Consider the following 46405-nt stretch of genomic DNA (forward strand, 5'->3'; position numbering starts at 1 on the left):
TTGGAAATTGGTAAACATGAAAGTAGGAGGTAAATGTCTTTTATGAATAACATTTACCTCCTACCCAATTTATTCTCTCCGAAAAGAGAAAAATTACTTCTGTACGAATTTCTTGCCAGCCTTAATGACTACACCCTTGTATGCCTTACCTACCTTCTGACCTGCGAGGTTGAATGCAGGAGCATTCTCCAGTGTTGCATCGGTTGTGATGTTGTTGATGCCAGTGGTAGTAGAGATAGCTTCAATTGGCATAACCTCCTGAACGTTCTTAAAAATAGCACCAAAAATACCCTTTACAGAATAAGTCTCGCCTTCAGTCAAGTTGGCAACGCCACCAATCTTTGCTTTATTGTCTTCTGGTGTGCTAAATTTGTCGTAAATCATAATCTTGCTGTCACCATCGTTTGCGTAGTAATTATACTTACCTGTTTGATATTCTTCTTTGCTGAACTTAAAGTTCTTGATGAGTACGAGGTCATTCATGTACTTGTTCGCAACAATATCGGCAACAGTTGCAACTATAGGCTTGGCGGCCTCTGTGCTCTCCTGAATGGTGAGATCTTCATCTGTAGTGCCAGCATTCTTTGCTAAGTAAGGTACACCATAACTTAATGCTAAGTCTACTTTTACAGTACCTGTGATAGTGCTGTTGACAGGCATATTGAAGCCCAATGTTCTCAACTCAATAGCGGCATCGCCCTCGCGAACGTAAGTGTTAACTGTACCATTGTAATTGTTAACATACAAAACCTTTGCATTGGTGAGCTTGAGGTTCAAGTTAGAAGTTGCTTTCGTATAGTTAGCTAACAAGTCCTTCACGCTTGGAACATCAGTATATGTGATTTCTGGTTCTTCAGGAATCTCGGAGCCAACCTTGTAGATTTTTATAGATACAATTTGGGTGTTGTGTTTACTTGTTACTTTTATACTGTATATATTTCCTTTTGCTTGGTATTTTGTGTCGATAGCATAACTGTTAGTTTTATTAGCACCTGTCGTAGCTGTACTTACAGCTTGATCACCTACGAATATGTTCTGAACTGTTGAAGATGAAGCACCGCTTCTACCTTCAACTACAATTTTTGCGACATCAAAGTCAAATGCAGGAAGAGTGATGAAAGCATTAGCTTTACCAAAAAGTAAGTAACCATCTGGATTCCAATAATGACCATCGGAACTTGCACTCATGCTAATGGTATAAGTTCCATCTGTATAAGTAGCAGCTGTTTTAATTTTGTTTGTGGAACCTTCTGGAAGCTTCCAGTTGTTAGTGGAAAAGTCTAATGTAACTGTTTGTCCAAAGCTGACATTAGCAATTAATGCCAATACAGCGATCATTGAAATGCGTAAAATTTTATTCATAAACGTAAGATTTAAAAGATTAATTAATGTTTTATTTAACTCTTAGGTGAAGAAAGTGCAAACGAGCGCAATGAAAGACAACTTTCAGATTGCCGAGTGCTCTTATCTTCTTTTGCAAAGTTAGTAAAAAATTAGATAGGTTGTTCTAAAAAAGGCATTAAATTTCGATTAAAATGCAAAAAGGTCGAAAAAAGGACATAAAACATCCCTTTTTCGACCATGAACGATAGGCTTTTCTTTATTTAATTACTTTGTCTGTTGCGGTTTTGCCATTGCTGTAGGTTATCTTTCTGATACATACACCCTTGGCAGGGGTATTGAGACGAGAGCCGTTGAGGGCATAATACGTGATGGAAGCCACTTCGCCTTTGTCGACAACCGTCTGGCTGATGCCTGTAGAGGTAGAAGTTGGATAATACTCATCTACTCCTGAAAGGGCATCCTGGTTTTCTGCCTTCATGATGTTTTCAACCAACGAGTTGGCATAGACTTCGATGTTGGTATAATAATCCTTCTTGTCGAGCGAGTAGGTGAGGGCATCAGAAGCGTCGTTTGGATTCAGGCCATTCGCCTTTTCCCATTCATCAGGAATACCATCCTTGTCGCTGTCGAAGCTTGCAGGACGAGAGCCTGTGCCGAAGTTGGCTTCTGTATATCCATTCACGTCTGACACCTTATCTATAATACCAGGCGAATTGGTGATGCTTCCCTTGTATTTGGCAGTACCTGTCTTGGCCTCTTCCATGTATCGCGCATCTATTTCGTCGCGGTAGAGGGATGCTCCTACATAGGCTAAAACTTTTTCGTATGCTTCGGCAGCAGAGTGGGTGGTTACTTGTCCTGTTGGAGCAGGTTCATCCATCTTGATCTTTACACACGACTTGCCGCTGATTGTGGTATGAGCCACAGCATCGCCATAGAAGTTCTTGGCGTCGGGACTGTAATATTCTCCGTTTAGGCTTGGAATACCCTTGTCGTAGCTGACACCTTTCCAGTCTTTATTAGCAGTTTTCGAGCCTTTGGTGGTCTCGGTCGTATTACCATTGATATAGTAACGGCTGGTCATGTCGTATAATTCTGGATGATTTTTGTCGGAGTTGTCTTTGGTAGAAAGTGTAACCAGTGTGATACGGTCTTGGCTTCCTCGCTCTTTACCTGTGCTCACATCTACTTTGAGTCCATTCTTGGTCGTACTTTTGAGTCCCATGCTGGGTCCAGCCTTATAGTAGTTGTTGACAATATTGATTTGTCCGCCACCAGGACCGCCATAGCAGGTGCCTTGAGCATTATACATCACGCAGTTGCGGAAGTCTACGCTCTCTGCCTGTACGGTGTTCTGCCACTTATAGGTGCTGTATTCTTTGTTGTTAGTATAGCCCGTCCAACCATATCGTGCACCATTGAATCGGGGACCACGGTTCATGAGATGAGCCACGAAGTTGTGATGAAAACTTGCCAACTTACCGCCCCAGATGCCGCCATAGCCATGAGCACCCTTGGAGTGACCAGGGTTGGTGAGGCTCTCTGCCACGGTACACCACTGCATGGTGAAGTTGTTGTTGTCATAGAACGAAGCCACCTCGTCGATACTCCAGCTGAAGGAGCAGTGGTCGAAGATGATACCCGTCTTGTTGCGCTGCCATGAGGCATCAGCACCGTCGTTGATGTTCTTCTCCTGTCCACGTCGGATGCGAATGAAACGGATGATGTTGTTGCTACCCGGTTGAACGGTATAATAGCGCAGGGTGATGCCTGGCGAGGGAGCAGTCTGTCCGAGGATGGTGATGTTGTCTGCTATCTTCAAGTCCGACTTCAGGGCTATGACACCCGCCACATCGAAGACGATGATTCTTTTGCCCGACTTGACAGCCTCTCTGAAAGAGCCTGTTCCGCTGTCGTTGAGATTCGTTACGTGTACGATTCTTCCGCCTCTACCTCCAGTAACAAATCTACCATGGCCTTCGGCTCCTGGGAAAGCCGGAGCCTGTGCCATGGTAGATATGCTGATGAGTGAGGCTGCAATGATAGATAATGATTTCTTCATTTGTTAGCCTGATTGTTTTTATAGAGTTACTTGATAAGTCCCTGCTGTTCCATTTCGAGACTTGCCCAGATGAAAGGACCTACGCCCTTGGCATCGTTGTCGCGGATAGGCTCGCTCATATAGTATTCGAAGCTGCCGTCGCGCTTGTAGTTGGGCTTCTTGACGTATGGACCAGGGCCAGGGCCCAAGCCGCTTACAGCACAGCAGCGTGTCAGACTGATGGTCTTGTCGGCGTTTACCTTGATAAACTGTTTCAAGATACCATTGTATGCCTTCACGCCTGCCTTGAGATATTCCTCTGAGAGGTAGCCCTTGCGGTAGCCCTTGAGCAGCACATAGGCAAACATCGAAGAGGCTGTGCTCTCCAGATAGTTCTTGTCGCTCTTCACGTCGAGCACGTCGTACCATACGCCAGTCTTCTTGTCCTGGTACTTCACCACACTCTTCATCGCCTTGTTCAGCAGGTCGATCACCTCCTGGCGGCGTGCGTAGTTCTCGGGCATGGCGTCGAGGCACTCGGTCATAGCCATCACATACCATCCCAAGGCTCTTGCCCAGCAGTGCTGGCTCTTGCCGTCTTCCTTGTTCGCCCAGAACTGCTGATGGGTCTCGTCCCATGCGTGTTTCCAGAGCTGCGTCTTCTCATCGTAGGTGCGATAGTCGGTCTTCACCATCTGGTCTACCGCATCGTTGAGATACTTCTCAGCCTTCTTGGGCTTCATGGTCTGTACGGCATAGTTGCAGTAGAAAGGCAGTCCCATGAAGATACCGTCGAGCCATACCTGGTTGGCGTAGATAGCCTTGTGCCAGTAAACTCCCTCCTTGGTGCGAGGCTGGTTCTGCAACTGCTTGAAGAGTGTCTTCAGTGCTTTCTCTGTTCCCTTGGTAGGGAAGAGGTTGTGCATGCGCAGGATGAACTTGGCAGTACGCACATTGTCGAGGTTGAAGTCTTCGTATTTGTAGCCAGTGATGTTGCCTTTCTCATCGATCATCTTGGCAGGATATTCCTTCAGGTAGTCGAGGATGGCATTGTTGCCTTCCTTGTAGTGCTCGTAGGTGTCGAGCATTCCCTCCATCTCGATACCCATCACATAGCTCCACTTGGGCTTGCTGCTGAAGTCGAGCAGGTAAGAGTGGGGCACACGCTTCATCTCGCTGTAGGTGAGCCATTCGCTATAGTTCTTGTAGGGCTGGTCTTCCTTGTTGAGAACGAGGGAACCGTTGATGACGAGGTTGTCGAACTTCACGTTGCAGGTCTTGCCGGTGATCTTGACAGGCTCTTTCACCACACCGTCGAACTTACAGTTCTTGATATTGATGTCGTAGACATTCTCCAAAGAGTCGCGGCCGATAATCAGCACGCCGTAGTCGCTCTTCTGACAGGTGACGTTCTCTACATTCACATTGTTCACGATAGGTTCGAAACCACGATAGCATATTTCTTTTCTCTCGTAGTCGAGGTTGATCTTCACCACAGCCTCCTTGCACTGACCCACGACGACGTTGCGCATATTGATGTTCTGCACCTGACCGCCACGGCAGTTGTTGGTCTTGATACGCAGGATGCGCTCCAAGTGTGGAGAGTCCATCACGCAGTTTTCGGCATATACGTTCTCGCAGCCACCCGAGATCTCACTTCCTATCACCACACCGCCATGACCATCTTCCATCTTGCAGTTGCGGATGATGATGTTCTTGGAAGGCTGGTTCCAGAGACGACCGTCGTTGTTGCGACCGCTCTTGATAGCGATGCAGTCGTCGCCGGTATGGAACACGCAGTTCTGGATGAGAACGTTCTCGCAAGCCTCTGGGTCGCAACCGTCACCGTTAGGTCCTTCGTTCCATACATACACACCGTCTACCGTGATGTTCTTGGAGAGCAGTGGATGGATGACCCAGAAAGGCGAGTTGATCATCTTGACATCCTTGATAAGGATGCGCTCGCAGTGTACCATGTTGACCAACTGAGGACGCAAGCCATAGCCCATACCGAACTTACGCTCGTCGAAAGGCACACCGTCCTCTGCCATCTTCAGCAGTTTGCTGCGTGAGCCCAACTTCTGGCTCTCTTTGGTCACACCCTCCTTGTAACCGAAACGAGGGCTGCCATTCCACTGCCAGAAGGTGTCGTTGTTGCCACCTCCATCGATGGTTCCCTTACCGGTAATGGCAATGTCGGTAGCCTTGTAGGCATAGATGCAGGGAGAGTAGTTCCAGCAAGCCAGACCTTCCCAAGAGGTACGTACCAGGGGATAGAGCTTAGGCTCGAAGGCAAAGTGAAGGGTGGCGCCTTCCTCAAGAACGAGGTTGACATGGCTCTTCAACTCAATGGCTCCTGTGTTCCAGGTACCCTTAGGGATGATCACCTTTCCGCCTCCCTTCTTGGAGACAAGAGAGATGACTCTGTTGATGGCCTTTTGGTTTTGTGCAGCCGTAGCTGTAGTCTTGGCACCAAAAGATGTGATAAGGAACTGGCGTTCGGCAATTTTTGGCAATTGGATGCTCTGCTCGATACGCTTGTACTCATTGTCGTCCCATCCTGCTGCAAAGGCGCAAGCTGGCAATAGGAGAGCGAGCAATAGTGTCTTTAAGTATCTCATAATTTGCTTTAAAATAGATAATGATTAATACTGTAGTTGTTATTTTCGCCACAAAGATAATGAATTTATTTGGTAATGGTTGCGTACACAATGTTAAAAAACTCATTTTCCTTCAAAAAAGCTTGGAGTTCTCAATAATAAAGTTTATATTTGCAGCATCTTTTATAAGATTTCAATTTTCTTTATTGAAATCATTATCACGAGGTTGGTGCATCCTGCACCAACCTCTTTTTGGTATATGTATAATAGAACTTTAGCAAGTTCAGAAGTTATAGAAGTTAAAGAAGTTATCACTTATCTCCTCAGCCACTAATTGTTAAAAAATAGTGTGAAAGATAATAAAAAAGTCTTCTTGTTTGGTGGTTTTTGATAAAAGTACTATCTTTGCAGTGATTTTTAACATTCCTAACACAATAAAAACAAATAGCCTATAGATTAAGATTTCTACTTGAAGAAACTAAAGAGGTTAGAAAAATGAGAAAACTCGAAGAAATGACCGATGAGCAACTAGCCTTGGCTTATGTCGAGGGCGACAATCGGGCATTCGATTTGTTATTGTCTCGCAACGAGGTGAAACTGTTCGGCTACATCATGTTTGTGGTTCACGACCAGGAAAAGGCGAATGATGTCTTTCAGGAGACATTCGTCAAGGTGGTTACCAAACTGCAGCAACGCCAGTATGTGCCCAATGGCAAGTTCTTAGCTTGGTGCATGCGCATTGCCCACAATGTGATGATGGACATGTATCGCGACAACAGATTGCAGAACATCGTGGAGACTCCCGATGACAACGATATGTCGAAGATAAGAGACGAGTACGTGGTCTTCGATAATGCAGAGAACACTATCGTGCGGGGACAGGTGATGTCGGATGTTAAGAAGATGGTCAACCTGCTGCCACCTACCCAGAGGGAGGTGGTGTATATGCGTTATTACCAGCAGTTGTCCTTCAAGGAAATCGCCGAACTTACGAATGTAAGCATCAACACCAGTCTTGGCAGAATGCGTTACGCACTCCTTAACCTACGTCGTATGGCTAAGGAGCACGATGTATTCTCGAATATTACAATGTTTTAAGACCGTGGAGGGTGGCAAGAGGGTCTTTGCTCTTGAACACATAACTGCCACTCACTAAGATATCGGCACCAGCCTCTATCAGGCGGGGAGCCGTTTCTGCCTGCACGCCACCATCGATCTCTATCAGTGCTTTCGAGCCGGATGACTTGATGAGTTGGCGCAGTCGTGCCAGCTTGCCTATGGTGTTCTCAATGAACTGCTGTCCGCCGAAGCCCGGATTCACACTCATCAGCAGCACCATGTCCACATCGCAGATAATGTCTTCAAGCACGCAGACTGGAGTGGATGGGTTCAGCGTTACACCGGCTTTCATTCCAGCGGCATGAATCTGCTGTATGGTACGGTGAAGGTGGGTGCATGCCTCGTAGTGCACATTCATCATCATTGCGCCCGCCTTGGCAGTCTGCTCTATGTACTGCTCTGGGTGGACAATCATGAAATGCACGTCAAGAGGCTTGGTGCATACCTTTGACACCGCCTCGATGACAGGAAATCCAAAAGAGATATTGGGCACGAAAACTCCGTCCATTACGTCGAGATGAAGCCAGTCGGCTTCGCTCTTGTTGATCATCTCTATGTCGCTTCTCAGGTCGATAAAATTGGCTGACAACAGAGATGGAGATATGATTGGTTTCATTCTTTGTTCTTATTTTAGTTGAGGCAGAACGCCTCGTAACGTCCATTCATTTTGATAGCGCGATAAGTGTAGGCTATCTGTTTGATCATGTTGATAGTCTTTCTCGACGGTCTCATTTCATCAGAAGTAGAATATTGCTTCATAGGCGTTTTATTATATGTTAAGTTCTTGCTTTTGTTAATATAACGATGCTTATGCCACTTTATTATATTTCAGCAGAAGAATATTCTAAAAAAATGCAAGCGGCTTCGATGCCCAACGCAATTGCTTTCGTTGCTCATCGAAGCCGCTTTCATCTGCCATCGAAGCCGCTTGGCTTTGTTGAAAAACTTAACTCCGCTTTCGCAGTTGCTAAAGCGCAGTTTGTTATTAGCTGCGCACGTTATATTTATTAATCTTCCTTATGGAGAATCAACAGGAGCATAAAAAACATTCACAGACGAGCAAGTTGCTGCGTCTGTGAATGTCGTAGATGTTGTTGTCCCCATGATAGGGGGGAGTCTTGTTTATTTACTTACCTTTTTAGTCTTTCCATCGGCATACTTGACGATGTAGATTTGTCCGCGTTGCATCTCCTTGCTGTTGATGCGACGGCCCAGACAGTCGTAAACTCCCATTACCTGAAGACCTTGTGTAGTAGGAGTAGAGATGCCTGTCGATGTAAACTGCAACTCAACACTATTGGATGGACTGCTTTCCCCAAAGCTTCCTGTGGCGCTTACCGCATAGGTGTTGGTGCCATCCAATGGAGCAGGGTCAACATATTCGGTTGTTGTGCTGGTGGCAATCTTGATGCCGTTTCGATACACGTTGTAGCCAGTGATATTGTTGGAACCGCTGCCCAAGATTTCGAGGTTGTCAATCTGCCAGTAGTAGCTCAACCCCATGTTGTCTGTATCATAGCAGTGGAATCGGATCTGCATTTCTGCAGACTGATATTCCGAGAGGTCGAGGGTAACCTTGGTGTACTTGCCTGCCACCGATGCGGCTAAATCAGTACAAGCATTGAAAATGGGTGTCCATGACTTTCCGTTGTCCTTGCTTACCTCCACATTATAATACTGTGGGTTTGTGGGTTTTTTCCCTGCTGCTGGAGTACGAGAATAGAAGCTCAGCGTCTTGCCGTAAGTGAAGGTCTTAGATGTGAAATATTCATCTTGGTGAATATCCTCCCATGCGGAATACATTGTAGCAGCATAGCTTCCCTCGTATGGTCGGTAAAAGCCCTTGTTGGGGTCGCCTTTCTGCCATCTCCAACCACGATCGCCCGAAGTGCTGACAATCCAGCCATTGGGATTCTCTGTATTCTCAAAATCATCGTAGAGGAGTGTTTCACCAGCAGAAGCCGCAGTCCAAGACAAATGGATGCCGTCGTCTTGTACACTTCCTGTCAGTTGCGATGGAGCTGTTACGATGTTTGACAACTGGGTGATGGTCAGTGGTGCCTCCGTGCTGGCAGTCTTCACCATGATGGTAGCCGTTCTGTTTCGTGGCTCATTGTTCTCGCTGTTTGTAGTGAAGGTGACCTCTGCATTTCCTGTACCCTCAGTCTGGCTCACAGTGATCCATGCAGGAAGGTTCTCTATAGTCCAAGCCTCGTCAGAGGAGATGGTTACTGTAGCCGAACTCTGTGCGCCTCCAGCCAAGGTAATCTCTTTCTTGCTCAAAGAAAGGTGGTTGGTAGATTCGTGGAGATAGAACGAGATAGTGCTTCCGCAAGTAGAAATGTTGCTGATGGCAAAAGGTGCCTCCTTGCCATTGCTATAGAAGGGCTTGGCTGTAGCCTCGCCACCAAAAGCAGTTCTTCCACTCTCGGCACTGAAGAAAGCCTTTGTGATATCACCATCCGATGTGATGGTTCCGTTAGGACGGAAGATGTACTGTTCGTCGAGTCGGGTAGTGCCATTATAGTTGACGTTGCCTCCTGTGTAGGCAGGGTTGATTCTGTAAATAAGCAGACCCGAACCAGGAAGACTCTTGTCGAAATCTTCTTGCTTACGATATTCCACTACGAAGTATTCATCGCTTCCTACTGGTTTGATCTTGTAGGCAATGTTTTCTTTGCTGCTGCCACCTACGGGGTTCAAGGTGTAGGTACCAGCTTTGGAAATCTCTGGTATCTCGTCAATCCATTTACAGTAGCGATACTTGGTGTAGGCTGTCATGTTTTGAGCTACGAGCTGATTGTCTGACATCAAGTCCCATATTCCTACAGGGTTGAGGCTTCCTGAAGCATGATACAGATCGTAGGTGCCCAATGAGTGAGACATCTCATGGCAAAGGACTCCGGTGTTGAGGGCGATGCCTTCGAAGTTTTCATAACCATTAGCCTCGTCGAAAACCATGATGTAGCCCACCAACTTCTTACCTTTTATATAGATAGCCTTTTCATCAGGCAAAGCCAAGTCCTTGCGTTGTGGCCAGAGGATGCCTCGCTTGTTGCTCAGTTCTGATTGTCCGCTGAAGATGATGCACAGGTTATCTATGTAGCCATCGTCGTTCTTGTCGATGTCGGTAGCGTCAGCCACGTCTTTCTCTATATAGTTGGCTATTTCTCTTACCAATGCCTGCATGCGTGCTTCACCCTCGGTGTCTGAGTTGTAGCCAGAGGGACGCAATGTGGCATCATACTTCTGGTAGTATGCTCTTTCGTAACGTGTCTTGTAAGACACAATCTTGGTGTCAGTAGTAACAGGATAGAAGGAACTCTTCCATTCCAACTGGTTGTAGGAAGCCTGACGGAAATAGTTGTATACCGAGTTGTCGGTAGTGTTGCTGCCGTTGAACAGGTTCTGATAGGTGTCTATCGTATGTTCAAAAATACTGGCATCCTCGTCGGCAAAGCGCACAAAGCACACCGTGTTGCCAACGGTTCCTGTGTTCTTGTTGAATGCTCCTGCCTGGAAGGCAAAGAGGAGACAAAGAATGGTTAGTGCTAATGACTTCTTCATAGTTGTACTTGTTGGATTGAAAAAAGTGCCATACCCATGGGACGTTTCGCCCATGCGATGTGGCACTTTATGAAATAAAATTATTAGAGGGCTACCTTGATGGCCTTGCCATTTACGCTAACGATGTACAGACCCTTTGCAGCCTGAACATGAGCATTGGCAGAGTTGGCGTGGAAGTTAGCTACCACAGCACCACCCAAGTTGGCTACTGTTACAGCGTCGCCCTGTGAAAGTCCAGAGATAGAAATCTCATTACCTGCTGTGCTTACCTTCACACCCTGAGCTGTTACAACGTTGATGCCTGTAGAACCTTCTACCTTTGTGACGGTAGTCTTGTAGATGCTTGTGCCAGTAAACTTGCTATATAAAGCAGAACTCATGGTTACATATACAGCTTCCTGTGCCGTAAGGAATGTAATTTTACCGTCAGCAACCGTGTAGTCTGTGCCTTCTGTCAGAGCAGTTTTGTCTGACTTGTAAACAGCAAATTGGGTGTTCAAAGTGGCATTTGTCTGTGATGAGAGATCGAGTACATCTCCTACCTTGTAAGATTCTGCAATGACATAGTCATTCTGTGGTGCATAATTGAAAGTCTTGGCAACGCTTGGGGCAGGAAGTGTAGCCAATGTGAAGTTATTCTTAGAGATGTTCAAATTCTTCATCTTGGCACTTGGCAGTTTGATTTCTGTCAACTGGTTTCCCATCAGCCAAAGTGTAGCATTGCCTGCATCTTGAATACCTGAAGCGTCAATACTTGTCAGTTTGTTGTTGTTAAAACTGAAATAAGGTGCAGATGCTGTGTTATTACCTATCTTAACTGAGTTTAGCTCCATTCCAAGGGCATATACAAATTTGATGGTTGGATTGGTGGATAAATCCAATTCGCCAGCAAATTTGTTCTGGCTGATTCTTAGAGTCTGTAATGCCTGATTTTTGGTGATGTCTATTGCTGTCAGGAGATTTTCTTCAATGTTCAAAGTTGTCAGTTTGGTACACTTGCTGATATCAATACTTGTCAACTGATTGATGTTGATGTATAGCTTCTCCAACTCTGTGTTCTTTGTCAGATCAATGGCTGTCAGTTTGTTGGTATTGGCAGTCAAATCTTTCAAGGCTGTAGCCTTAGTTACATCCAAAGACAATACTTTGGCACCTTTTACTGTTGATGAACATTCGAAACAAACGATGTTGTCGCCATAGATTTTTACTTTACCTTCACCTGATACGGTACCAGAGACGTTCACCTGGTTCCAGCCATCGAAAGCAGGAATCACTTCTGATGTGACTTTCTCTCCATTACCCCAGTCTATCTGTACTGTTCCTTCCGTTGCCAGTCCGATAGTAAGAGTTCTGGTGTTACCATCTACCTCTGCCTGCAATTCAATGGCAGGTTCTGTCTGTGCGAAGGCTGTCATTGTACTGATGACAGCCAACAAAAGTGTAAAGAATTTCTTCATACTTATAGTGTCTTATGTTGATAAATATAAAAGTTTGCGGTCATTTATTTAATGACCTTCTTGATGTTGTTACCCTGCTTGACAATGTACAAGCCCTGCTTCTGGCCCTTTAAGGTGTTGCCTACCTTGACGCCATCAATAGTAAACACTTCCTGTGCGGCAGTACCCTGTGTCTGTATGTTGGCTATACCTGTAGTCTCCTGTTTAGGAGTGGTCACCTTGATGCCGTGGATGTAAACTTCTCCCTTGGTGTTATTTTGGAAATAAACATAAACAGGTTTATCTGACTTGATGGTAATGTTGTCGTTACCATTTGTTTTTGTTTCCAGTCCATTTACAGACGTATTGCCTGCTCCTGCAAATTTTTTAAATGGTACAAGATAAACTTGGCGTACACCATAATCAGTAAATGCAGTTTCAATTTTATCTGTGCTCAAAAGGCGGCATGAAATCATGCCATTGCATGAAACATTCATGCTGAGTGTAGAGCAAGAAGGCAGGCAAAGTGCTATACCGCCACCATTGGTAGAACCTAATGCACTTGCAGCAGGTAAGATGATAGCTCCTTTCTTATAACCATCTGCACCCAACTCACCGCCTTTTCCGAATCCAATCGCGTCTGGGTCTACTGTAGTCGAAGGATATGAAGGCACTTGGTCTGCATAAATCATCTGGATGATTTTGCCTTCAGGGTCTACTTTGTAGTCGTCTTCATTGCAGACACCGACATACTGGTCAACGATCTCCTGGCTGTTGAACCACAACCAGCCATTTTCGTCGACTACTGAAGCAGGGAAAAGATTGTACTCCTGTGCTTGAACTCCGATAGCGCTGAGTAACAGCGCCCATGCTAAGTAAATTTTTCTCATAAAGATGATGTTTTTTGTTAAGGAATGTTCTTTCGTCAGCATCTTGCTGACGAAAGAACTTTTATCCGTTGTTTGTATTGAGTGTTTTGTTGCTACTTCTGAAATTTCGTATGTACGGAAGTTATAGAAGTTAAAGAAGTTATCACTCCCTTCGGTCGTTAGAAGTTATAGCCAACAGCCTTTTTGTTTGAATATCTATCTGTAAAGCATATGGCTTTAACTTCTCTAACTTCTTTAAATTCTTTAACTTCCCCATTTTCGAAAGTTGAGTTCTTTATTGTTCTGTCCAGTCTGGGTTCTGGGCAATGCCGTGATACTTGATCTCGCTCCAAGGAATAGGCAGATAGTATTGTTTCTTGTCGAAGACTCTTACACGTTTAGGGAAACGGTTTACGTTGCTGATGGTGTACTTGGTGTTTACCACCTCGTTGTTTACCACAGTTACATCGACACGCATACCCTTCAGAGGATTGGTCTCGCCGTTCATCTTCTGCTCTGCCACACCCCATCTGAAGAGATCCCAGTAGGTGGTTTCCTCGAAAGCCATTTCCACACGACGCTCGTTCTTGATGTCGTCGAGTGTTGGATTCTCAATGTCTGGCATGTGAACACGCTGACGGGTCTTGTTGACATACTCCTTTGCCAAGTCTGTGTTTCCTAAGTCGTAGCAAACCTCAGCATAGTCGAGCAGTGCCTCTGCAAATCGCCAGATGATGTAGTTCTGCTTGCTGGCATAAGTATCGTTGTTGTCGATAGTCTGGCTTGGATCAACAAACTTGCCCATGTAATAACCAGTCAAGGTTACGGCAGCCGACGTAGAAGTACCATAAGGTGTAAGGTCGACACCGGCAGTACGGTTTGTATAATGAATGTCCATCACGTGGTTGCGGTAGGTACATCCATCATACAGGATGTTGGCATAGAAACGATAGTCTCTGTTGTCGTATGGATGCTGTGCATCGTAGGTCTTGCCAGGCTGCATGCCATACTCGTCCACATGGTTCTGGGTAGGAGTGTAGGCTGCTGTCGTACCTGTAAAGAAAGGAGAAGCTGCGTCTCTGTCGAGCTTATGACCAAACTTGTTGGCAAAGTCGCCATCATCAGAATGCTGTACCTCGAAGATAGACTCCTGTGAGTTCTTGGTCAGGAAGATTTTGCGATAGGCATCGCGGATCTCATCCTGTGTGGTGGCAGAGATAGGGATGAGGCTATACTGGTTCAGAGCGAAGAGGTCTTCGTAAGCCTTCTTGGCCTTCTCCAGCATGATGTGTGACTGGTCGTCGGAAAAACCTAAGTAGGTAAGTTCCTCACCCTTGTTCTGGAATACCTTACTGGCAGCCCAGAGGTAAGTTTTCGCCTTGAGCATGAGGGCAGCACCCTTGGTGGCGCGACCTGTCTCGGTAGTGGCATGAGCCTGGGGGAGATACTTGGCAGCCTCGTCGGCTTCAGTCACGATGAAGTCTACCATCTGCTGATAGCTTGCACGTGGGAACTTCTCTTCTTTGATGAGTGGATTATAAGTGTGGTCGATGAGGGTTACACCGCCAAACATTCTCCACAGCATATAATAGTAATAGCCTCGCATGAAGTGCGCCTCACCGATGATGCGGTTCTTCTGGTCGCCATTGCTGATATTACCTAAATTTTCCAGCAAGGTGTTGATAGACTGAATCTGAGTGAAGTAGTTGCTCCATACATTGGCAGCCCATTTGGTAATCTCCTGGCTGTTGCCTTTCAGTAAGTCGCCATAGCCGGCATTATAGTAAGAACTCTTACCCACACTAATCTGGTCGCCAAACCAAGGCATATAATATCTTGATTTGCTCTTTACCAGCGAAATGCTGGGAACATAAGTGCTGAAGCCATTGCTCATGCATCTGTACCAAGAGTTCTCGTATTCGTCGAGAAGCTGAGGATTACTCCATACCGACTTCTCGGAAATCTTGTCGAGAGGAGCATCCCTGAACAGGCTGTCGCAACTCGTCAGCACACCGGTGGTGGCTGCGAGTGTAATGATGGTTATGATTCTATTGAATTGTATTTTCATACTTTCTGTGTTCTATATATATTAATGTGGTCTCGTTAGAAACCTAAGTTGAGAGTTACACCGTAAGAGCGCTGGATAGGGTAGCCACGGAGTGACTCTGGGTCCATGCTCTTCAGACTGCTGATGGTGAAGAGGTTGCTTGCCTGCAAAGCGATGCTGAGCGAAGAGAGGCTCATCTTCTTGACGATGCTGCCTGGGAAGTTGTAACCGAGGTTCAGCAACTTGAGGCGCACGAAATTACAATCCTCAATCCAGAATGTAGACTTCTTGCGGTTGTTGTCGTTGGATGTGGCAATCTTCACGCGTGGATATTTGCCAGAAGGATTGCTCTCCGACCAACTGTCGGTAAGGTGATACTTCTGATACTTAGGCAGGGTACCGTTCTCCAATGTATAGTAGTCGGTAATGTTCTGCTTATATCCTGACTCGCCCTGGAAGATGGCATTGAGGAAGAAACCCTTGTATTGCATTCCGAAACGGAAGCTGAAGTCCATGTCGGGTTGTGAAGAGTTCTTGACGTAAATATAGTCATGAGAGTCGAGAACACCATCCTCGTTCTGGTCGATGTATTTGATGTCACCAGGAGCGATGGTTGCATTACCCTGTCCGTCCTGGTCGAGTGGCCAGTTGTCGATTTCTTCCTGACTCTGGAACAGACCTGCTGCCTGATACATCTGCCATACCATGCTGCTGGTTCCCTTACGGCGAAGGTTGGGCAGCTGACTGCTCTCGTCGCCGAAGTCGAGGTATTTGTCGTTGCTCTTTGACAGGTTGATTGACATGTTGTACTTGAACTTGCCGATGGTGTTCTTGTGGCTGATGGTGAAGTCCCAGCCCCATGCCTTCAACTTGCTGAAGTTCTCAGAAGGATAAGCTCCGTCGGTACCTGTCGAAGGAGGGAAGAGATAGTCCGGTGCCGATGTGATCTTGTCGGTCTCGTAACGTACGAAGTAATCGAAAGACACACCGATGCGTCCGTTCCAGAAGCCCATGTCCAAACCGAAGTTATAGTCGTGGGTCTTTCCCCATGACAGATCGGTGTTAGGATAACTCATGAGGGTGAATCCAGGACGGTAAACACTTGAGGCAGAACCCTTGCTGCCGAAGCTGTAACCATAGTTGGCAGACTCGGTGTAGTTCTTCAGATATGAGTATGCACCCACCAAACCGTCATTACCCAACCATCCAGTAGAGGCTCTCAGCTTGAGGTTGGAGATAACGCTCTGCTTCCAGGCTTTGAAGAATTCCTCATTAGAGACAACCCATGAACCAGAGAATGATGGGAAGAAACCCCATCGGTTGGAGGGTGAGAAGTTGGTAGAACCGTCGACACGGAAACTGAACTCAGCAAAGTACTTGTTGGCGTAGCTGTAGTTGAGACGGCCGATGGTAGAGGCACGCTCGTTGATAGTCTCATTACCAGAGAGAGTTGAGCTCTTGGCCACACCCATGGTCTCGGGCACAGAAGTCTTGTCGAGGTTCTTGCCTATCATATACTGATTGTTGAGTCGCTGATAGTTCATGACCAGTGTGGCACCTACGGTATGCTTTGCCGCAAAGGTGTTGTTGTAGTTGATACCCGCCTCGTAGAGCTGACTCTTATAGAAACGGTCGGTCTGCTCTAAGGTTGTCTTAGCCTTAGGATAAACCGTATTCTGGTCGATGGCAAATTCTTCTGTAGTGGCATCGTAGGTGTAGAGAGTTACAGGTGTGCTGTATCTCTTTTCTATACGATGGTTGTCATCGAAGGTTCCACGTACATAGGCATTCAGACCCTTTACCCAAGGGATGTCCCATCGCAGGTTGACATTCACAGTACCCATTCTTGACAGATCTTTGATGTATCCGCCCAAGCCACGAAGGTTGATGAGTGGGTTGTTGCCGTCGATACTTGCCAACTCGCCATTGGTAAACTCATATACCTGAAGGGGAGAATAGCTATAGGCTGCATCGAGGGTTGTGTAGCTGCTGTTCTTGGCGTTAGAGTTGGCGCCCGTATAGTCGACAGACAAGACGAGACCCTTGGTGAGGGTGGCATCCAACTTCATGGAGTAGTTGATACGGTCGCGGCCTACACCACTATAGAGACCCTTGGAGTTGGCATAGCCCAAAGAGAGATAGTATTTTACGTAAGAGTTGCCACCACTTGCAGATACAGCATGAGTGGTAGAGTAGCCCGTCTTGTCGAGATAGTCCAGGAGGTTGCTGTCGCCATAGACGTTGGGGTTGGAGTGAGTGCGGATCTCTTCCAACTGCTCCTCTGTATAAGGAGCCAGGGTGCTGGAAGGTGAATTGGCAATAGCCTGGTTGCGAAGCTTGGCAAACTCGTAGGCATCGAGGAACTCAGGCAGTTTGGTAGCTTCCTGGAGGTTGTACTGGCCACGGTAGTTGATGCGCAACTTCTGGTTGCCCTCAGCGCGCTTGGTCTGTACGAGGATAACACCATTAGCGGCACGTGCACCATATACGGCAGCAGCGGCAGCATCTTTCAGTACGGTGATACTCTCGATGTCATCGGGGTTGAGGTCGGAAAGACGAGTTTCACCATCAGAAGTGGTCGTACCGAATCTTGGCACACCATCGATAACGAGCAAAGGTGCCGAGTTGATACCACGGATATGAAGGGCAGCTTCCTTGGCAGTACTTGGGTCACCCGTAGAAGTCATAACCTGCAGACCAGCCACCTGTCCGGTAAGCGCATTGTCGAGGTTGGCGGTAGGCATCATGAGCAAGTCGTCAGCCTTGATGGTCTCAATAGAACCTGTGATAGACGATTTCTTCTGAAGACCATAACCTATTACGACAAACTCGTCGAGATGCTGGGCGTCTTCTTCCAGTTTCACTTCTATCTGTTTGCCAGACTGAGCGCTTACCTCCTTGGTCTTGTAGCCAAGGAAAGAAATGACCAACTTACCCTGATGGGCAGGGATGGAGAAGTTGCCATCCACATCGGTGCTGGCACCTATCTTGGTGTCTTTCCACCTTACATAGGCACCAGTGACAGGCTCACCAGCCTGGTCGATCACCTTACCCTTGACGAAGTCCTGGGCGTTTGCAAATTGACATACCCACATGAAAGTAAGCATGAGTGCCCACTTCATGTAGTTGTGCAGTGTTTTGTTCTCTCTCATAAAAATATTTATTTTCAAATATATAACTTGTTTTAGGGAGTAGAGGAGAAATTGGGGGAGTTAAAGGAGTTAAGAAGTTAAGGAGTTAAGACGTATGTCTTGTTGCTTAAAAACTACGCCAAAAAGACTATTGTCTTAACTCCTTAAACTCCTTTAATTTCTGAACTTGCGTAACTTGAATTACTTATTGTTCAGCAACTTCTCCATGAGAAGAATCTGATAAGAGTAGAAGTCGCGGGTGCTGCCATTAGCGGTAGCACGATAAGCACGATACTTGTTGAGTACACGCTGCAGGCTTCCTGTCATCAGGGCACCAGTCTCAGCATCGCTGAGCATGCTGCCACCATAATTGATACGTACGAAGCTGTCGGTTATATCGTTGGCATTGCAAATCTGCTGCGACATCTCGAGGTCGTTCTGCCACAACTGGTCGTCGGTGAGCCCCTTGGTCTTCTTGCCTGTCTCGGGCTGCAAGCCAGTGCGCTGCATCATCAGATTGATGGCATTAGACTGCAGAGCCTGCTCGGCATAAGAAAGCTTTCCACCTACAGGAGCCTTGAAGATCATGTTGGTCAGGTCGTTCATATAACCTTCGATGGTGTAGTTGGCGTTGGCATTTACCATTCCACCTTCCTTGATGCGATAGAGTGCAGTGGGGCTGAACAGCGAAGAGATGGTGCGCTTGCAGATGTTTTTGTTGACATCGAGGCTCAGTTCCATCTTGTTCAGCAGGGCATGAGGTGTGAGCCAACTGTCGAAGCTGCGCATCTGTGCAAGCAGCCATGTGAGGGCTTCCTTCTGACGTGCCTTGTTGATGTAGTTCATGCTCTGAGCCTGACCGTCGCCCTGTCTGATCTCTGTATATTCGATGCCACCGATATAAGATGCCACATGGTTGATATAGCGGGTGTACTGCTTGGTAACCTCACGATAGAGTTTCTCCAAGTCGTCGTATCTCTCGCCCTTCTCCATGGTCCAGTTCTCGAAGTTCTTCATCAGAATCTTCATGTTGCTGATACCATAGTTGCTGGCTTTGATATGGTCGTTTCCAAGGTCCTCGGTCAGGTCGGTTGGGTCTACAGTACCTAAAACCTGCTGAGCGCCAAACTGGAATTTCTTATCGTTGGCTTTTTCGGCAATCCATTTGTTAAGAGTAGCCACTTCCTCCTCAGGAGTATTGGCGCCCTTGATGATTCTGTAACCCCAGTTGATGGCATACTTGTCGTATACACCGATAACAGGAGGAGTAAGACGCACGCCTTTCTCCAAATCGCCAGGCTGGGCGATGTAGTTGTTGCGGGCATAGTCCATGATACTTGGTGTGGTGCCATACTGCTGTGTGAACTTTGGATCTCTCAGCTGCTCAACGTCGAAAGCATAGCTGGCACCCATGTTGTGCATCAGACCCAGGGTATGACCAATCTCGTGGGCTGCTGCATAACGGATAGACTCGCGCATCACATCATCATCGAAGGTGTTCTTGCGAACTCGCTTGTCTACAACTGCAGTCTGGATGAATCGCCAGTTGTGCAACAGGGATACGATGTTGTGATACCAGATGACGTCGGCAGTGAGAATCTCGCCGGTACGAGGGTCTTTATGACTTGGACCCATGGCGTTGGCGGTAGATGTGACTGCATACTTGAAGCAGTTGTAGCGCATATCGTCTGGATCGAAGTTTGGATCGTTCTTGGGATAGTCTTTAGCAATGATGGCATTCTTGAAACCAGCCTGCTCGAAAGCCTGGTTCCAGTCTTCTATACCCGTCTTGATGGTTTCTCTCCACTTCTCAGGGAAGGCAGAGTCGACATAGAACACGATAGGTTTCTGTGGCTCCACCAGTTCGCCGGCAAAGTACTTGTCCATATCTTCGGGCTTGGGTTGCAGGCGCCATCTGTTGATGTAGGTCTTGCTCTCCACCTTGTCCTTGGAAGAACTGTATATGTTCTTGTTGTTATTGAAGAAACCCACTCGGTTGTCCTGGTATCTCATAGGCATAGGATCCTCGGGCAGGACAAAGAGTGAACGGTGAACCTTCACAGAGTAAGGCTTCTTGATCATACCTGTGGTGTTGAACGACAGGGTGCTCTCTATCTCGATGTTCTTAGGGAAAGTCTTCACGAAGTCGATGCTGGAAGCATCGGCAGAGAAAGTTCCCTTGATGGCATTGGCATCGCCGAAGAGTTTAGAAAAAACAGAAACCTCTTTCAGTGGAGAGATGTAAGCTTCGTTGGTACCGAAGAAAGAAGTCACGTCAATAACGACATTGCCATTATTGCGAGCCACAATCTTGAAGCCCTTCATGCGGGGATTCAAGAAATTCTTGTCGAAAGAAGCTGCGATAGGGTCGTTCTTGTCAACGACATTGTTACTCTGTATGAGATTGATATATACGTTTCGTTCGTCCTTTGAGAACTGTATGAGCAAAGGAGTGTTGATCATCTGCCCAGCCACAAAATCCTGTGTGTCGCTGGTGGCTGCCATTCTGTTGGCAAGGATATACTGGTGACTGAATGCAGAGTCGGGCAATTCAAAATACAGCTTGCCGCTTTTGCTATTGTAGATGACAGTAAACAAGCCTGTATCTTTCTTTCCGCCCTTGGTGACTTTAGCGTAGTCTGTTTTGGTGGAATCCGACTTAGCAGTCAGCAAGTTAAGGCTCTTTTTCTTGCTCTTGGCTTGGGTGTTCAGTGATGGGGGGGCAAAGCATATACTTACCGCCAATACCAATGTGGATAATCTCATAATAAATGTTTTTTCTTTTCGTTTTATTCTGTACGTTAATGTTTAATGGCGCAAAGTTACGTATAAAAAATGAAAAAACAACCATAATAAAGGAAAAAATATCGATTTGTAGCAGAATTAACAAAAAAAGTAAGCGAATTGATAGGATTTTTTTGATAAACCTTCTCTTATTGCCCTATTTGCGAAAGTTGAGTATATATAATAAGGTATAGGGACGGATAGAGGGATGGAAAAGAGCAGAAAGTGATAAAAAATAATCGAAATTGCATTTTTTATCGACAAAAAGTTTGTAGATTGAAAGAAAAAGTGTAAATTTGCAATCGAAACAATAACGAAACAATATTATTCATCAATAATAAGCAAATGACAACATTCGTATCTTCAACAGCATGGTGGTGGCGTATCTCAAGATTGAAACAGTCGTGAGTCGATAAGCCGTGTGTGGATATGAAAATCCTAAGAGAGATAGAAAAGGCCTGCCGTAACTTGCGACAGGTCTTTTTTCTTTAAGGTCTGTTACAGGTAGAAGGAGGGTTTGAACGAAGATAACAACAAAAAATATAGGAGACAAAACTTATGGAAATGAAGGACATTTTGAACAGAATGTTGAATCATGAGGAACTTTCCCGAGAGGAAACCAAGAACATCATCGTTGGCATCACAAAGAGTGAGTTCCCCGAAGAACAGATCACAGCCTTGCTTACAGGCTTGCAGATGCGTGGTGTGACCGTGGACGAGTTGTTGGGCTTTCGTGACGGAATCCTGGCGACAGGAGTTCCTGCCATCCTCGACTGCGACAGATATATAGACGTAGTAGGAACAGGAGGCGACCGTAAGAATACATTCAATATTTCTACCACCTCGTGCTTCGTCATAGCAGGAGCCGGATATAGGGTGGCCAAACATGGAAACTATGCTGCCACATCGGTGAGTGGAGCTTCCAATGTGATTCAGAATCATGGAGTACATTTCACTGACGATCTCGACAAACTCAACCGCTCCATCAATGAGGCAGGTATCGTGTACCTTCATGCACAGTTGTTTGCCAAGGCGATGAAGTTTGTCGGTCCTATTCGCAAGGCCTTGCAGTTTCCTACCGTCTTCAATCTCTTAGGTCCTTTGGTCAACCCCAGCCAGCCTTCGTGTCAGTTGCTCGGAGTTGCCAATCTCGACCAGATGCGCCTCTATAACCAGGTATATCAGAAGATCGGCATCGACTATGGCATCGTCAACAGTATAGATGGATATGATGAGATTTCGCTGACCAGTGACTTCAAGGTAACAACCAACGACTATGAGCGCATCTTCAAACCTCAAGACTTAGGTTTCGAGACAGCCAAACCGGAAGAGGTTAGAGGTGGAGCTACCGAAGAGGAGGCAAAGGACATCTTTGATGCCGTACTTGAAAACCGAGCACTTCCTGCCCAGAAGAATATCGTTTTGGCAAATGCAGCCTTTGGTATTCAGGTGATGGAGAAGGGCAAGAAGAGCATTGAGGAGTGTGTGGAAATAGCACGCGAGAGTATAGACTCGGGCAAGGCACTTGCCACCTTCAAGAAATTTGTGGAACTGAATAGTTAAAGGTAAAAAGGTAAAAAAGTAAAAAGGTAAAAAAGTAAAAAGGTAGAACATGGCTGATATATTAGAAGAAATCGTAGCTCATAAGCGAATAGAGATGGAGCAGCGCAAGCGCTTCATATCTCCACGCCAGATGGTAACGCTGACCGACAGGAAGATAAAGGCTGACGAGGGACTTACCCCAGGAGGCAGCATGCGTGACGCCTTGATGTCATCATCCACAGGTATTATTGCCGAGTTCAAGCGCAAGTCGCCCAGCAAGGGATGGATCAAGAAAGAAGGCAAGGCGAGCGTTATTCCTTTGGGCTATCAGCAGAATGGAGCTTCGGCATTGAGTATTCTTACCGATATCGACTATTTCGGAGGCTACGACGAGTATATACAGGAGGCCCGCCATGTGGGTGTTACCTTACCTATATTATATAAGAACTTCGTCGTAGAGGAATATCAGCTTTTGCAAGCCCGCTATTGTGGTGCTTCGGCTGTGCTTCTGATTGCTGCCTGTCTGACAAAGCAGGAATGTAAAGATCTTCTGAATATGGCGCATCAGTTGGGACTGGAAGTCTTGTTGGAGATGCATAACGCCCAGGACTTCGAATATGCTGAGTTGGCCCCCGATATGTATGGCATCAACAACCGCAATCTCGGAACTTTCGTTACGGATGTGGAGAACAGTTTCCGCCTGGCAGAACAGTTGCCCAAGGATGTATGCAGAGTGAGCGAAAGCGGTATCTCCAATCCGGAAGTTGTCAGAAGACTTCGTGAGGAAGGCGGTTTCAGAGGCTTCCTGATGGGAGAGCAGTTTATGAAACAGGCCGACCCGGGCATAGCCCTGAATGAGTTTATAGCCAATTTGTAATTTTAAAAGTAGAACCGTCTTTAAAGCATCATGATTATAAAGGTATGTGGCATGCGCGATGCCGACAACATTCGCGATATTTCTGCACTGGGAGTCGACATGATAGGACTGATTTTCTATCCTCCGTCACCCCGATATGTGCAGCAGTTCAGCAGTGGGGCTGGTATTATTCCCGACTATGCACCCGACATGGGAAAGACACCACTCAGGGTGGGTGTCTTTGTAGACGATATGCCTCAGAATATAGTGACAAGAGTCTATAATTACAAACTCGACTATATTCAGTTGCACGGCAACGAACCACGCGAGACATTGGAGAACCTGCGTGCCACTATCGACCCCGATATCAAACCCAAAATCAAGATCATCAAGGCCATCAGTGTAAGTTCGGCCGAAGACATAAAAAAATATAAGGAATATGTAGGAGCTGCCGACCTCTTCCTCTTCGACACCAAATGTAAGACTGTGGGTGGAAGTGGTGAGCAGTTTGATTGGCAAGTCCTGCAGGCTTATGATGGCGATGTGCCATTCCTACTGAGTGGCGGCATCGGACCCGATGATGCAGAGCGTATCAAGAACTTTCATCATTCCAAGTGCATAGGCATCGACCTCAACTCGAAGTTCGAGATTGAGCCAGCACTCAAAGATGTAGAGAAACTCAAGCAATTCCTTGTAAAGGTAAAAAAGTAAAAAGGTAAAAAAGTAAAAAGAACCCTCTTGCTTTAGAAAGGTAAAAAGGTAAAAAAGTAAAAAGAACCCTCTTGCTTTAGAAAAGGTAAAAAAGTAAAAAGGTAAAAAAGTAAAAAAACAAACAATGAACAAGATAAATCAACTATTTGAAAGTCGTAAAGACCGCAAGCTGCTGAGCTTGTATTTCTGTGCCGGTTGTCCCACTCTCGAAGGCACGGGCGATGTCATCAAGGCAATGGAACGTCATGGCATCGATATGATAGAGGTGGGCATACCTTTCAGTGACCCTTTGGCCGACGGACCAGTCATTCAGAGTGCCGGAACGCGGGCTCTTAAGAACGGTATGACCGTGAAGACTCTCTTCGGACAACTGAAAGCCATCAAGGGCGAAGTAAGCCTTCCTCTTGTGCTGATGGGCTATCTCAACCCAATCATGCACTTTGGCATCGAGGCTTTTTTCAAAGAATGTGTTGAGGCTGGAGTGAGTGGAACCATTATTCCAGACCTGCCTTTCGACGACTATCTCAAGGTGGTGAAACCTATAGCCGACAAGTATGACATTCGTGTCATCATGATGATAACTCCAGAAACCAGCGAGGAGCGAATCCGCTTTATCGACGAGCATACCGACGGTTTTATCTATATGGTCAGTTCGGCAAGTATCACTGGCGCTCAAAGCAGTTTCGGAGATGCCAAGCTCGCTTACTTCAACCATATCAACGGCATGAAACTTCGCAATCCCCGAATGATAGGTTTCGGTATCAGCAACAAGCAGACTCTCACCAGTGCCCAGGACAATGCTGCGGGAGCCATCATTGGAAGCAAGTTTGTTACCTTGCTCAATGAGACACTCGATCCAGACAAGGCTCTCGATGAACTCTTTGAGGCACTGAAAAAATAAGAGAAGAGTGAAAAACGAAGGGTGAAGAATTCATCTGTTTCGTTTGTGGCACAAGGGCGAAAGTCTAATTTAATATTTAACATTTAACATTTAACTCACGATGTATCAAGTTGACGATAAAGGATTTTTTGGAAAATTCGGTGGCGCATACGTGCCAGAGATATTATATAAATGTGTGACAGAACTGCAGCAGGCCTACAAGCCTATCATTGAGAGCGAGGAGTTCAAGAAAGAATATCATCAGTTGCTCAGAGACTATGTAGGCCGTCCTTCACCTCTCTATTATGCCAAACGCATGAGCGAGAAATATGGTTGCCAGCTCTATCTGAAGCGTGAGGACCTGAACCATACAGGAGCACACAAGATCAACAATACCATCGGCCAGATTCTGATGGCAAAGAAGATGGGCAAGACCCGTATTATCGCCGAGACAGGAGCCGGTCAGCATGGTGTGGCAACAGCCACCGTCTGTGCCTTGATGGATATGAAGTGCGAAATCTTTATGGGTGCTACAGATGTGGAGCGTCAGCACACCAATGTGGAGCGTATGAAGATGTTGGGTGCCAAGGTGAATCCTGTGCGCACGGGCAACATGACCTTGAGTGATGCCTGTTCGGAGGCTATACGTGACTGGTGCTGTCATCCACAAGATACTTTCTATATCGTAGGTAGCACCATGGGTCCTCATCCTTATCCAGACATTGTGGCAAAGATGCAGAGTGTCATCTCCGAGGAACTGAAATGGCAGTTGCAGGAAAAGGTGGGTCGCGATTATCCCGATTACCTCATCGCCTGTGTGGGCGGAGGCAGCAATGCGGCAGGTACCATTTATCATTATATTGATGATGAGCGCGTTCAGATTTATCTTGCCGAGGCAGCAGGACATGGAATCGATACCAACTATACAGCAGCCACCATGCATTGCGGAACAGAAGGTATTATCCATGGAGCGAGAACACTCGTGATGCAGACCGAGGACGGACAGATAGAGGAAGCTTTTACCATCAGCGCAGGTCTCGACTATCCTGGTATCGGACCCATGCATGCCGACTTGGCAACCCGTGGCCGCAGTCATGTGCTTGCCATTAAGGACGACGAGGCTATCTATGCCGGTTATGAGTTGACACGTATGGAGGGAATCATCCCAGCCATAGAGAGTGCTCATGCTGTGGCAGCGCTGAAGAAAATGAAGTTCAAGAAAGACGATGTCGTTGTCCTGACAGTGAGCGGTCGAGGTGACAAGGATGTTGAAACTTATTTGTCTCATAAAGAAATGGCAGGAGAATATGGCAACTTTTAATTATACGACCCAAACACGTAAGATTCTTGCTGACCTCTATACACCGGTGGGAGTCTATATGCGATTACGAGATATTTATCCACAGTCGGCGTTGATGGAGAGCTCCGACTATCATGGTACAGAGAACTCGCGTTCCTTCATCGGTGTGCACCCCATAGCAAGCATCGCCGTAGGACATGGAGTGGTGACAGCCACCTATCCCGACGGAAGAGTGGAGGAAAAAGAGTTGCCCGTCTTCGGTGAGGGCAAAGGAGAAAAATGCAAACTCGCCATCTCGAAAGCCTTCAATGACTTTATCCAGGCTTTCCATGTAGAGGGGGAGGGCAGTGAGTGTTGCGGTCTGTATGGTTTCACAACCTTTAATGCCGTGCGCTACTTCGAGAACATTCCCGTGAAGGATACGACGATGGAGAAGAACGATGCACCTGATATATATTATATTATGTATAAGAATATCATCGTCTTCGACCATTTCAACAACACCATGCAACTCATCACCCTCGGTGAGGAGGCAGAGCTCGATGCGCTCATGAAAGCCATCAACAAGGCCAATGTGAAACCTTACGATTTCCATCCTGTAGGCGAGACTACTTCCACCCTTACCGATGAGGAGCATAAGGCCAATATCCGCCGTTGCATACAGCATTGTCTGAGAGGCGATGTGTTCCAGATTGTGGTAAGCCGCAGGTTTGTGCAGAAATATGAGGGCGATGACTTCAAACTCTATCGAGCCCTTCGCAGCATCAATCCGTCGCCTTATCTTTTCTACTTCGACTTTGGCGGTTTCCGCATCTTCGGCTCATCGCCCGAGACCCACAACCGCATTGTCGGTGACAAGGCTTTCATCGACCCAATAGCAGGAACCACCAAGCGTACAGGCAACATGGAGCAAGACCGCAAGGCAGCAGAGTTCCTGCGCAACGATCCCAAGGAAAATGCCGAGCATGTGATGTTGGTGGACTTGGCACGCAACGACTTGAGCCGCAACTGTCATGGAGTAAAGGTTGATTTCTATAAGGACATGCAGTTCTACAGCCATGTGATTCATTTGGTGAGCAGAGTGAGCGGCACGCTTGATGAGCAGGCCGATCATATCAAGGCATTTATCGATACCTTCCCGGCAGGAACTTTGAGTGGAGCGCCCAAGGTAAGAGCCATGCAGATTATCTCAGAGCTGGAGCCGCACAACCGAGGTGCCTATGGCGGTTGCATCGGTTTCATCGGACTCAATGGCGACTTGAACCAGGCTATTGTCATCAGAACCTTTATCAGCCGTAATGGTGAACTGTGGTTCCAGGCAGGAAGTGGCGTCGTGGCAAAGAGCAACGACCAGTATGAGTTGGAAGAATGCAACAACAAACTGGGAGCCTTGACCAAGGCAATTCATATTGCAGAAGAGCTATAGAATCACACTACACATTAAACATTATAAAGATGAAAATAGTAATCATAGATAATTATGACTCCTTTACCTACAATCTTGCCCATTTGGTAAAGGAATTGGGAGCCGATGTAACCGTTTACCGCAACGACCAGTTTCAGTTGCGTGAACTCGACCGGTTCGACAAGATCATATTGAGTCCTGGCCCTGGCATTCCTTCAGAGGCAGGCCTGCTGATGGATGTCATCAAGACCTATGCAGGCAGAAAGCCCATGTTGGGAGTCTGCTTAGGGCATCAGGCTATAGGCGAGGCTTTTGGTGCCAAACTCACCAATCTGTCGGAGGTTTATCATGGTGTGGGAACACCTTGCATCCAGTTTGGCAACGACCCTATCTTTGCCGGTATGGAGAAGCGTATAGAGATAGGGCGTTATCACTCGTGGGTGGTTGACCGCAGCGGTTTCCCCGATTGTCTGGATGTCACAGCCGTGAGCGATGATGGCTGTATCATGGGATTATGCCACAAGAACTACGACATTCATGGCATCCAGTTCCATCCCGAGAGTGTATTGACACCCCAGGGAAAAACAATCGTCAAGAACTGGTTGGAGATGTAAATGCTTAGTGAAATTCTGAAGTTTTACGCGTAGGTGCCATTGATTGCAATCAACAGTCCCAAGAAGTTTCGGAAGTAGAAATATTTTCTAATTAAGACCTTCTCCAATTCTCCATATGGTTATTGATTGCAATCAACGCTTGCTTTTTTGCTGATATTGACATTTTTGCAGATGGTGTTTTCTATTATATCTGCAGAAAATGCCATTTTCTTGTCGGTACAGGATATGTTTTCGAAGGTGAAGTGGGAGAGGCGATACTTGTCGCTTGTGCCCACATCGAAGAAGTTGTCGCAGTCCATGCGGATGTTCTTCATCGTGATGTTGTTGCACTGGCTCAGAGGCATGTCCTCTCTGTCGCCAGGCTTGAAGAACTGAGTCCATGGACGAATGGTAAGGAAACTTCCTGTGGTTCCGCTGATATTGTCGACTGTGACATACTCGTAATGTTGCGGTGTGTCGGGACGCAGTTTGAGCCATAACACGCGCTTGGCATTCTTTACGGTGATGTCGCGAAGCACGATGTTGCGGTCGCTCACGCTCTCGCTTCCTAAGGTGAGGCATCCATGAACCTTGCCGTAGTTGCAACGTTGTATCAAGACATTGTATACCGGTCCGTTCTCGGGTGACTGGTCTGCCCATATACCTTTTCCTCCCTTGATGGCAATAGCATCATCGTTGACACTCATGTAGCAGCCTTCCACCAGCACATCATGACAAACATCTATATCAATGGCATCGCTGCTGGGAGCCCTTAATCCCTGAGTAGGAGCGAAGATGTAGCAGTCGAGAAACCGCACATGGTCGCAGCGATAGATGTGATTGGTCCAGAAAGCGCTGTTCTGCAAATGCACGTCCTGAAGAGTCACGTTCGAGGAATTGCTGATGTATACGAGTCTTGGACGCTGTGCATCCTTGTTGGTGCAGCGGCTGTTCCACTGACGTCGAATCCAGAACTCTTCCCAATAATGTTTGCCATTTCCATCGATGGTTCCCTTTCCAGCAATGGTGAAGCCATCGCAGTGGTCGGCATTGATGAAGGCGGAGAAGTATTTGCAGGTCTCACCTTCGATGCGTGTCGTGAGTATGGGGAAGTTGACGATGCGGTCGCTTGCCTTCAACTTGCCTCCTTCGGATAGAAGCAGATGAGTCTTGGGACGGAAGAAGAGGGCGCCACTGAGGAAAGTGCCTTCCGGTATGACGACGACGCCTCCTCCATTCTTTGAGGCGAGGTCGATGACTCCCTGTATGGCGCTGGTCTGCAACAAAGTACTGTCTTTCTTAACTCCGTAATCGGTGATGACATACTGTTTGCCCAAGGTGTCTGTATTCACTTTTTGGGCCTGCAGGAACCAAGTGTCCATCTTCGTGCCGTCGGGCCAGAGCTCTGTCTTAGCCTTCCTTGCCTTCTTCTGCTTCTTCGAAGCATTGGCGCTCAGTGGCATGAGCGCCACCAAGCAAGCCAATACATATAGATATACTCTCATGTATTTTACCTTTTTACTTTTTTACTTTTTTACCTTTTTACCTTTTTACTTTTAAAAGTTTGTAGTATTCAGCAGCACCCAACAGGAGGCATCCTGTGCCGTAGTCCTCGAAATCGGGAACAGACGTATAGGTGACAGGCTGTCCAGCCGATGGGTCCTTGCCAGTGCCCTGGTTGTAACCGATGAAACCATCTTCATGAACCGATGCAGCCAGCGCCTTCCATGCCTTGTCCATAGCTTTCTGATAAGTGGCAGCAGGCAGAATGCCCTGTCTCACGCCCCATGCCATTCCGTAGAGGAAGAGACCTGTGCCCGTCATTTCAGGGCCGCCATAGTTGGCAGGGCAAACGAGGCTTACATTCCAGTATCCATCCTCGCGCTGGCATTTCAGCAGAGCTTTGCTCATGTTGATGAAGTCTTTCTTCAGATATTGGTAGTTCTTGTCGTTGGCAGGCAATGTCTCCATCACGCGAACCAAGGCTGCGTAAACCCAGCCATTGCCACGGCTCCAGTAACAGTTGCTACCGTCTTTCTCCTTGTAGGGAGGAACGTAGTCCTTGTCTCTCCACCACAAACCTTCCTTCTCGTTGAACAGTCCGCCTGCCAGTGTGTCGCGTGTCCACTTGTAGGAGTTCATGGCATAGTCGAGATACTTTTTCTCGCCGCTGACTTTTGCATATTTTGCATATATAGGCATAGCCATCTGTATGGCGTCGATCCATGTCCAGTAAGAAACACGGTTGGATGCAATCTGATGGTCGAGGTTTGCCTTCACATGACTTAAATCTTTCTTTCCTCCGCTCTGTACGTAGCGGTCGATGTAAACCTGCATGCAGCACTGGTTGTCGGCATTGTCGTTGGTCTCTCCGCTGCGAGCCTGCCACTTGTGATAGTCAGCCCAGCGATCTGTATAGTCGAGATATTTCTGCTGAGGGTCAATCTCGTAGAGTGCCATGAGTCCCTCGTAGTACACGGCGCGTGTCCACAGGTTGCTGGTACGTACTCGTTTGACAAAGGTATCGAGTGTAGGGTCGCTGTACTTTGCCATGAAATAGTTGTTGGTGCGATGAGCCACCTCTATGATTTCCTTTTGCAGGTTTGTTACGTTTCTATGAACTTTCTGGGCTGAGGCAAAGCTCATACCCATGAGTACACAGAGTGATGTTAAGATCAGTTTTTTCATTTGTTGAGTTGTTTATTTGTTTTGTTGTTTATTCAGTTTATGTCTGTTTTTACTTCCACCAGCTTGACGGTGCTGTTGAGTCCGCATGGCACAGGTTCCCACTTGTCGTAGGTGGTTTTCTTGTAATTGATATCTACGACGTTGATTTCCTTCATCTTGCGCCATTTCACACCTTCGCGGTCGAGTGCAGCAATGCGGTTGGCAGGCAGGTTGGTCACTTCTATGCGGATGGTGTTCTTGCCCTTCGACAGTGCATCCTTGCAGTGGAGAATGTAAGGCACAGCCCAGGCGCAGCCTATGTAATGACCGTTGATGTAGACGCGGGCACTTTCGCGCACGTCGCCTAAGTCGATGCTCCATTGTTTCTTGGCTTGCTCTTTCGACAGTTTGAACGTTGTCTCGTAGACGCCAGTTCCCATCGTCACCTGGGCCTTGTCGCTGAGGCTCTCCCATGTCTTGAGACCCTGCAGGCTGAAGGTTTCCTCTACCTTGGGTGCTTCCTCAGTGAAGGAGAGCTTCCAGGTGTTGGCGGTGAGGTCGATGCTTTCACCCTTGTCTATGGTTTGAGGTTCGGTCTTTGCTATGCGCAGTTTCTTGTCTTGCAACCAGGGTGCCGACTCTTTCTGTGCACTGAGGAGGATTCTGCTTTCGCCACTTTTGAGGTTGATATCCAGTTCTCCGCGTTCGTTTATCACAGCAGCATGTAAGATCCGTTCATAGGATTGTACCACAGCGCAGCATTCTCTCCTGTAGCAATAGGCACTTGGGCCTTGATATCGTGGTCGGTGAGGTTGGCGATGAAGTAGTGATGACCGTACTTGTTGCTGCGTCGTATCAGCTTCAGTCCATATAGTTTTCTCATCATTTCAGGGTTGGCAGCCTTTGCCATCGCCTCAGTGTTGTCGCCCTTGATAATCTTGGCTCCTTGCGCCTTCAGCTGCGAGATGTGCTGTATCACGTCGCTTGGCATGATGTTGTTGCCGGGAATGACCAGCGCCTTATATCGTGTTCCGGCAGCAGTCTCTATCATGCCGTTCTTATAAGTACACGAGCGCAGGTATTGGTCGCTGATGTAGTCGCAGTCGAATCCGGCCTTGTCGATATCGAGGATGCACTTGATAAACTCGGGAGCCTTCTTCGCCATGCCGTGAATGTCGAACATCATGAGCCATTTCTTGGTATTGGTGCGCCACATGTCTCTTACGGGCAGATACACCAAGAAGTCGTTGTCGGGCTGTCCCCATTGCAGATAGGTTTGACAGTGGGTGATGTATTTCATCAGTTCGGGCGCATCGCGCCAGATGCTGTTGGTGGGGCTCATGTCGATGGAAGCATAGAATTTCCATCCTGGCCATGAATCGTTCTTTGGCGAATAGGCTGTGCCGTGGAAGAACATGTGGTTGACGCCGGCACAGAACATCAGGTCCATATCGGGTTTCATCTGACTCAGTGACGTGCGGAAGTGCTCGGTGAGCCAGGTGAAAGTCTCGCTTGATGTATATTTCTTGCCCGTGATGTGGGCAGCCGAAGGAGCATATTTCAGCATGCTCAGGTCGCTGAAGTTGGGACGAGTCTTCCCCGGATCCTTGCGCAGGCCCTTGATGCCGAAGTCGGTCAGTCCGAAGCCTTCTATCTCAGGAATGTCGACAGCCGCATAGCAGTCAATGAGGTTGGCGGGTGAGCCGTGCGCCTGGTTGCGTGTGATGGCTCCGTGCTTGTGTGCCCATGCAGTCCATTGTTTGGTGAAATTGTGCAGCAGCATCTCTCCCAGGGTCTCGCGATAATCGCTCACAACGATTGCGTCGCCATCCAGAAACTCGGGGAACTTGTCCTGCAATTTGTAGCCGTGCATATTTTCGAACTCAGTCAGCAGAGTGGGAGTCCAGTTGGCGCCATACACTTCGTAGCTGTCGTTGAAGAAAGTATGTGGAAAAGGTGTTCCCGAAGCCGTAAAGGCGCTGTCGATGTGTGCCAGATAATGGGCTACGGCAGTAGAGTCGAAGTGGTCGATGACGTAGCCTTCGCCTCCAGGCGCAGCACGCTTCACCATCTGTCGGGTGCGGCTCTCGTAGAGTGCGATGACGCGTTTCTTCTTGGTGGTTCCTGCCACAGGATAAGCCTTGATGACTTTCAGTTTGGCGAAGTTGCGCTCTTTCTCGGGCAGGGTGAAGTTGATGTCCATGAGTTTCTTCTTGACATCTACAATGGTGTCGACGAAAACAGCCTTGCAGGCAGCCTCGCTCAGTGGAACCCAAGGTCCGCCGAAAGGCCATCCTGTTCCGGTAGCCATATCGGTCTCAATGCCCAATTCCTTGTCTTTCTTTTCCACGAATCTGAGCATTTCCATCCATCGTGGCGAGAGGTAAGGTATGTCGTTCTTGTCGTTTCCCTGTACGCCATAGAGTGGAGTTATCTCCACTGCGCCTATGCCAGCCTTGGCATATTGGTCGAGATTCCATCCCAAGTTCTCCTTGTCGACGGCCGATCCCATCCACCACCATCTTATACCAGGTTTGGCTTCCTGTGTGGGGGAAGGCAAGAACTGAGCCTGTGCGCTGACTGCTGTGAGCAGTGCGCAGGTGAGGCATGTTGCAATAAGTCTTTTGCGTTGTTGTCTGATCATATCGATTATAATAGCCTTTAAGTTTTTATTTCTTCTGCAAAGTCTTTTATATCTTTTGCAAAGATAGGTATAATTGTTCAATAAAGCATAAGAAATCGTCCATAAAGATGTAAAACCGTACAAAAGCGAGGGGTGTATGATTGTGCTGTCGGAAATTTTGTTTATCTTTGTACACACCTGCTTGGGATGCCTATATTAATAGGTACGCGAGACACAGGCAAGCCATGCGGCTTGGACGAGACAGAAAGTCGTAAATCCAACAGAAAAGAGACTTAACCAAGGCTTGAATAAAATATAAAACTTGAATAATAAGAAACCATCAACCAACATGAAACAAACTAAATTAAAAACTTTCGCAGTCGTATCGGCTTGTATGATGGGAATGTTGTCCTCGTCAGCGCAAGGAGTGATGCAGCGTACTGCCAACTACCACCCCGACGGTAGAGGTTTTAGCTGTGTGAATGGCAACAATCGTTATACACGCGCCCTCTATGGCAGTGTGGATGAATGGCGACTGGAAACCAGCGACCGTCCTATATTCGCTATCTTTAAGAAGAACAATCATCGCAACATCCGTTTCGTGATAAAATGCAACGGTCAGGCTTTTCAGCTCGACTCGGTAGAGTACTGCAAGGCAAGATATGAGGCTGGAAAGCGTGAGTATCTGATGAAGGACAAGCGATGGGGTAGCGGTGTACTGAAGCTCTCGGTGTTGGCTTATCCGCAGACGGAAGGTGCTGTCTGGAAATTCGCTGCCGAGAATTTTGGCAAGGCGAAAATAGAGATTGTGGGTATGATATGCGAAACCAGGGTGAGCAAGTTTAAGAGAGCCGGCGACATCGGCAAGTTCGATGGTCCTGAGGCCTTCGATGCGCCTGCCCAGCCCAAGATGCTCTCTACCGTTGCAGGTATTATGCCTCAGAAGGGTGCTGCCGAACTGTATTTCTCGGTCGACAACACCGTCTTGTCGACAGGCAAGAACTCAGAGATGTGCAAGCGTTATCAGGCAGCAGAGCAGTGGCGTTCCGACTTGGCTTCTTCCGTCATCTTCAATACTCCCGATGCTTATCTGAATCCTGTAGGCGGAACTATGGTCATGGCTGCAGACGGAGCCTGGAACGGGCAAGTTTGGACGCATGGCGCTGTGGGCTGGAGAATGCCTCTGCCAGGCTGGCGTGCAGCCTATATGGGCGATTTCTTGGGTATGTTCGACCGCCAGCGCATTCATTTCGATGCCTATGCCAAGAGTCAGGTGACCGACATCCCTGTGACCCGTCCTCATGTGATGGACAAGGAGCACAATCTCTCGCGTGGCGCCTACGAATGGGGAACGCCGATGTACAGCAATGGCTACATCTGCCGCAATCCAGAGAACAACAAGCAGTTCCACCATTACGACATGAACCTGGTGTATATCGACGAGCTGCTTTGGCATTTCCAGTTTGATGCCGATACAGCCTATATGCGCAAGATGTGGCCTGTCATCAAGAGTCATCTCGCCTGGGAGAAGAACACCTGGGATCCCGACAACGACGGACTCTACGATGCCTATTGCTGTATCTGGGCAAGCGATGCGCTGCAATACAACAGCGGTGGCGTAACCCATTCGTCGGCCTATAACTACCGTGCCAACCTCTTGGCTGCCCGCATGGCAGAGATGATAGGCGAGAATCCAGCGCCTTATCGTGAGGAAGCCGACAGGATACTGAAAGCCATGAACAGCCGACTGTGGCTGAAAGATTTCGGCCACTGGGCTGAATATCAGGATTTCATGGGACTGAAGCGAGTTCATAAGGACGCAGCGCTGTGGAGCATCTACACACCGATAGACTGTGGCGCAGGAACTGGCGAACAGAACTATCTGGCAACGAAGTATGTGGACAGGCACATCCCGCGCGTACCTTATATATATGATGGACAGGAATATCAGGCGGTGAGCACATCCGACTGGTCGCCTTACGAATGGAGTATCAACAATGTGGCGATGGCAGAGGTGATGCATACCGTGCTGGCTTATTATCAGGCAGGAAGAGCGGAGGAGGCTTACCGACTGCTGAAAGCCAATGTGCTCGACTTCATGTATCTTGGCAGCAGTCCGGGCAACTTCGGACAGTTGTCGACGATGGACCGTGCCACAGGCGAGGGCTATCGCGATTTCTCTGATGTGACGGGCATCTCGTCGCGTGCGTTTATCGAAGGCCTTTATGGCATCACGCCCAATGCTTTAGAGGGCAAGTGCATCATTCGTCCAGGTTTCCCCGCAGCATGGGACAGCGCGTCGGTGCATACACCTTATTTGGACTACTCGTTCAGAAGAGTGGGCGACAAGGACATCTTCGATATAGAGCAGAACTTCGCCCGTCCGCTGCAGATTGTGATACGTCAGAATATGGGTGGAGGAAAATACAAAGACACCGCGCTGACAGCCGACAAGCGTCAGCACGTGGAGCTGGCAACCATCAAGCCCGTAGACAATGATGAGGTTGAGGTAAAGAAAACTTACACCTTGGCTGATGCCGTTGCGGAACAGACGGCCGATCGATGGGGAACGATGACAGGTGTGGGCAATGACTTCGACCAGTTGAACGACGGAAAGCGAAGAATGGTGAACATGGATGCTGCCTTCAATTCGGAAGTGAGCGACATCTTCAAGAACCAATACCTCACACCCCGCTCGCCTTACACCACACTCTGTGTGCCTACGCAGGGAATGGGCGACTGGTGTTCAACGAAGAAACTCGCCAAGATAGACGACTCCAAGTTGCGCAGCATGGTGAAGGACGGATCTTTCGAAACCTTGCCAGGCTTGTCGTTCCGCACACCTGCCGAGGGCAAGAATATTGCCTATACCAGTTTGTGGGACAATTATCCCGACAGCATCACCATTCCTTTGTCGGGCAAGGCTTCGCATGCCTATCTGCTGATGGCTGGCTCTACCAACCCCATGCAGTTTGCTATAGAGAATGCCGTGGTGAGAGTGGAATATACCGATGGTACGACAGACGAGCTGATGCTTGTTCCACCCGTCAACTGGTGTCCTATCGAGCAAGACTTCGTGGAGAACGCTGTGGCTTTTGCCATGCCTGCCGTTCGTCCTTACCGCATAGGTCTGAATACAGGTATTGTGAGCCGTCATCTTTTCCGCGACTCTCACTATCAGGAGGCAGCCACTGCCGGCGATCTTCCTGATATGAAGTTGGCGATGTGTGCCCTGCCTGGTGGCGCTGCCACGATGCTCGACATGCCTCTCAACGCCAAGAAGAAACTCCGTTCGCTGACTCTCCGCGCCTTGAGCAACGAGGTGGTTGTTGGACTGATGGGAGTTACACTGCAGAAGTAAAACAGCTTTCGCAAATGGGGAAGTTAAGTTAAAGAAGTTAAAGCCATATGCTTTATGGCTAAGTATTCAACCAAAAAAGGCTGTGTCTTTGGGAAGAATCCCTTTGACACAGCCTTTCGTTTTTGTATGTAGTATTGTAGTAGAAGATTACTTAACCATGATCTTCTTGACAGAACCGTCGCTCATCTTCACGATGTTGAGTCCCTTGTTGAGCTGGGCGTTGCGAACACCGTTCACGCTGAAAATAGCTTCAGCCTTGGCAGATGAGGTAGCGTTTATGTTGTCGATACCTGTTGGAGTGCTGTTGAGGTAAGTCTTGATTTCCTCGATGATATTGCTAAGAACCATTTGGTCTCCATTCTCGCCTTCGTAAGATGCATAGGTTGCCTTAGCTTTGTCAGAAAGAATTTTTTTCAACTTGGCAAGTAAAGTCACGTTTGCTTCCACTTTTTCGTTGCTGGCATAATTTTTAGCTTCATTGTATTTTGCCTTGTAGTCGAGATATGCGTTTTTCTGAGTTTCGGAGATGAAGAGCCAGTCGTTGTTGATGTTCTCCTCATTCTCTGCTTCTACGTAAGATGTTCCTTCTACAGAAAAGTAGCGAGTTTGATACTTGGACCAAACTTTTTTTGTGTTTTTGAGTTTATACGCATAGCCTTTGTCAGGAGTAGTTACATTTACCAAAGAAAAATAGGTATATGTTATATCGCTGATGTCACAGAACCACTTCACAACGTCAAAGTTCAAAAAAAGTTTTTTGTTTCCACAAGCAAACATATACGTGTCATTCTTGTTAGTAATTGTCCAGAGGTTGGCGTTGTTGATGTCCTTCTCTGATGCGCTACGATTATTTTTGATGAAAATTTCAGCGCCGACATTGTAGATATAGGCTTCTGTCAAGTCTGAAATCTGTTCTCCTTTCAACCATGCACTCTCAGATGCAGGAGAATAATCTGTCGAATTTGAGTTTTCTTCTTGAGCATTTGCTGTAGTCAAAGCGCTTGCTGTTATTACAGCTGCGAGCATGATGCTTTTGGCGTATTTAGCCACTGTGTAAATCTTTTTCATTCTTACTTATTCTTTTGTGATTCTTAATTAAATGTGATTCTTAACTTGAAATGATGTTCAATACAATCGTAAGAGAGTGCCGGACGACTGTGATGTGTCATGTTATCTTGTTTACAATCCTGTCCGCACCTTTGTTTTGGGTGTGCAAAGGTACGAAAAAACTATAAGAACGAGCGAGGTTTTGAGAAAAAAGTGCGGAATAAGAGGAAAAATTGATTTTCGTCATGTAAAAAGTGCTTGAAATGTAGATTTCTGTCACGATTATGCAGCAGTTCTTTTTAAAAACAATGCTTCATTTTCTTTAAAACAATGTAGCAGTTCTATCAAAAACAATGCAGTATTTGTCGTGAAATACATATCTGTGATAAAAACGAGAATGCCCCCGAAATTACTTCGGAGGCATACTGTATATTCCTGGAACGATAAACAAAAATAAAGTCCAGGATTTTTGTAAAGATGATGACAAATTACAAATCCCAACCCACAGCGCTTGCGCCGAGAACAGCTGCAGAGCTGCCGTCGAGAGTTGACACAAGGAACTTAGCCTTGCCCTTGAAGATAGGCAATACGGTATTGTCGTATGACTCCTTGAGAGGTTTCATCAAGAGGTCGCCAGCCTTGGTAAGACCGCCGAAGAAGACGAAAGCCTCAGGTGAAGCGAATGCTGCGAAGTCTGCACAAGCCTCACCGAGCATCTTGCCAGTGAAATCGTACACGCGCTTAGCCAGGGCGTCGCCCTTGCCGGCAGCAATACTTACCTCGTAAGAGGTGATGTCCTCTGGCTTGATTTCGCGGAGCAATGAAGGCTCATCGCTCTTCTTGAGGAATTCGCGTGCAGTACGAGCCACACCTGTTGCAGAGCAGTAAGCTTCCAGACAGCCAGTTCTGCCGCAGCCGCATGTACGGCCTTCCTTGCCACGAACCATAACCACATGGCCCAGCTCGCCAGCGAAACCATCGCAGCCATAAACCATCTTTCCATCAATCACGATGCCTGAGCCTACGCCAGTACCCAAAGTGATGTCGATGAAGTTCTTCAGTCCACGTGCTGCGCCATAAGTCATTTCGCCCAGTGCTGCCGCATTGGCATCATTGGTAAGCGCTACTGGGAGTCCGCCAAGAGCCTTGCTGAAGAGGTCTGCCAAAGGAACTACACAAGTGTGAGCCCAGGGCTGGTTGGGAGCGTACTCGATAGTTCCCTTATAGAAGTTGCCATTAGGTGCTCCGATACCCATAGCCTTGATTTTCTCAATACCACCAACAGTTTCGATAATAGGTTGTAGTGCTTCGACAGCTGCCTTTACGTAATCATTCACGTTGTCATAGCCACCAGTCTTGATGGCTGTAGTAGCCTTGATTTCACCACGTGCGTCAACGATACCGAAAACAGAGTTGGTGCCGCCAAGGTCCAAGCCGATTACATACGGCTTCAATGCATTTTCTGTCATATTGTTTATGTTTTTTAATAAGTTAGAGTTTTAAAATTTGATGGCAAAGATAAGAAAAAAAATGCATCGGACAAACTTTTAGACGGAAAATTTGCATTGTATGATTAAAAAATTGTATCTTTGCACCTCGTATGAATTTATTGTTTCCAATAGAGATAAACATCCTTGATTTTATTTTCAAGGGTATTGTCATAGGTATCATTGCCTCTGCTCCCATGGGTCCAGTAGGTATTTTGTGTATTCAGCGCACGTTGAACAAGGGGCGCTGGTATGGTTTTGTGACAGGCATCGGCGCTGCTTGCAGCGACATCGTGTATGCCATGTTCACGGGTTTGGGTATGAGTTTTGTGATGGATTTTGTCAACAATGCCCAGAACAAATTCTATCTTCAGATTTCGGGCAGTCTGCTGCTGCTTGTCTTCGGAGTGTATTGTTTCATGAGCAACCCGATGAAGAATATGCACAAGAGCAGCAACAAGCAGGGCACATTGTTCCACAACGGCCTGACGGCCTTTCTCGTCACCCTCTCCAATCCGCTCATCGTGTTCCTCTTCATGGCCACATACGCGCAGTTTGCCTTTGTGGTTCCCGACATGCCTATTGAGATGGGCGTGGGCTATCTCAGCATCGTGTTTGGCGCCTTGCTGTGGTGGTTTGGTCTTACCTGGCTCATCGACAAGATACGCGGCAAGTTTGATACCAACGGCATTCTTATTATTAATAAGGTGATAGGCAGTGTGGTAATCATCTTCTCGCTGATAGCGCTGATAGGCACGGTGTTCAACCTGTATCATCTGCCCGAGTTTTAGGCTGTCTTACGGGGCGTGTGCCCGGAAAGATTATATGAGAATATTATTTTCACAAAATATATGTTTGTAGCACAAGAGTTAAGAAAGAAAAGTATCGCCGAATACCTGTTGTATATGTGGCAGGTGGAGGACATTATCCGTGCCTATGGCTGTTCGCTGCCCGTTATCCGCAAGCAGTATATCGACCGTTTCGACTATACCGACGAGCAGAAAGCCGAGGAGCTGGACTGGTTTGGCAACCTCATCCGCATGATGAACGAGGAAGGAAAGCGCGAGTATGGACATCTCGATATCAACCGCGTGTTGCTCAAGGACGTCATCGACTTGCACGGAATGCTGCTGCAGAGCAGCAAGTTCCCCATCTATAATGCCGAATACTACAAGGTGTTGCCCTACATCGTAGAGCTGCGCAACAAGGGCGACAAGGATGTGAACGAGATAGAAACCTGCTTAGACGCACTCTATGGCGTGATGATGCTCCGCCTGCAGAAGAAGGAGATAACGCCCGAGACAGCCCGTGCCGTGACCGAGATCAGCACCTTCGTGGGCATGCTGAGCGATTATTACATCAAGGACCGTAAAGAGGGCTTGAAGTTTGACGACGACATGTAGTGTTTAATTTTTAGGATATACATATTTTATAATAATATACAGAACTTGAGAAAAGTTCAAAATATATATACAACGAGATGAAAGAGATTGAAAGAAGAAGAACGTTTGCCATTATATCTCACCCTGATGCAGGTAAGACCACACTGACCGAGAAGTTCCTTCTCTTTGGTGGACAGATACAGGTGGCAGGTGCCGTAAAGAACAATAAGATACGCAAGACAGCCACTTCCGACTGGATGGATATAGAGAAACAGCGTGGTATTTCTGTTTCCACGTCGGTGATGGAGTTCGACTACTTGCCCGATGGCGAGCATGGCGACCCCTACAAGGTGAACATCCTCGATACTCCCGGTCACCAAGACTTTGCCGAGGACACTTACCGCACGTTGACAGCCGTTGACTCAGCCATCATCGTGGTCGACTCAGCCAAGGGTGTGGAGGCCCAGACCCGCAAGCTGATGGAAGTGTGCCGTATGCGCAATACGCCTGTTATCATCTTCATCAACAAGATGGACCGTGAGGGCCGCGATGCCTTCGACGTGCTCGACGAACTGGAGGAAGAACTCAAGATCAAGGTTCGACCCCTGAGCTGGCCTATCGGACAAGGTGCCCGGTTCAAGGGCGTGTACAATATCTACGAGCAGCAGCTCAACCTCTTTACTCCCAACAAGCAGCGCGTGACCGAGAAGGTGGAAGTGGACGTCAACTCCGAAGCGCTCGATCAGCATGTGGGTGAGCGCGAGGCTGCCCAGTTGCGTGAGGATCTGGAGTTGGTCAACGGCGTTTATCCAGCCTTCGATGTGGAGACTTACCGTTCGGCCGAGGTGGCACCGGTGTTCTTCGGTTCTGCGCTCAACAACTTCGGTGTGCAGGAACTTCTCGACTGCTTCGTCAAGATAGCACCGTCGCCCAAGCCCACTCAGGCCGAGGAGCGACTGGTAGAGCCAGAGGAAAGCAAGTTTACTGGCTTCATCTTCAAGATCACCGCCAATATCGACCCCAACCACCGTTCATGTATTGCCTTCTGCAAGATTTGTTCGGGTAAGTTTGTGCGCAATCAGCCTTACCTGCACGTACGATTGGACAAGACCGTCCGTTTCTCTTCGCCCACACAGTTCATGGCGCAGCGCAAGAGCACCATTGACGAGGCTTATCCTGGCGACATCGTAGGTCTGCCCGACAACGGCATCTTCAAGATTGGCGACACGCTCACCGAGGGCGAGCAGCTGCACTTCCGTGGTTTGCCTTCGTTCTCGCCTCTGCTCTTCAAGTATATCGAGAACGACGACCCAATGAAGAGCAAGCAGTTCCAGAAGGGATTGGAGCAGTTGATGAACGAGGGTGTGGCACAGCTGTTTGTCAACCAGTTCAACGGCCGCCGCATCGTGGGAACCGTAGGACAGTTGCAGTTCGAGGTCATCCAGTATCGTTTGGAGAACGAGTACAACGCCAAGTGCCGCTGGGAACCTGTCCACCTGCACAAGGCTTGCTGGATAGAGGCCGACGATGAGCAGGAGCTGGAGAACTTCAAGAAGCGCAAGTATCAGTACATGGCCAAGGACATAGAGGGCAGAGACGTGTTCCTCGCCGACTCGGGCTATGTGCTCAGCATGGCACAGCAGGACTTCGAACATATCAGGTTCCATTTCACTTCGGAGTTTTAAGGAATGATGAGGCGCGGACAATACAGAGGCTGATGCCATATTCCTTGGTGAAAGCGTTGTGGCAGTCAGAAGATAAAATCCGTGTAATCCGCGTAATCTGTGCCAAGATAAAATAATAAAGGATAATATATATATTAATGGATGACGATATTTTAGAAGCAAGGAAAAGTTGGGTCGACAAGATGGTGGCCTGGCAGAAGGAGCATATTTCCGACCGCCAGATGACACTCATCCTCGCCTTTGTCATCGGGGTGCTCGCCTCGGTGGCAGGCTATTTCCTGCATGGAATCGTGCACGAGATACAGATTCTGCTCACATCGGGATTTGTCAAGAACACGTACAACCTGCTCTTCCTTCTCTTCCCAATCGTGGGCATTTACCTCACGTCGCTCTTTATCAAGTATGTGGTGCGCGACAATATCTCGCATGGTATTACCCGCGTGCTCTACGCCATCTCTACCAAGAACTCCAAGCTGCGCGGCCACAACTGCTGGTCGTCGGTGGTGGCTTCTGGCATCACCATTGGCTTCGGCGGTTCTGTGGGAGCCGAGGCGCCTATTGTGCTTACCGGTTCGGCCATCGGTTCCAATCTGGGACAGATCTTCCGCATGGACAAGAAGACGATGATCCTGCTGGTGGGCTGCGGAGCCAGTGCCGCCATTGCCGGAATCTTCAAGGCACCTATAGCCGGACTGGTCTTCACGCTCGAGGTGCTGATGGTCGACCTGTCGATGGCTTCGCTTCTGCCCATCCTCATCTCGTGTGTCACAGCTACCTGTTTCACCTATATTCTGATGGGCTCCAAGTCGCTCTTCGACTTCACGCTCACCTCGCCCTGGGTGCTCGACCGTGCGCCGGTATGTATCCTGTTGGGTATCTTCTGCGGCTTTGTCAGCCTTTATTTCATGCGCACCATGTCGGCTTGCGAGGGCATGTTCGCCCGTCTGGGCAAGCATCCTTATGCCAAACTCCTCTTGGGCGGACTCATCCTGAGCAGCCTTATCTTCCTGTTCCCTTCGCTCTATGGCGAGGGCTACTCGGCTGTCAACATCCTGCTCAAGGGCAGGACAGAGGCAGAGTGGGGGCAGGTGATGAGCAACTCGCTCTTCTATGGCAACAGCCATCTGCTGCTTGTCTATATCGGACTCGTCACCCTCACCAAGGTGTTTGCCACATCGGCAACCAATGGCAGTGGCGGTTGTGGTGGAACCTTCGCACCTTCGCTCTTTATCGGCGGTTTTGCGGGTTTCTTCTTCTCTCGCTTCTGGAATGCCAACGAGATAGGTGTCTACGTGCCCGAGCAGAACTTCACGCTCATGGGTATGGCAGGCGTGATGACGGGTGTGATGCATGCACCGCTTACGGGCATCTTCCTCATCGCCGAACTCACGGGAGGCTATCAGCTCTTCATGCCGCTCATGATCGTCTGCATCTCGTCATACCTCACTATCAGCATCTTCGAGAGCCACAGCATCTACGCCCTGCGACTGGCAAGAGAGGGCAAGCTGCTCACTCATCACATCGACCGTGCGGCCCTCACGCTGATGAGCATGCAGAGCGTCATCGAGAAAGACTATCATCCCATTCATGCCGATCTGCCTATGGGTAAACTCGTGGCTGAGATAAGCCGCAGCAACAACAACTTCCTGCCAGTGGTCGACAAGGGAGGTGTACTCTTGGGAGTGATAGATATTACCCGCATCCGTCACATCATCTTCCGGTCAGAGCTTTACAACCGTTTCTCTGTGCGACAGCTCATGTTGCAGCCATCGGCAGTACTTTCCGACCACGAGCCGATGGATGAGGTGATGAAGAAGTTCGACCAGACCGATGCGGCCCAGCTGCCTGTGGTCGACACAGCCGGCGTGCTTGTAGGCTACATCAGCCGTACCAAGGTGTACTCAGTGTATCGCAAGATTGTGGCCGATATGTCGGCAGAATAATTTAAGTGAAGAGTGGAGATTTCTTCGGCTTTGCTGATTTTAACTTCAAATGTTATTTTATGGAGAAGAAAGATTTAAGAATCGTTTTTATGGGAACACCCGAGTTTGCGGTGGAATCCCTCAAGAGCCTCGTAGAAGGCGGATATAATGTGGTGGCTGTGGTAACCCAGCCCGACAAACCCGTAGGACGCCATCAGGACACGCTGCAGGCGCCTCCTGTCAAGCAGTATGCCCTGGAGCAGGGCTTGCCCGTGCTGCAGCCTGTCAAGATGAAAGATCCCGAGTTCGTGGAGCAGCTGCGTGGCTTCCGTGCCGACCTTCAGGTGGTGGTGGCTTTCCGCATGCTGCCCGAGGTGGTGTGGGCCATGCCCCGTTTCGGCACGTTCAATGTGCATGCCGCCCTGTTGCCTCAGTATCGTGGCGCAGCGCCTATCAACTGGGCTGTCATCAATGGCGAGACGCAGACTGGTGTCACCACCTTCTTCCTCGATCACGACATCGACACCGGACGCATCATCATGCAGGAGCCTTTCGCTATTCCCGACGATGCCGATGTGGAGTATGTCTACGACGGACTGATGCACCTCGGTGCCGGTATCGCGCTCAAGACCATCGACAAGCTGATAGCTGCCGATGGCAACATCGACTCCATCTCGCAGGACGAGTTGGTGGCAGAACAGCAGGAACTGCATCATGCACCCAAAATCTTCAAGGAGACCTGTCGCATCAGTTTCGGCCAGCCAGCCAAGAAGGTGTACGATTTCATCCGCGGTCTGTCGCCTTATCCTGGCGCATGGACCGAGATACAGAAGGAGGGCGGCAAGGCTCAGGTGCTGAAGGTTTTCAAGACTACGAAGACCGGCAAGGCACTGGCAGAAGGCGTCGCTGTGGGCTCGCTCCGTGTAGAGGGCAAGAGCCTGCTCGTGGCTTGTGCCGACGAGTGGCTGCAGCTCGACACCATTCAGATAAGCGGCAAGAAGCGCATGGAGGCACGCGACTTCCTCAACGGTATGCGCGACATCGAGCAGTATAAAACCATTTAGAAACATTATACATATTATAATATCAGCATTATGACACAGCAAGAAGACATTAAGAATGCAGTGGAGTGCATGCGAAAGGGTGGAGTGATACTCTATCCCACAGATACGGTATGGGGCATCGGCTGCGATGCCACCAATGCCGAGGCAGTAGCAAAGGTTTATCAGATCAAGCGTCGTGACGATTCCAAGGCGCTCATCTGTCTTGTAGACAGCGCTGACCGTATGGCGCGTTATTTCCGCAATGTGCCTCAGGTGGCGTGGGACTTTATCGATGCAGCCATGCCTGTGAAGCCTACAACCGTCATCCTCGACGATGCTACGGGTGTGGCCAATAATCTGGTGGCAGAGGATGGCAGTCTGGCCATGCGTGTCACCTTCGAGCCTTTCAGCAAGGAGTTGTGTTACCGCTTCCAGAAGCCTTTGGTCAGCACCAGCGCCAATGTGAGTGGTGAGCCTGCGGCACAGAATTATCGTGATATTTCGCCCGAAATCCTGGAGGCAGTCGACTATGTTTGCTGGAGTCGCCGTCAGGAGCACAAGCCCCACACGCCTTCCAGCATTGTGAAACTGAGCAAAAATGGCGAGGTGAAGGTGATAAGATAATCGCTTCTTCATCTTCAGTTATTTCCCCATTTGCGAAAGCTGAGGTGGAATTTACTGTCAAGAATTAGAGAAACATCGCTCGATGGCCGTGGAAATGGCTTCTCTAATTCTCTAATTCTTGACTAAAATTATTCGACCTGTACGGTTGGCACGCCCTGAAAGGGCAGAAGCTCTTAGCCCAGGGCAACGCCCTGGGTTATTACGGACGCAAACCTGTCGCCCTGTAAGGTAGGGTGTTCAAAATCCGTTTAAAATCCGACGCATTTTTTACCTATGGTATTGATGCGTTTCACTGCCAAATTTGGAGAGAGGTTTGCATTAGTCCATTCTTTAATGTGC

General features: G+C 48.0%; 31 protein-coding genes and 1 pseudogene. 16 read left to right on the forward strand and 16 right to left on the reverse strand.

The genetic code is table 11. From position 1 onward, the window contains the following. Positions 1-93: 93 nt before the first annotated feature. The 3 genes from P3T48_RS07055 to P3T48_RS07065 form a co-directional block, all read right to left on the reverse strand. Entirely contained in the window at positions 94-1362 is a 1269-nt protein-coding gene (locus tag P3T48_RS07055; RefSeq protein ID WP_276506174.1) for a hypothetical protein, read from the reverse strand. A 238-nt stretch (positions 1363-1600) separates the two neighbouring features. Continuing rightward, positions 1601-3406, reverse strand: coding sequence for a thrombospondin type 3 repeat-containing protein (locus tag P3T48_RS07060; protein ID WP_276506175.1), 1806 nt, complete (start codon positions 3404-3406; stop codon positions 1601-1603). 26 nt (positions 3407-3432) lie between these two features. Beyond that, entirely contained in the window at positions 3433-6006 is a 2574-nt protein-coding gene (locus P3T48_RS07065) for a glycoside hydrolase family 88 protein (RefSeq protein ID WP_276506176.1), read from the reverse strand. Positions 6007-6480: 474 nt separating this feature from the next. Between P3T48_RS07065 and P3T48_RS07070 the strand changes: the two genes are divergently transcribed. Next, positions 6481-7083 carry an RNA polymerase sigma factor gene (locus P3T48_RS07070; protein WP_158462523.1) on the forward strand — a complete coding sequence of 201 codons (603 nt, stop codon included), beginning with the start codon at positions 6481-6483 and terminating at the stop codon, positions 7081-7083. Here P3T48_RS07070 and rpe read toward each other — a convergent pair. Together rpe and P3T48_RS07080 are read right to left on the reverse strand one after the other, a co-directional pair. Further along, positions 7070-7720 (reverse strand): ribulose-phosphate 3-epimerase, encoded by a 651-nt coding sequence (gene rpe, locus P3T48_RS07075; protein ID WP_276506177.1) that lies wholly within the window; start codon positions 7718-7720, stop codon positions 7070-7072. The two genes, P3T48_RS07070 and rpe, sit on opposite strands and share 14 nt — an antisense overlap. Before the next feature lie 14 nt (positions 7721-7734). Then, on the reverse strand, positions 7735-7863 hold the full coding sequence (locus tag P3T48_RS07080; protein ID WP_022252005.1) for a hypothetical protein: 129 nt from the start codon (positions 7861-7863) through the stop codon (positions 7735-7737). Between the two features lie 51 nt (positions 7864-7914). Between P3T48_RS07080 and P3T48_RS07085 the strand changes: the two genes are divergently transcribed. Then, positions 7915-8115, forward strand: a complete 201-nt coding sequence (locus P3T48_RS07085; protein ID WP_276506178.1) for a hypothetical protein — start codon at positions 7915-7917, stop codon at positions 8113-8115. A gap of 111 nt (positions 8116-8226) precedes the next feature. On the opposite strand, the gene P3T48_RS07090 is transcribed toward P3T48_RS07085, so the two are convergent. The 6 genes from P3T48_RS07090 to P3T48_RS07115 form a co-directional block, all read right to left on the reverse strand. After that, a complete protein-coding gene (locus P3T48_RS07090) occupies positions 8227-10671 on the reverse strand; it encodes a M6 family metalloprotease domain-containing protein (protein WP_276506179.1) in 2445 nt (814 codons plus the stop codon). An 83-nt stretch (positions 10672-10754) separates the two neighbouring features. After that, complete coding sequence (locus P3T48_RS07095) at positions 10755-12128, reverse strand: DUF6383 domain-containing protein (RefSeq protein WP_276506180.1); 1374 nt, start codon at positions 12126-12128, stop codon at positions 10755-10757. Between the two features lie 44 nt (positions 12129-12172). Then, the gene (locus P3T48_RS07100; RefSeq protein ID WP_276506181.1) at positions 12173-12997 is read right to left on the reverse strand and encodes a T9SS C-terminal target domain-containing protein; all 825 of its coding nucleotides are present in this window, start codon (positions 12995-12997) and stop codon (positions 12173-12175) included. Between the two features lie 274 nt (positions 12998-13271). After that, positions 13272-15044: a RagB/SusD family nutrient uptake outer membrane protein gene (locus P3T48_RS07105; protein ID WP_276506182.1), complete on the reverse strand. Its 1773-nt coding sequence runs from the start codon at positions 15042-15044 to the stop codon at positions 13272-13274. Positions 15045-15079: 35 nt separating this feature from the next. Next, positions 15080-18130 carry a SusC/RagA family TonB-linked outer membrane protein gene (locus P3T48_RS07110; protein ID WP_276506197.1) on the reverse strand — a complete coding sequence of 1017 codons (3051 nt, stop codon included), beginning with the start codon at positions 18128-18130 and terminating at the stop codon, positions 15080-15082. A gap of 225 nt (positions 18131-18355) precedes the next feature. Beyond that, positions 18356-20920, reverse strand: coding sequence for a zinc-dependent metalloprotease (locus P3T48_RS07115; protein WP_276506183.1), 2565 nt, complete (start codon positions 20918-20920; stop codon positions 18356-18358). A 576-nt stretch (positions 20921-21496) separates the two neighbouring features. Here P3T48_RS07115 and trpD point away from each other — a divergent pair. The 7 genes from trpD to P3T48_RS07150 all read left to right on the forward strand — a co-directional run bounded on the left by trpD (position 21497) and on the right by P3T48_RS07150 (position 28246). After that, a complete protein-coding gene (trpD, locus tag P3T48_RS07120) occupies positions 21497-22501 on the forward strand; it encodes an anthranilate phosphoribosyltransferase (protein WP_022251942.1) in 1005 nt (334 codons plus the stop codon). A gap of 49 nt (positions 22502-22550) precedes the next feature. Beyond that, on the forward strand, positions 22551-23357 hold the full coding sequence (gene trpC / locus P3T48_RS07125; RefSeq protein WP_022251941.1) for an indole-3-glycerol phosphate synthase TrpC: 807 nt from the start codon (positions 22551-22553) through the stop codon (positions 23355-23357). Between the two features lie 30 nt (positions 23358-23387). Continuing rightward, complete coding sequence (locus P3T48_RS07130) at positions 23388-24047, forward strand: phosphoribosylanthranilate isomerase (RefSeq protein ID WP_276506184.1); 660 nt, start codon at positions 23388-23390, stop codon at positions 24045-24047. Between the two features lie 124 nt (positions 24048-24171). Then, entirely contained in the window at positions 24172-24948 is a 777-nt protein-coding gene (trpA, locus tag P3T48_RS07135) for a tryptophan synthase subunit alpha (RefSeq protein ID WP_022251272.1), read from the forward strand. 100 nt (positions 24949-25048) lie between these two features. After that, a complete protein-coding gene (gene trpB, locus P3T48_RS07140; protein ID WP_022251271.1) occupies positions 25049-26248 on the forward strand; it encodes a tryptophan synthase subunit beta in 1200 nt (399 codons plus the stop codon). Then, positions 26235-27653, forward strand: coding sequence for an anthranilate synthase component I family protein (locus P3T48_RS07145; RefSeq protein WP_276506185.1), 1419 nt, complete (start codon positions 26235-26237; stop codon positions 27651-27653). Before trpB ends, P3T48_RS07145 begins: the two co-directional genes overlap by 14 nt. A gap of 29 nt (positions 27654-27682) precedes the next feature. Further along, complete coding sequence (locus P3T48_RS07150) at positions 27683-28246, forward strand: anthranilate synthase component II (RefSeq protein WP_276506186.1); 564 nt, start codon at positions 27683-27685, stop codon at positions 28244-28246. A gap of 119 nt (positions 28247-28365) precedes the next feature. Here P3T48_RS07150 and P3T48_RS07155 read toward each other — a convergent pair whose 3' ends face one another. The 3 genes and pseudogenes from P3T48_RS07155 to P3T48_RS07165 all read right to left on the reverse strand — a co-directional run bounded on the left by P3T48_RS07155 (position 28366) and on the right by P3T48_RS07165 (position 33536). Next, on the reverse strand, positions 28366-29688 hold the full coding sequence (locus P3T48_RS07155; protein ID WP_276506198.1) for a rhamnogalacturonidase: 1323 nt from the start codon (positions 29686-29688) through the stop codon (positions 28366-28368). Between the two features lie 79 nt (positions 29689-29767). Continuing rightward, the gene (locus P3T48_RS07160; RefSeq protein ID WP_276506187.1) at positions 29768-30913 is read right to left on the reverse strand and encodes a glycoside hydrolase family 88/105 protein; all 1146 of its coding nucleotides are present in this window, start codon (positions 30911-30913) and stop codon (positions 29768-29770) included. Positions 30914-30945: 32 nt separating this feature from the next. After that, positions 30946-33536 (reverse strand): annotated as a pseudogene (locus tag P3T48_RS07165) (glycosyl hydrolase). 328 nt (positions 33537-33864) lie between these two features. Between P3T48_RS07165 and P3T48_RS07170 the strand changes: the two are divergent. Continuing rightward, complete coding sequence (locus tag P3T48_RS07170; RefSeq protein WP_276506188.1) at positions 33865-36876, forward strand: DUF4450 domain-containing protein; 3012 nt, start codon at positions 33865-33867, stop codon at positions 36874-36876. A gap of 147 nt (positions 36877-37023) precedes the next feature. On the opposite strand, the gene P3T48_RS07175 is transcribed toward P3T48_RS07170, so the two are convergent. Together P3T48_RS07175 and P3T48_RS07180 are read right to left on the reverse strand one after the other, a co-directional pair. Next, on the reverse strand, positions 37024-37944 hold the full coding sequence (locus P3T48_RS07175) for a hypothetical protein (RefSeq protein WP_276506189.1): 921 nt from the start codon (positions 37942-37944) through the stop codon (positions 37024-37026). Positions 37945-38411: 467 nt separating this feature from the next. Continuing rightward, complete coding sequence (locus tag P3T48_RS07180; protein ID WP_276506190.1) at positions 38412-39392, reverse strand: ROK family protein; 981 nt, start codon at positions 39390-39392, stop codon at positions 38412-38414. Between the two features lie 131 nt (positions 39393-39523). Here P3T48_RS07180 and P3T48_RS07185 point away from each other — a divergent pair, with 131 nt between their 5' ends. From P3T48_RS07185 to P3T48_RS07210, 6 genes are all read left to right on the forward strand, one after another. Then, a complete protein-coding gene (locus tag P3T48_RS07185; protein ID WP_276506191.1) occupies positions 39524-40201 on the forward strand; it encodes a LysE family translocator in 678 nt (225 codons plus the stop codon). A 60-nt stretch (positions 40202-40261) separates the two neighbouring features. Beyond that, positions 40262-40813, forward strand: a complete 552-nt coding sequence (locus tag P3T48_RS07190; RefSeq protein WP_276506192.1) for a DUF4924 family protein — start codon at positions 40262-40264, stop codon at positions 40811-40813. A gap of 77 nt (positions 40814-40890) precedes the next feature. Next, a complete protein-coding gene (locus tag P3T48_RS07195; RefSeq protein ID WP_276506193.1) occupies positions 40891-42477 on the forward strand; it encodes a peptide chain release factor 3 in 1587 nt (528 codons plus the stop codon). A 137-nt stretch (positions 42478-42614) separates the two neighbouring features. Then, the gene (locus P3T48_RS07200) at positions 42615-44420 is read left to right on the forward strand and encodes a chloride channel protein (RefSeq protein WP_276506194.1); all 1806 of its coding nucleotides are present in this window, start codon (positions 42615-42617) and stop codon (positions 44418-44420) included. Positions 44421-44479: 59 nt separating this feature from the next. After that, the gene (gene fmt, locus P3T48_RS07205) at positions 44480-45463 is read left to right on the forward strand and encodes a methionyl-tRNA formyltransferase (RefSeq protein ID WP_276506195.1); all 984 of its coding nucleotides are present in this window, start codon (positions 44480-44482) and stop codon (positions 45461-45463) included. A 30-nt stretch (positions 45464-45493) separates the two neighbouring features. Next, positions 45494-46066 carry an L-threonylcarbamoyladenylate synthase gene (locus P3T48_RS07210; RefSeq protein WP_217757254.1) on the forward strand — a complete coding sequence of 191 codons (573 nt, stop codon included), beginning with the start codon at positions 45494-45496 and terminating at the stop codon, positions 46064-46066. Positions 46067-46405 lie beyond the last annotated feature (339 nt).

The sequence above is a fragment of the Segatella intestinalis genome (assembly GCF_029348455.1).
Taxonomy (GTDB): Bacteria; Bacteroidota; Bacteroidia; order Bacteroidales; family Bacteroidaceae; genus Prevotella.

What these genes read in the sequence shown, in the direction of transcription:
- P3T48_RS07210 (WP_217757254.1), top strand. Translation starts at nt 45,494, where the DNA reads ATGACACAGCAAGAAGACATTAAGAATGCAGTGGAGTGCATGCGAAAG.
- P3T48_RS07070 (WP_158462523.1), top strand. Translation starts at nt 6,481, where the DNA reads ATGAGAAAACTCGAAGAAATGACCGATGAGCAACTAGCCTTGGCTTAT.
- P3T48_RS07090 (WP_276506179.1), bottom strand. Translation starts at nt 10,671, where the DNA reads ATGAAGAAGTCATTAGCACTAACCATTCTTTGTCTCCTCTTTGCCTTC.
- P3T48_RS07100 (WP_276506181.1), bottom strand. Translation starts at nt 12,997, where the DNA reads ATGAGAAAAATTTACTTAGCATGGGCGCTGTTACTCAGCGCTATCGGA.
- trpC (WP_022251941.1), top strand. Translation starts at nt 22,551, where the DNA reads ATGGCTGATATATTAGAAGAAATCGTAGCTCATAAGCGAATAGAGATG.
- P3T48_RS07080 (WP_022252005.1), bottom strand. Translation starts at nt 7,863, where the DNA reads ATGAAGCAATATTCTACTTCTGATGAAATGAGACCGTCGAGAAAGACT.
- trpA (WP_022251272.1), top strand. Translation starts at nt 24,172, where the DNA reads ATGAACAAGATAAATCAACTATTTGAAAGTCGTAAAGACCGCAAGCTG.
- P3T48_RS07110 (WP_276506197.1), bottom strand. Translation starts at nt 18,130, where the DNA reads ATGCTTACTTTCATGTGGGTATGTCAATTTGCAAACGCCCAGGACTTC.
- P3T48_RS07170 (WP_276506188.1), top strand. Translation starts at nt 33,865, where the DNA reads ATGAAACAAACTAAATTAAAAACTTTCGCAGTCGTATCGGCTTGTATG.
- P3T48_RS07130 (WP_276506184.1), top strand. Translation starts at nt 23,388, where the DNA reads ATGATTATAAAGGTATGTGGCATGCGCGATGCCGACAACATTCGCGAT.
- P3T48_RS07055 (WP_276506174.1), bottom strand. Translation starts at nt 1,362, where the DNA reads ATGAATAAAATTTTACGCATTTCAATGATCGCTGTATTGGCATTAATT.
- P3T48_RS07105 (WP_276506182.1), bottom strand. Translation starts at nt 15,044, where the DNA reads ATGAAAATACAATTCAATAGAATCATAACCATCATTACACTCGCAGCC.
- trpD (WP_022251942.1), top strand. Translation starts at nt 21,497, where the DNA reads ATGGAAATGAAGGACATTTTGAACAGAATGTTGAATCATGAGGAACTT.
- P3T48_RS07065 (WP_276506176.1), bottom strand. Translation starts at nt 6,006, where the DNA reads ATGAGATACTTAAAGACACTATTGCTCGCTCTCCTATTGCCAGCTTGC.
- P3T48_RS07060 (WP_276506175.1), bottom strand. Translation starts at nt 3,406, where the DNA reads ATGAAGAAATCATTATCTATCATTGCAGCCTCACTCATCAGCATATCT.
- P3T48_RS07160 (WP_276506187.1), bottom strand. Translation starts at nt 30,913, where the DNA reads ATGAAAAAACTGATCTTAACATCACTCTGTGTACTCATGGGTATGAGC.
- P3T48_RS07115 (WP_276506183.1), bottom strand. Translation starts at nt 20,920, where the DNA reads ATGAGATTATCCACATTGGTATTGGCGGTAAGTATATGCTTTGCCCCC.
- P3T48_RS07150 (WP_276506186.1), top strand. Translation starts at nt 27,683, where the DNA reads ATGAAAATAGTAATCATAGATAATTATGACTCCTTTACCTACAATCTT.
- rpe (WP_276506177.1), bottom strand. Translation starts at nt 7,720, where the DNA reads ATGAAACCAATCATATCTCCATCTCTGTTGTCAGCCAATTTTATCGAC.
- fmt (WP_276506195.1), top strand. Translation starts at nt 44,480, where the DNA reads ATGGAGAAGAAAGATTTAAGAATCGTTTTTATGGGAACACCCGAGTTT.
- P3T48_RS07085 (WP_276506178.1), top strand. Translation starts at nt 7,915, where the DNA reads ATGCCACTTTATTATATTTCAGCAGAAGAATATTCTAAAAAAATGCAA.
- P3T48_RS07180 (WP_276506190.1), bottom strand. Translation starts at nt 39,392, where the DNA reads ATGACAGAAAATGCATTGAAGCCGTATGTAATCGGCTTGGACCTTGGC.
- trpB (WP_022251271.1), top strand. Translation starts at nt 25,049, where the DNA reads ATGTATCAAGTTGACGATAAAGGATTTTTTGGAAAATTCGGTGGCGCA.
- P3T48_RS07145 (WP_276506185.1), top strand. Translation starts at nt 26,235, where the DNA reads ATGGCAACTTTTAATTATACGACCCAAACACGTAAGATTCTTGCTGAC.
- P3T48_RS07185 (WP_276506191.1), top strand. Translation starts at nt 39,524, where the DNA reads ATGAATTTATTGTTTCCAATAGAGATAAACATCCTTGATTTTATTTTC.
- P3T48_RS07155 (WP_276506198.1), bottom strand. Translation starts at nt 29,688, where the DNA reads ATGCCACTGAGCGCCAATGCTTCGAAGAAGCAGAAGAAGGCAAGGAAG.
- P3T48_RS07190 (WP_276506192.1), top strand. Translation starts at nt 40,262, where the DNA reads ATGTTTGTAGCACAAGAGTTAAGAAAGAAAAGTATCGCCGAATACCTG.
- P3T48_RS07195 (WP_276506193.1), top strand. Translation starts at nt 40,891, where the DNA reads ATGAAAGAGATTGAAAGAAGAAGAACGTTTGCCATTATATCTCACCCT.
- P3T48_RS07200 (WP_276506194.1), top strand. Translation starts at nt 42,615, where the DNA reads ATGGATGACGATATTTTAGAAGCAAGGAAAAGTTGGGTCGACAAGATG.
- P3T48_RS07175 (WP_276506189.1), bottom strand. Translation starts at nt 37,944, where the DNA reads ATGAAAAAGATTTACACAGTGGCTAAATACGCCAAAAGCATCATGCTC.
- P3T48_RS07095 (WP_276506180.1), bottom strand. Translation starts at nt 12,128, where the DNA reads ATGAAGAAATTCTTTACACTTTTGTTGGCTGTCATCAGTACAATGACA.